This window comes from uncultured Mediterranea sp., from assembly GCF_902493215.1.
Lineage (GTDB): Bacteria > Bacteroidota > Bacteroidia > Bacteroidales > Bacteroidaceae > Bacteroides.
On the sequence record NZ_CABUOL010000004.1, the window covers coordinates 115343 to 173013 of the forward strand.

At 55.7% G+C, this 57671-nt stretch carries 47 protein-coding genes (2 of these 47 running past the window's edge); 18 read left to right on the top strand and 29 right to left on the bottom strand.

The annotated features are described in order from the left end of the window. Positions 1-842: the 3' portion of a glycosyltransferase gene (locus RDO88_RS03925; RefSeq protein ID WP_307758119.1), read on the top strand. 331 nt of this gene lie to the left of the window's left edge; 842 of the gene's 1173 nt are visible here — the last part of the coding sequence; its start codon lies beyond the left edge, outside the window; it ends in the stop codon at positions 840-842. A 256-nt stretch (positions 843-1098) separates the two neighbouring features. Here the strand turns inward: RDO88_RS03925 and RDO88_RS03930 are convergent, their stop codons facing one another. Then, positions 1099-2343 carry an ABC transporter permease gene (locus RDO88_RS03930; protein WP_307758120.1) on the bottom strand — a complete coding sequence of 415 codons (1245 nt, stop codon included), beginning with the start codon at positions 2341-2343 and terminating at the stop codon, positions 1099-1101. A gap of 4 nt (positions 2344-2347) precedes the next feature. Next, positions 2348-3547: a pyridoxal phosphate-dependent aminotransferase gene (locus RDO88_RS03935; protein ID WP_307758121.1), complete on the bottom strand. Its 1200-nt coding sequence runs from the start codon at positions 3545-3547 to the stop codon at positions 2348-2350. 208 nt (positions 3548-3755) lie between these two features. On the opposite strand from RDO88_RS03935, the gene RDO88_RS03940 reads away from it, so the two are divergent. Further along, complete coding sequence (locus RDO88_RS03940; RefSeq protein WP_307758200.1) at positions 3756-4991, top strand: fucose isomerase; 1236 nt, start codon at positions 3756-3758, stop codon at positions 4989-4991. Between the two features lie 91 nt (positions 4992-5082). Here the strand turns inward: RDO88_RS03940 and RDO88_RS03945 are convergent, their stop codons facing one another. The 14 genes from RDO88_RS03945 to RDO88_RS04010 form a co-directional block, all read right to left on the bottom strand. Beyond that, on the bottom strand, positions 5083-6336 hold the full coding sequence (locus RDO88_RS03945; protein ID WP_307758122.1) for an FtsX-like permease family protein: 1254 nt from the start codon (positions 6334-6336) through the stop codon (positions 5083-5085). 4 nt (positions 6337-6340) lie between these two features. Continuing rightward, positions 6341-7690: an ABC transporter permease gene (locus tag RDO88_RS03950; RefSeq protein WP_307758123.1), complete on the bottom strand. Its 1350-nt coding sequence runs from the start codon at positions 7688-7690 to the stop codon at positions 6341-6343. Between the two features lie 114 nt (positions 7691-7804). Beyond that, positions 7805-9109: an FtsX-like permease family protein gene (locus RDO88_RS03955; protein WP_307758124.1), complete on the bottom strand. Its 1305-nt coding sequence runs from the start codon at positions 9107-9109 to the stop codon at positions 7805-7807. Positions 9110-9134: 25 nt separating this feature from the next. Further along, complete coding sequence (locus RDO88_RS03960; RefSeq protein WP_307758125.1) at positions 9135-10421, bottom strand: ABC transporter permease; 1287 nt, start codon at positions 10419-10421, stop codon at positions 9135-9137. A gap of 102 nt (positions 10422-10523) precedes the next feature. Continuing rightward, entirely contained in the window at positions 10524-11780 is a 1257-nt protein-coding gene (locus RDO88_RS03965; RefSeq protein WP_307758126.1) for an FtsX-like permease family protein, read from the bottom strand. 27 nt (positions 11781-11807) lie between these two features. Beyond that, positions 11808-13100: an ABC transporter permease gene (locus tag RDO88_RS03970; RefSeq protein WP_307758127.1), complete on the bottom strand. Its 1293-nt coding sequence runs from the start codon at positions 13098-13100 to the stop codon at positions 11808-11810. A 116-nt stretch (positions 13101-13216) separates the two neighbouring features. Beyond that, positions 13217-13882 (bottom strand): ABC transporter ATP-binding protein, encoded by a 666-nt coding sequence (locus RDO88_RS03975; RefSeq protein WP_276863191.1) that lies wholly within the window; start codon positions 13880-13882, stop codon positions 13217-13219. A 623-nt stretch (positions 13883-14505) separates the two neighbouring features. Further along, entirely contained in the window at positions 14506-15804 is a 1299-nt protein-coding gene (locus RDO88_RS03980; protein WP_307758128.1) for an FtsX-like permease family protein, read from the bottom strand. A gap of 144 nt (positions 15805-15948) precedes the next feature. Next, complete coding sequence (locus RDO88_RS03985; RefSeq protein WP_307758129.1) at positions 15949-16854, bottom strand: ABC transporter permease; 906 nt, start codon at positions 16852-16854, stop codon at positions 15949-15951. A gap of 61 nt (positions 16855-16915) precedes the next feature. Continuing rightward, on the bottom strand, positions 16916-17263 hold the full coding sequence (locus RDO88_RS03990; RefSeq protein ID WP_307758130.1) for a hypothetical protein: 348 nt from the start codon (positions 17261-17263) through the stop codon (positions 16916-16918). Positions 17264-17278: 15 nt separating this feature from the next. Continuing rightward, positions 17279-18589, bottom strand: a complete 1311-nt coding sequence (locus RDO88_RS03995; protein ID WP_307758131.1) for an FtsX-like permease family protein — start codon at positions 18587-18589, stop codon at positions 17279-17281. Between the two features lie 6 nt (positions 18590-18595). After that, positions 18596-19900: an ABC transporter permease gene (locus tag RDO88_RS04000; protein WP_307758132.1), complete on the bottom strand. Its 1305-nt coding sequence runs from the start codon at positions 19898-19900 to the stop codon at positions 18596-18598. Positions 19901-20129: 229 nt separating this feature from the next. Continuing rightward, positions 20130-21380 (bottom strand): HlyD family efflux transporter periplasmic adaptor subunit, encoded by a 1251-nt coding sequence (locus RDO88_RS04005; RefSeq protein WP_307758133.1) that lies wholly within the window; start codon positions 21378-21380, stop codon positions 20130-20132. A gap of 322 nt (positions 21381-21702) precedes the next feature. Then, positions 21703-22623, bottom strand: a complete 921-nt coding sequence (locus RDO88_RS04010) for a glucosaminidase domain-containing protein (RefSeq protein WP_307758134.1) — start codon at positions 22621-22623, stop codon at positions 21703-21705. 98 nt (positions 22624-22721) lie between these two features. On the opposite strand from RDO88_RS04010, the gene cdd reads away from it, so the two are divergent. From cdd to nudC, 6 genes are all read left to right on the top strand, one after another. Then, a complete protein-coding gene (cdd, locus tag RDO88_RS04015; RefSeq protein ID WP_307758135.1) occupies positions 22722-23204 on the top strand; it encodes a cytidine deaminase in 483 nt (160 codons plus the stop codon). A gap of 338 nt (positions 23205-23542) precedes the next feature. Then, positions 23543-25027, top strand: a complete 1485-nt coding sequence (locus tag RDO88_RS04020; protein WP_307758136.1) for a 4Fe-4S binding protein — start codon at positions 23543-23545, stop codon at positions 25025-25027. Between the two features lie 100 nt (positions 25028-25127). After that, complete coding sequence (locus RDO88_RS04025; RefSeq protein WP_307758137.1) at positions 25128-26516, top strand: aldo/keto reductase; 1389 nt, start codon at positions 25128-25130, stop codon at positions 26514-26516. A 16-nt stretch (positions 26517-26532) separates the two neighbouring features. Beyond that, entirely contained in the window at positions 26533-26952 is a 420-nt protein-coding gene (locus RDO88_RS04030; RefSeq protein WP_307758138.1) for a DUF1893 domain-containing protein, read from the top strand. Continuing rightward, positions 26949-28832, top strand: a complete 1884-nt coding sequence (locus RDO88_RS04035) for a TonB-dependent receptor domain-containing protein (RefSeq protein WP_307758139.1) — start codon at positions 26949-26951, stop codon at positions 28830-28832. The genes RDO88_RS04030 and RDO88_RS04035 overlap by 4 nt, the downstream gene beginning before the upstream one ends. A gap of 21 nt (positions 28833-28853) precedes the next feature. Continuing rightward, complete coding sequence (nudC, locus tag RDO88_RS04040; protein WP_307758140.1) at positions 28854-29654, top strand: NAD(+) diphosphatase; 801 nt, start codon at positions 28854-28856, stop codon at positions 29652-29654. Between the two features lie 255 nt (positions 29655-29909). Here nudC and RDO88_RS04045 read toward each other — a convergent pair whose 3' ends face one another. The 3 genes from RDO88_RS04045 to RDO88_RS04055 form a co-directional block, all read right to left on the bottom strand. Beyond that, a complete protein-coding gene (locus tag RDO88_RS04045; RefSeq protein ID WP_307758141.1) occupies positions 29910-31649 on the bottom strand; it encodes a phospho-sugar mutase in 1740 nt (579 codons plus the stop codon). Positions 31650-31728: 79 nt separating this feature from the next. Next, positions 31729-33372 carry a C69 family dipeptidase gene (locus RDO88_RS04050; RefSeq protein WP_307758142.1) on the bottom strand — a complete coding sequence of 548 codons (1644 nt, stop codon included), beginning with the start codon at positions 33370-33372 and terminating at the stop codon, positions 31729-31731. A gap of 58 nt (positions 33373-33430) precedes the next feature. Continuing rightward, positions 33431-35101 (bottom strand): M23 family metallopeptidase, encoded by a 1671-nt coding sequence (locus RDO88_RS04055; RefSeq protein ID WP_307758143.1) that lies wholly within the window; start codon positions 35099-35101, stop codon positions 33431-33433. A 517-nt stretch (positions 35102-35618) separates the two neighbouring features. Here RDO88_RS04055 and ald point away from each other — a divergent pair. Then, on the top strand, positions 35619-36725 hold the full coding sequence (gene ald, locus RDO88_RS04060; protein WP_307758144.1) for an alanine dehydrogenase: 1107 nt from the start codon (positions 35619-35621) through the stop codon (positions 36723-36725). 117 nt (positions 36726-36842) lie between these two features. Here ald and RDO88_RS04065 read toward each other — a convergent pair whose 3' ends face one another. Then, positions 36843-37415, bottom strand: a complete 573-nt coding sequence (locus RDO88_RS04065) for a DUF308 domain-containing protein (protein WP_307758145.1) — start codon at positions 37413-37415, stop codon at positions 36843-36845. Between the two features lie 206 nt (positions 37416-37621). On the opposite strand from RDO88_RS04065, the gene RDO88_RS04070 reads away from it, so the two are divergent. Continuing rightward, a complete protein-coding gene (locus RDO88_RS04070) occupies positions 37622-38668 on the top strand; it encodes a type I asparaginase (RefSeq protein WP_307758146.1) in 1047 nt (348 codons plus the stop codon). Between the two features lie 503 nt (positions 38669-39171). On the opposite strand, the gene RDO88_RS04075 is transcribed toward RDO88_RS04070, so the two are convergent. Beyond that, a complete protein-coding gene (locus RDO88_RS04075; protein WP_307758147.1) occupies positions 39172-39840 on the bottom strand; it encodes a bifunctional 4-hydroxy-2-oxoglutarate aldolase/2-dehydro-3-deoxy-phosphogluconate aldolase in 669 nt (222 codons plus the stop codon). Between the two features lie 35 nt (positions 39841-39875). After that, positions 39876-40901 (bottom strand): PfkB family carbohydrate kinase, encoded by a 1026-nt coding sequence (locus tag RDO88_RS04080; RefSeq protein ID WP_307758148.1) that lies wholly within the window; start codon positions 40899-40901, stop codon positions 39876-39878. 234 nt (positions 40902-41135) lie between these two features. On the opposite strand from RDO88_RS04080, the gene RDO88_RS04085 reads away from it, so the two are divergent. From RDO88_RS04085 to RDO88_RS04100, 4 genes are all read left to right on the top strand, one after another. Beyond that, on the top strand, positions 41136-42191 hold the full coding sequence (locus tag RDO88_RS04085; RefSeq protein ID WP_307758149.1) for a substrate-binding domain-containing protein: 1056 nt from the start codon (positions 41136-41138) through the stop codon (positions 42189-42191). A gap of 24 nt (positions 42192-42215) precedes the next feature. Further along, a complete protein-coding gene (locus tag RDO88_RS04090; RefSeq protein WP_307758150.1) occupies positions 42216-43706 on the top strand; it encodes a UxaA family hydrolase in 1491 nt (496 codons plus the stop codon). A gap of 38 nt (positions 43707-43744) precedes the next feature. Continuing rightward, positions 43745-45037 (top strand): Na+/H+ antiporter NhaC family protein, encoded by a 1293-nt coding sequence (locus tag RDO88_RS04095; RefSeq protein ID WP_307758151.1) that lies wholly within the window; start codon positions 43745-43747, stop codon positions 45035-45037. 126 nt (positions 45038-45163) lie between these two features. After that, complete coding sequence (locus RDO88_RS04100) at positions 45164-45718, top strand: 30S ribosomal protein S16 (protein ID WP_307758152.1); 555 nt, start codon at positions 45164-45166, stop codon at positions 45716-45718. Positions 45719-45795: 77 nt separating this feature from the next. Here RDO88_RS04100 and RDO88_RS04105 read toward each other — a convergent pair whose 3' ends face one another. Then, positions 45796-46035: a hypothetical protein gene (locus RDO88_RS04105; RefSeq protein WP_307758153.1), complete on the bottom strand. Its 240-nt coding sequence runs from the start codon at positions 46033-46035 to the stop codon at positions 45796-45798. 155 nt (positions 46036-46190) lie between these two features. On the opposite strand from RDO88_RS04105, the gene RDO88_RS04110 reads away from it, so the two are divergent. The 3 genes from RDO88_RS04110 (at position 46191) to nrdG (ending at position 50258) form a co-directional block, all read left to right on the top strand. Beyond that, positions 46191-47288 carry a redoxin domain-containing protein gene (locus RDO88_RS04110; RefSeq protein WP_307758154.1) on the top strand — a complete coding sequence of 366 codons (1098 nt, stop codon included), beginning with the start codon at positions 46191-46193 and terminating at the stop codon, positions 47286-47288. Positions 47289-47543: 255 nt separating this feature from the next. Further along, positions 47544-49751 carry an anaerobic ribonucleoside triphosphate reductase gene (locus RDO88_RS04115; protein ID WP_307758155.1) on the top strand — a complete coding sequence of 736 codons (2208 nt, stop codon included), beginning with the start codon at positions 47544-47546 and terminating at the stop codon, positions 49749-49751. Positions 49752-49763: 12 nt separating this feature from the next. Beyond that, positions 49764-50258 carry an anaerobic ribonucleoside-triphosphate reductase activating protein gene (gene nrdG, locus RDO88_RS04120; RefSeq protein ID WP_307758156.1) on the top strand — a complete coding sequence of 165 codons (495 nt, stop codon included), beginning with the start codon at positions 49764-49766 and terminating at the stop codon, positions 50256-50258. Between the two features lie 106 nt (positions 50259-50364). Here nrdG and RDO88_RS04125 read toward each other — a convergent pair whose 3' ends face one another. From RDO88_RS04125 to RDO88_RS04150, 6 genes are all read right to left on the bottom strand, one after another. Continuing rightward, positions 50365-51711, bottom strand: a complete 1347-nt coding sequence (locus tag RDO88_RS04125) for a threonine/serine exporter family protein (protein WP_307758157.1) — start codon at positions 51709-51711, stop codon at positions 50365-50367. Positions 51712-51812: 101 nt separating this feature from the next. Beyond that, entirely contained in the window at positions 51813-52829 is a 1017-nt protein-coding gene (locus RDO88_RS04130) for a BF3164 family lipoprotein (protein ID WP_307758158.1), read from the bottom strand. Continuing rightward, the gene (locus tag RDO88_RS04135) at positions 52819-53838 is read right to left on the bottom strand and encodes a hypothetical protein (RefSeq protein WP_307758159.1); all 1020 of its coding nucleotides are present in this window, start codon (positions 53836-53838) and stop codon (positions 52819-52821) included. Before RDO88_RS04135 ends, RDO88_RS04130 begins: the two co-directional genes overlap by 11 nt. 12 nt (positions 53839-53850) lie before the next feature. Beyond that, positions 53851-54696, bottom strand: coding sequence for an SDR family NAD(P)-dependent oxidoreductase (locus RDO88_RS04140; RefSeq protein ID WP_307758160.1), 846 nt, complete (start codon positions 54694-54696; stop codon positions 53851-53853). Between the two features lie 5 nt (positions 54697-54701). Beyond that, positions 54702-55925, bottom strand: coding sequence for an NADH:flavin oxidoreductase (locus tag RDO88_RS04145; RefSeq protein WP_307758161.1), 1224 nt, complete (start codon positions 55923-55925; stop codon positions 54702-54704). 22 nt (positions 55926-55947) lie between these two features. Next, a complete protein-coding gene (locus RDO88_RS04150; protein WP_307758162.1) occupies positions 55948-56718 on the bottom strand; it encodes a DUF1295 domain-containing protein in 771 nt (256 codons plus the stop codon). A gap of 92 nt (positions 56719-56810) precedes the next feature. Here RDO88_RS04150 and RDO88_RS04155 point away from each other — a divergent pair, with 92 nt between their 5' ends. Next, positions 56811-57671: the beginning of an AAA domain-containing protein gene (locus RDO88_RS04155; protein ID WP_374043895.1), read on the top strand. The gene runs 1062 nt beyond the window's last position; 861 of the gene's 1923 nt are visible here — the first part of the coding sequence; its start codon is at positions 56811-56813; the stop codon falls past the right edge of the window.

Here is a 57671-nt window from a genome sequence, read left to right on the forward strand (position 1 = left end):
TGTACCACAGCTTCGTGCCCGACTCTTCGCGCTACATCAGCCGCAAGAAGCTGGCCGTCACGCTGGGCATCCGCGCCGCCCGCTACGACTGGCTGGTGCTGACCGAAGCCAACTGCTGCCCGCAGAGCAACCAGTGGCTGCGCCTGATGGCCCGCAACTTCACCTCGCGCACCGAAGTGGTGCTGGGCTACAGCGGATACGAGCGCGGCCGCAGTTGGCTGCACCGCCGCGCCGCCTTCGACGGCCTGTTCACCGCCATGCGCTACCTGGGCTTCGCCCTGGCCGGCAGACCCTACATGGGCATCGGCCGCAACCTGGCCTACCGAAAGGACCTCTTCTTCAATCAGAAAGGATTCTCCGCCCACCTGAACCTGCGCCGAGGCGACGACGACCTCTTCATCAACCAGGTGGCCCGACGCGACAACACCCGTGTGGAAACCGATCCGGCTGCCATCGTCCGCATGCAGCCCCTGCTCCGTACGAAGGACTGGCGCGAAGAGAAGATAGGCTATGCTTCCACCGCCCCCCTCTACCACGGCCTGCAGCGCTGGCTTCTCGGGTTCGAAACCTTCAGCCGCCTGCTGTTCCATGCCGCATGGATAGCGACGGTCGTCCTGGCTGCCCTGCATGCCCACTGGCTGGCGGCAGGTCTCGGCTTCCTGCAGTTTGTATTCCGCTTCGTGATGCAGGCACTCATCATCAACATCACGGCCAAAGATCTGGACGAGAAATACCGCTACTACCTGCTCCTCCCCGTCCTTGACATCCTGCAGCCGCTCCAGTCCCTACGCTGGAAACTCTACTGCCTCTTCCGCGACAAGCGGGAGTTCCTGCGGAAATAAATACGTTGCACACATCTTGCAGACAGGTTGCAGATATCCTGCAAATACGTCGCATACTTCCTGTAAATGCGTTGCACACATTCTGCAAGGCACATGCAGCTGCACTGCAAGGCACATGCAGCAACACTGCAAGGTACATGCAGTAGCACTGCAAGGCACCCGCAGTGGCACTGCAAAGCACCTGCAGAACTTTTGCAGCGGTACGACAATGAATATCAACCAGTTATAGAATCGGAGAAAATGCGGCCGGACGGCATTATTCGTAACGCATGGAGTCGGCCGGACGGATGCGCGTGATGAGATAGGACGGCCCCACCAGCATCAGTACCGAGGCCAGCAGCGTGCCGGCATTGAGCAGCAGGAATATCCACAGGTTGAAAGAAACGGGAACCGTGTCCATATAGTACGTGGCAGGATCGAGCTTGAAGAGACCGAAACATCGCTGCACGACGTAGAAGGCCAGCCCGATGACGTTTCCCCACAACATTCCCCTTCCGATGAGGAACACCGAAAACCACAAGAACAGGTGACGGATAGTACGGTTGTCGGCCCCGAGCGACTTCAGCACGCCGATCATCGACGTACGCTCGATGATGATGATGAGCAGCCCCGATATCATGGTGAACCCCGCCACACCGATCATCAGCACCAGAATCACCCAGATGTTGACGTCCAGAATGCCGAGCCAGGCAAAGATGCCGGGATTGAGCTGTTCGATGTTGCGGGCACAGAACTCCTGCCCGTAACGGTCGGTCTTCCCCTCCAGGGCGGAAGCCAGCTCCCAGGTGATGTCTTCCAGGCGGCTGTAGTCGTCCACCGTCAGCTCCAGCCCGCTGAAGCGGTCGGCCTCCCAGCGGTTCAGACGGTTCACCGTGTAGAGGTCGGTCACGAGGTACAGGTCGTCAAACTCCGTCAGATTGGTCTGATAGATACCTGCAATGGTCAGGCGGCGGGCCCGGATATCATCCTGAATGAAGTACGTGTCCATCTTGTCGCCCAGCTTCAGCTTCAGCTTGTCGGCCAGCGAGCGGGATACAACCACCCGGTTGGACGAAGCCGTGTCGCTGAACTGGGGCATCTCGCCCTCCAGCAGGTGACGGCGGAAAAACTCCGTATCATAGTCCGGCCCGATACCCTTGAGCAACATGCCCTGAAAAGCCTCGTCGGTCTTGATCATGCCCGCCTTGAGCGAATAGCGCTGCACATGGCGGATGCCGGCCCCGGCACGGAGCGAGTCGAGTTCGGCCGCCGTCATCGAGACGGGCAGCGACTCGTAGAGGGAACCGGCATTGAGGTTGGTAATCTGTATGTGCGCCCCGAAACCTGCAATCTTGTCGCGCACCTCCTTCTTGAAGCCGACAATGACCGAAACGGCCACAATCATCACCGCCAGTCCGATGGCGATGCCGGTCATGGCTATCAGTACCGCCGGGCGCGATACCTGCCGGGCGGGGTCGTTGTCACGATAGATGCGGTGGGCAAGAAAAAATGGCAAGTTCATAACCTCATTCCGTTCTTCCGGGATATGCTTCCAAAGCTTTCTGAAGTACAAAGAGGGCACGTGTCAGGTCTTCCTTCTTCAGCACGTAGGCGATACGCACCTCGTTACGTCCGGCACCGGGCGTGGTGTAGAAACCCGAGGCGGGCGCCATGAACACCGTCTGCCCCTCATACTCGAAGTCGGACAGACACCAGGCACAGAACTTGTCGGAATCGTCCACCGGCAGCTTGGCCACGGTGTAGAAAGCTCCCATCGGGATGGGCGAATAGACACCGGGGATGCGGTTCAGCCCGTCGATGAGGCACTTGCGCCGCTCCACATACTCGTCGTACGTGTCGCGCAGATAGTCCTCGTCCGCGTCGAGCGAGGCCTCGGCAGCAATCTGCCCGATCAAAGGAGGACTCAGGCGGGCCTGGCAGAACTTCATCACGGCGTCGCGGATTTCCTTGTTCTTCGTAATCAGCGCTCCGATGCGGATGCCGCACTCCGAATAACGCTTGGACACGGAGTCGATGAGCACCACGTTCTGCTCGATACCCTCCAAATGGCAGGCCGAGATATAGGGCGAACCGGTATAGATGAACTCGCGGTACACCTCGTCCGAGAAGAGGAAGAGGTCGTACTTCTTCACCAGGTCGCGTATCTGGTTCATCTCGCGGCGGGTATAGAGATACCCCGTCGGGTTGTTGGGATTGCAGATGAGGATGGCACGCGTGCGCTCGTTGATAAGCTCCTCGAACTTCTCCACCTTGGGCAGCGAGAAACCTTCCTCGATGGTCGTGGCGATGGTGCGTATCTTGGCACCGGCCGAGATGGCAAAGGCCATGTAGTTGGCATAGGCCGGTTCAGGCACAATGATTTCGTCGCCCGGGTTCAGGCAGGCCATGAAAGAGAAGAGCACCGCCTCCGATCCGCCCGAAGTCACGATGATGTCATCCGCCGTCAGGTGGATGTTATACTTCTCGTAGTAGCCCACCAATTTCTCGCGATAGCTGCGGTAGCCCGCACTGGGACTATACTCCAGCACCTTGCGGTCGATGTTGCGGATGGCGTCGATGGCCACCTGCGGCGTGGGCAGGTCGGGCTGTCCGATGTTCAGGTGAAACACATGTATGCCCCTTTGCTTGGCGGCATCGGCCAGCGGAGCCAGCTTGCGGATGGGGGATGCAGGCATCTCTGTCCCCCGGATGGATATTTTCGGCATGGGTCTTGATCCTTTTTTACAGTTTAGAGGTTTGCATTTGCTGATACTTTCATTCCAATCATTTAGAAACTGCAAATGTAGCGATTTATTTGATACCACAGGAACGCTTGGCATAAAAACTTTAAAAACCTTATCTATATTAAAAACGTTATGCTATGTGGAAAGAAACTCTTACCTTTGGATATACAAAAACGTCAATTATCATACCATGGTCATCAATCTCATAACATTTGCCTCGCTGCTCCACAAGCAGGCTTCCGTACGCAGTTCGCACGAAACCATTCTGGCCGAACTGGAAAAATATTTCACCGTCAATCTTGTCGATTACCAGCAGATGGGCCGCCTCACCCCCGACGACTTCAGCGTCCTGTTCATTGCTACCGGTGGGGTGGAACGGCTGGTCATCCAGCACTTCGAACAACTGCCCCGCCCTGCCATCCTGCTGGCCGACGGCATGCAGAACTCGCTGGCTGCCGCCCTCGAAATATCGTCGTGGCTGCGTGCCCGCGGCATGAAGAGCGAAATCCTGCACGGCGAACTGACGGAAATCATCAAGCGGCTGTTCGTGATGTACAACAACTTCAAGGCCCAACGGCAGATTTCGGGTTCGCGTATCGGCGTCATCGGCACTCCCTCCAGCTGGCTCATCGCCAGCAACGTAGACTACCTGCTGGCCAAGCGCCGCTGGGGCGTGGAATATGTAGATGTGCCTCTCGAGCGTGTTGTGGAATACTATAACGCCATTTCGGACGAAGAGGTGGGCGACGCTTCGGCCCAACTGGCCGGTCAGGCTCTGGCCTGCCGCGAAGCCACTCCCGACGACATGCTGAAAGCCATGAGAATCTATCGTGCCCTCAAACGGATAGCCGAAGAAGAGAAACTCGCCGCCCTGACGCTGAGCTGCTTCCGCCTGATTGAGCTGACTGGTACTACGGGCTGTCTGGCCCTTTCGCTACTGAACGACGAAGGCATCATTGCCGGATGTGAGGGCGACCTCCAGTCGGTCTTCACCATGCTGGTGGTAAAGACACTCACCGCCCAGTCGGCTTTCATGGCCAACCCGTCGATGATCAACGCACGTACCAACGAAATTGTACTGGCCCATTGCACCATTGGCCTGAAACAAACCGAGAAATTCATCCTCCGCAGCCACTTTGAAACCGACCTGAGCATCGGCATCCAGGGACTGCTTCCTACAGGCGACGTAACCCTCGTAAAGTGCGGCGGTGAATGTCTGGATGAGTACTACCTGACCACCGGTACACTGACGGAAAACACCAATTACCTGAACATGTGCCGCACCCAGGTACGCGTCCGCCTCAATTCGCCGGCCGACTATTTCCTGCGGAACCCGTTGGGCAACCACCATATCCTGCTGCACGGCAATTACGAAACCGTCTTCAACGAGTTCTTCCAGGTAAATTCCTGCAAACGGACGGAATGAGAGGGCGAGCGGTTAGCGGTTAGTGGTAAGCGGTTAGTGACCATCCGGATGGCATACTAACCGCTAACCGTTCACCGCTAACCACTAAACATCACTCATCGTGCAACGCCTCCGCCGGCTGTATCTTCATGGCCCGACGGGCGGGATACCAGATACCGGCCACAATAATCAGCCCCAGCAACAACAGAGCTGCCAAGAAACATCCTGCAAAACGTCCCCCTGTCACGTCTGTCAGGGTATGGACGGTGAGGTCGGCCAACTGGATGTTGAACGCCACCACCAGAGCCGGCACGGCAGCCATCATCAGCAGCATGAGTCCTTCCGACACGAAGTAGGTCATCACCTCCCGACGACTGCTACCCATAGCCATGCGGAGCGCCACCTCACACCGCCGCTTACGGGTGCGGTACCAGAAGGTGGCAAATACACACAGAAATACATTGAACAGAAAGAAGGCTGCCACGGCATAGACCGTGTTCAGATAGTTCACCGTGCCTTGTTGCAGGTCGTAGGCCGTCTTCATGTCGTCGTACGAACGAATGTGGTCCAGATAGAAGATGCCGCGGTCGAATACCGGCTGCATGTCCTTGCGAAAGCGTTCGGCAAAGCCAGCCACGTGGTCGGGCGACACACGCAAGGCCACATGCTGCCAGAAGAGAGGACGCTCGACGGGCAGGTAAATCAAAGGCTGGTAGCGCGCATAGTCATCCAATTTCTGACGGGGCAGGACGGCAGCCAGCCGGTAGTTTGTCACCGGACGGGCCGACTTCAGATAGTAAGGATTGAAACAAGTCTTGCCCACGGCATCGGCCACCCGAGGCTGGTGGAAAAGGGAGTCGGCCAGGTCGGCACTCATCAGTACCGGTACGGGATATTCGGCAGGTGACCAGTGAACCTCATCCAGTTGCCCGGCCAGCGGTTTCACACGGAACACCTTGAAGTAGGAAGCCGAAACGTAACGAACGAAACAAGCCACCGTATGGGTAGAATCGGTATGCGAGGCATATCCTTCGAACATGGCCTCGTCGGTGTAGGGAATGCTGCCATGGTAACTGCATACCTCCTCCACACCGGGATAATCCTTGATCAGGTTGTACAGGTAAGTGAAGTCCTCCCCTGCCCGACGGTTGTCGGTATCGTTAATGACTTCCAGCGGTTTCGTTCCCACCGTCAGGTCGAAGACACACGAGGTGTCATACCCCTTGGGATGACGGGCCGCACCTTCATAATTGTACACCAGGTCGGCACCATACCACAGCAGTACGGTCACGATGCACAACTCCACCCACAGCCACGCATTGGCGCGGCGCTGGTTCCATATCTGACTGAATATTTGTTTCCACATGGTTTTATTCTCCTCCTGTTAAAGTATAAGCGATACTGCGTCGGACTGCCATCCAGGCAGGCAGCAGCGTAGACAGCGCGTTGAAGACGAAACAAGCCGCCAGTACGGCCAGGAAAATGGACGGGCGCAGCAACAGGTCTCCTCCCAAAACAATGCCTTCGATTCTGACTCCGCCCGTACCGAAGAGCCAGGTACTGCCTGCCACCACCAGTACACACGACAAGGCGTAACCCAGCACACCTCCCATCAACGTAGTGCCCAGGCTTTCGACAAAAAGATGGCCGATGATGTTGGCGTTCGAGGCACCATAGGCCTTGCGGATAGCTATCTCGCCCAGACGGTTCTGCATCTGCGCATGGACCAGCCCCGAAATGCCGACAGCCGGAACAACCAGCAGTACAACCAGCAGCAAGGCATAGACCAGCCGAGCGTCGATACTGCTGCCGCGGAAAAAGGTGTACTCCGTATGCGTATACAGACGAGGGTCTTTCAGCACGTACTCCAGGCCCTGGCTGTTGAGCTGTTCCATCCGGCGGTTTACCTCAGCACGCACCTGGGCGGCCGAGGTGCCGGGCGACAGGTGGAGCACGGAGTAGCGGTATCCAATCAGGCCGCCAGTATCGGTGGCCGGACTGAGGTTTTCTTCGTTGGTCAGGGTAAACGGCTCCCATACATCGGCGTAGGCAGTCTGGAAGATGGAGCTGACGTCATTCACCACGCCCACCACGCGCGCCTCCTGAAAATCCAGCAACAGCTGTTTGCCTACCGCCGCAGAAGCCCCGCCGAACAGTTGGCGTGCCAGGCGTTCGCTGATAACGATGAAACGGCGCACGACACCGTCGTCACGGTTGCGCACCAGACGCCACTCGTCGTCGGACGGCTCAAAGGCGGCACGGCCGGCGTCGTACTCGGACCGGGTGAAAGGCCGGCCCGCCACGAAGTGATAACGGAAGAAATCGAACCAGTTGGCAGCCACAGGACGAAGCAGCACGGAATGTCGGTCGGATGAGGCAGGCAAGGCACACAAGGCCGATTGCAGCCCGCCGTGCCACGTCAGTTCATCCACACCGGGCAAGTCATCAAAAAAAGCGTGGAAGGCAGTGGGTCCCAGTCCGCGGTAACCCCACATGTTCGTACCGTCGGGACGCATGCACTGTGTACCATCGTTGTAAAGCATACGGCTGCGACGGGTCTCCGGCGCCACATTGGCCGTACGAAAGTCGTAGACCATCACCACCACCATGATGAAGGCAATGGTCACCGCCGTACCCGCCACGCACACTGCCGTATAAAAGCGGTGCTGGTCCAGCACGCGGAAGAACGACCGAAAATTGTGTAACAAAGAATGTTTCATTTTATTTAGTGGTTAGTGGTTAGTGGTAAACGGTGAGCGGTAAACGGTGAGCGGTGAGTAATATCATCCGGATGGTATACTAACCACTAACCACTCACCGCTAACCGCTACCTATCACTCATCATGCAACGCCTCCGCCGGCTGCACCTTCATGGCACGGCGGGCAGGATACCACACGCCCACCACAATCATCACGGCCATCAGTAGCCACGATAGCACGAGGGCGAACAGGAAGCGGGAAGCATCGAAAGGAAGCTGTGTCACATCCACCAGCTCGGCCACGCCGATGTTCAGCGCGATGATGGCAGCGGGCACGGCGGCCAGTGTCAACAGCAACAGTCCCTCGGCAATCAGACGCACGAAAATACCCCGGCGCGTACTGCCCATCGCCATGCGGAGAGCCACCTCCTTGCGGCGGTGCTGCGTGCGGAACCAGAAAGTACCGATCACACCCAGGAAGATGTTGAGCAGCAGGAAGCCCAGGATGCAGAGCTGCGTCTTGACTTCGTTCACCTCCTCCAGTTCGCTGATGTATTGCAACTGGGTGAAGGGCTGGATGTCGAGTATGTAAATGTTGCCCACACGGTAAAGACGGTCGGCATCGGCCATCAGCGCGTCCACAAAGCCGTGATCGGCATCGGGCTTCACGCGCAGGCTCAACTGCAGGTAAGCGGGATTCTCATATTGCACCATCACCTCGCGCGGGAAATCCGCAGCCAGGAAGGGCCCACCCCACTGGTCGGACGTCTCGAAGTGATTCCAGCGCATCGGCTCGGCAATGCCTGCCACACGCAGACGGTTGTCGCTGTCCGACTTCCACAAGGGTAACTGGCGGCCCAGCAACGGAGTGGCATCGGGCAAACCGAGCGCGTCATAGCGGGCAGTCACGTTACGCGACAGAATCATCGTACCCGGCCCCAACACAGCGGCCAGCGAGTCGGAGCTTGTGGTCCGCACCGTCTTTCCATCGGCTCCCTGCACGGCTGCACCTTGAATGCGGAACAGACGCATATAATCGGGCTGCACCAGACGGAGCATGGCGTAAACGGAAACCGTATCTACAAAGGTCTCAATGCCGTTGCTGCCGTTATTGTAGGGAATGCTGTTCTGCGAGATGGCCACCGCTTCCACGCCGGGACGGTGGCGCAGGCGTTCGGCTATCTCCAACAAGGCATCCATGTCGTCTTCCGCCGTATGGCCATCCTCGTAGAGGGCAGAGTTCGGAGTCAGCCGGTTCACCGTCAGGTTATAGCAATGTTCCGTATCGAAGCCCATCGGGGCGAAATAGACACGGGCCGTCGTGCAGCACCAGTCCACGATGTACCACAACACCACGAAGACAACCAACAGTTCCAAGGCGAGGAAGAAGTTGCTCCGCCATTCGTTTCGTATTTGAGTAAATATTTTCTTTTCCATCATGATTGTGTTTTCCTTCTATACATCCTTATCCTTCCCTGCCATTAATGGCCTCCACTATGTTCATCCGCGATGCCCTCCAGGCGGGGATACCCGCACTGAGCAGGTTCATCAGCAGGCAGAAGGCAAAAGCGGCCAGGAAAATCCACGGGCTGAGCAATTCGCCCGCCGTCAGACTGGTTTCGCCGGACAGATAGGCGTTGGTAGAGTTGCCGAAGAGGAAGCCGTTCAGCACGAAGGTGGCGGCATAGCTCAGCGCCAGCCCCAACAGGCCTGCCAGGCAGGTCAGCAGCAGATTCTCCAGGAACACCTGGCGCATCAGTTCGTTGGCCGTGGCGCCGAAGGCCTTGCGCACTCCGATTTCCGCCATCCGCTTCCGCATCCGCGACAGGGTCATGCTGCTCAGGTTGATGGCGGGCACGATGAGCAGGATGAGCATCACCATCACATAGCGCAGTACCACGCCCTGAACGTCGGGTTCCTGGCTCCACGTGCGGTAGAGGTGGGTGAACTGTGTGTCGGGCTGACCACGGTAGAACACCTCCACGCCCTCCTGCGCATCGTTGTACTTCTGCCGCAGGCGCTCACATTCCTCACGGATGGCGGGGAAGTCGGCGCGGCTGCGGGCCAGAATGACGGCACGCATCGGTCCCATCAGATTATAGCCCCACGAGTTGGCCTCGGCATCGCCAGCCGTGTAGGGTATCCACACCTGGGCATAGGCGTCCGTGGCCAGCATGGAGACATCGGCCACCACGCCGCACACCTGGAAGTCCACATGGTTCAGTTCTATGTGCTGTCCGCTGACATCCGTACGCCCGAACAGGCGGCGGGCCACCGAAGCAGCAATGACGGCACGGGGCAGGCCGCTGCTCAGGTCGGCCACCGTGAAAGGTTTGCCGTCGAGGAAGCGGAACTGGAACACTTGCCAGAAGGCCTCGTCGGTCTGCACCCTGTCGGCCGTCATCTTGGCCCCGGCAGGCAGCGAAACGCGTACCTTGCCGGGATTCGATACCAGCGTGACAGCCTCGGCCGTGGTCAGCGTCTTGAAGCATTCGCGGCCGGTCTGCACCGACATGCTCGAGTTGGCGGAACTGCCGCTCAAGTCGCCCTTGGCGCGGTAGGACATATTGGGCACATAGAGCGAACGGCTGCGGTTCACCTCCGGCTCGCAGTCGGCTACACGCACCCGCAGGGTGATGACGATGACCATAATCATGCAGATGGAAAACGCCGTGCCCAGCACCGATATCCAGCTGATGACGGGGTTCTCGCGCAGGTGATAAACAGCTTGTTGAATATAAAGTCGTAACATTTTTAACGGTTAGGGGTTAGGGGTTAACGGTTAGGGGTTAGTGGTTAGCGGTCAGCAATCATCCGGATGGCATACTAACCACTCACCGCTAACCACTATCTATCACTCATCATGCAGCGCCTCGGCCGGCTGCACCTTCATGGCTCGGCGGGCAGGAAGCCCGATGCCGACACCGATCATGGCGGCGATAAGGACAAACGTAGTGACAGCACAGAAAGCCAGACGGGGCCACTCCAGCGTAGTGCCGTTGCGCCAGCTGTTCAGCTCGAAGTGGGCCAGCACGATGTCGATAATGACGGTAGGCACGGTGACAATCAGCAGCAGGAAGAGACCTTCGCTCATCAGACGGCCGAACACCGCACCGTCCGTAGCGCCCATCGCCTTGTGCAGGGCAATCTCGCCGCGCCGTTGCTGCGTGCGGAACCAGAACGTACCGAGCAGTCCCAGGAAAATGTTGAGCAGCAGGAAGCCCATGCCCACAACCAAGTTGCGCATCTCGCTGGTCTCGCCTTGCTGGAAGCTGTGGCGGATGTCCTTGAAGCTCCTGACGTCGCTGATGTAGAGATTGCCGATGCGGAACTGCTTCTCGCTGTCGGCCTTCAGGTTCTCCATAAAGTTCTGGTCACGGTCGGCACGGACGCGGACACAGAGCTCATTGTCAGCATGAATCCAATCATCCGACAGCAAATTCATATTGAACACCATGGAATAGCTGGAACGTGCCTGACTGAAGTCGTCGTAGCGCACATTCTGCAAGGCGGCGCCCAAACGGTACATCTGGGCCGTATCCCCGAACAGATAGAATTCCTTCTTGCCTACCAGCGACGTCATCGGGACGCTGTACTTGCGATACAGGTTGTCCGAAGCCAGGAAGTCGCCCCGCTCCAATATTTCGGCCAGCTGCTCGGGCGTCTCGCCACGCGCCCCCTGGTAACGGAACACGCGTACGAAGTCGGGCGTCACAATGCGACGGATGGTCCAGCGGGGTGCATGAAGCGTGTCGTAATCCACTTCCGCAGAGCCGTTACTACCATTATAAGGATAGGAATTTTGCGACAGGCTGACCGCCTCCACCTCGGGGCGGCGGCGCAGGCGCTCCACCAGCTCGCGCACTTCGTCGGTCTGCTTGTGGGTATCGCTATAGGGTGTATAGTCGGGACTCTTGTCGGTGAGCACGCCCATGGTTATCAGGTAGCAATGCTCCGTGTCGAAACCGCGTGGCTCCATATAGGTGGCCAGGCGGCAGTAGAGCAGGTCGATGATGTACCACATCACCACGCTCACCACCAGCAACTCCAGCGCCAGCCACAGGTTGCTGCGCCACTCGTTGCGTATTTGGGTAAATAGTTTCTTGTTCATAATATAATCCTATTTTATACATTCACATCACTGCGCCTTGCCGTTAATCGCCTCCACAATATTCATCCGCGACGCCCGCCAGGCAGGAATGCCGGTGCTGAGCAGGTTGAGCACGAAGCAGAAGAGCAACGCCCAGCCGAAGGTGGAGGCATGTATCAGGATGGAGGCATCGACCACGGGCGGATTGAGCGTAGTGTTCCAGCTCTGCACAAAGAGGGTATCGCCCAGCAGGAAGGCAAAGAGCAGGCTGATTATCAGCCCCAGCACACCGGCCAGCAGGGTGACGATGAAGTTCTCGCCCAGTATCTGCCCCAGCAGTTCCATGCGTGTGCAGCCGAAGGCACGGCGCACCCCGATTTCCGCCACGCGACGGCGCAGGCGGCTCTGCGTCATGCTGCTCAGGTTGATGGCAGGCACGATGAGCAGGATGAGGAAGATGATGAAACGGGTCCGGCGGGCAGCCGTCACATCCGGCTCCACATTGGCGCCGGCTGCCAGGGCATTCTTCTCCTGGTCGTAAGGACGGTTGCGGTTGATAATTTTATAACCGTTCTCGCCTATCACCTTATTGAATTCGTCCAACCGCCGGGCTGCCTCCTCGCGGATGGCAGGGAAGTCGCTGCGGTCGCGCGCCAGGATGGTGCAGCTCATGTCGCCCATCACGCCGTTCTCCCACGTATTGTTCACCTGATCGGTCGAGGTATAGGGAATCCACACCTGCGCGTAGGCCGTCTCGGCCAGCGTCGATACGTCCTTCACCACGCCGCACACCCTGTAGGGCGCATGGGCCAGCAGGAATTCTTTTCCCACGGCCTTCGTCGTGCCGAACAGCAGGCGAGCCACACTTTCGGTGATGACGGCCACCGGCCTGCCGGCATCGAACGTGGCCTGGTCGAAAGGCTTGCCGTCGGTGAAGGCGAAGTCGAACACCGTCCAGAACTGGCTGTCCGTCTCGCGCACATCGACCGCCGTAGTGGGCTGGCCGGGCAGGCTGACCGGCTGGGGCAAGGAATAGACCACATAGACGGTGACGGCCTCGGGCGTCGTCAGCTTGCCGTAGATTTCTTTCAGCGTAGTTGCGCTCCACGGGCCGTTGCTGTTGCTGTCGCCCCACGCTTCGTTGGTGATGCTGCCCCACTTCACGTGCAGGAAGCGGTCGCGGTTGCTTTCGGGCGCAAAAGGCTCGACCTGCACCTGCTGCATCATCACCACCAGCATGATGAGGAAGATGGAAAGGGCCGTACCCGCCACCGTCACCCCGCTGATGAGCGGCTGCTGGCGGAGCTGCGCCCAGGCTTGTTGGAAATATTGCTTGATCATACGTCGTTATTGAATAAAGAATGTGCCCACGGCTGCGGCAAACGCCAGCACCAGCGCTACGATGATTCCTATGATATTTGTATTCATTGTCTGCTGTTTTGTCGGTTTGTCACACGTTATCCTATCTGGCGTCCGTCGAAGAACTGCACGGTGCGGCTGGTCAGCTTGGCCTGTTCGCCGTTGTGCGTCACCATCACGATGGTACGTCCGTCGTTGCGGTTCAGCTGGTGCAGCAGTTCCATCACCTCGGCACCCATCTTCGAGTCCAGGTTACCTGTAGGTTCGTCGGCCAGGATGATTTCGGGATTGCCGATGATGGCACGGGCGATGGCTACGCGCTGGCATTGACCGCCGGAGAGCTGCGTGGGCATGTGGCGCATGCGGTGCGTCATGCCTACCTTCTCGAGCACCTCTTCGGCCAGGCGGCGGCGTTCCTTGGCGGAGACCTTGCGGTAGAGCAACGGCAGTTCCACGTTGTCCAGCACGTTGAGCGAGTTGATCAGATGGAACGACTGGAAGACGAAGCCCAGTGTCTTGTTGCGGAAAGCTGCCAGTTCCTTGTCCTTCATGCCCTCCACACGCGTACCGGCAATCTCGATGGTGCCGCTGGTGGGCGTGTCGAGCAGGCCCATGATGTTGAGCAAGGTAGACTTGCCGCAGCCCGAGGGGCCCATGATGCTGAGGAACTCACCCTTCGAAACGGTGAGGTTCACATTTTCCAACGCTTGTGTTTCAATCTCGTCTGTACGGTAAATCTTGTTGATACCGGTTAATTTGATCATGTCCATAATTGTATGTTGTTTATAGTTATTGTATTCTTTGTTTGCACCACAGAGGGCACAGAGTTCTCTGTTTTACCACAGATTACGCAGATTAACACAGATTTCATCGATCCTTCTGTGATAATCTGTGTAATCTGTGGTGTCTCATTCACCATAGTGTGGTGTCTCATTCACCATAGAGAGAACAATGTTACATTTTTCTCCTCTGTGAAACTCTGTTTTCTCTGTGGTGAACTTAATTCAAAAGTCGTGCCAAAACCAGCCGTTCCTGATAATCTGCAAGTTAGCAAAAACGCAGGTGTCCGAAAATGAACACCCTGTCCGATTTTGGCGGACAGCCGCTCCTCATTTGTCCGCCCTGCCCCACCCCAACGGAAACTATCGGCGGGGAAGAGAGGAAGCAAGCATCTGATAATCAGAAAGAAGAGTTTCTACCCCCTTCTCACAGGCGGGGAAAGTCTTTCCCTCACCGAGGGAAAGGTCTTCCCTTTAAAAGGGAAAGGCTTTCTCCTTTAAAGGGAAAGGGTTTCTCACGGCGTGAGAAAAGGCGTATCACGTCGGGAAAAGAGAAGTCCCGTGCCGGAAGACCGGCTCCCCAATGCAGGGACAGCCGGAGCAGGTACTCACTCGTCTCTCAACGCCTCGGTAGGCGGAATGCTGCTGATGCGGCGGGCCGGGATGTAAATACCCACCAGCACCACAACCAGCAGAATGAGGTAGATGATGAGCGACACGATGGCAAAGTGCTGCCCGAAGTGGTCCACCCAACAGGGCATGGTGCTATTCATCCAGGCACTGCCCCGATGCAGTCCCTCGCTGAGCCCGTATTGCAGGTAGAGGAAGCAGCCCGCCAGCGTGGCCACCGTCGTGAGCACCATGCCCTCGCCCAGCAGCTGGAGGCGGATGCGGCGCGGTGTGGCGCCGTAGGACAGCATCACGCCCACTTCTTCACGGCGCGTGCGCGTCTGCAGCCAGAAGGTACCGATGACACCCAGGCAGAGGTTGACGAGGAAAAACAGGGCGATGCTCAGATTGCGGCGGTAGACCGACGTGGAAGTGAAGAACTCGCCCGAGGCAATGAGGTCGTCGTACGACTGGAGCTCGCGGGCATAGAGATTGCCCGCCCGCATCTGGCGGAGCATCCACGGCTTGAACTCATGCAGGAAGCGGTCCATGCTGACCCCGTCCTTCAGGCGGATGACGATGTGCATATCCTCCAGTGCCGAAAGGATGTCGGGATGCAGCTCGGGCACGAAGGCCACAGGGATGGGGCGCCAGTCGTTGGCATACTTGAAGGCCTCCACCACGCCCACCACCGGGTTGTAGAGCGTATCTCCCTGCCGGGTTTCCCAGCAGCGTTGCCGGTTGTAGGCGCGGGTGTGGAACAGCCTTTCCATCGCGTCCTCGGTCACGACGATATCCGATTCCTGGTAGGCATAGTCCGATAGCTGCTGCGCCGTCGGGCTGCCCTGCCCAGGGCGGAAGCCATACGTCTCGAAGAAATGGGTGTGGGGCCAGAAATAAACGTGCAGGACGTCGAGCTCCGTCGAGTCGCCCTCCGCCGTCAGGGTAGAACTGCTGTTTCCCATCGAGCCCGGATAGACAAAGGAGACGAGCGGCGTAGCCTGCTCCACATCGGGATGCTGGCGGGCCCGCTCCACGAGGTTCAGACAGGCCTGCATCATCGAGGCAGAGTCGGCAGCCTGGTCGTCATAGCCCGACGCCTGCGGTTGGAGTGCGGCCACAGACACCATGCAGAGGCGGTCGGCATCGTAGCCAAGCGGAAGGTGACGGTCGTAGGTCACCACAATGACGGGGTCGAAGATAATCCATGAGAGGACAGCGACCAGTATCAGTTCGGCCAGCAGCCAGCCGTTGCGGCGGCGACGGGTCCATAGGGTTTTAAGAATGAGTCTGAACATAAAGGAAGTATTTTAGGAGTTAAAGGAGTTAGAGAAGTTAGAGAAGTTAAAGCCGATAGTCTTGTAAACCATTCAGCAGAGTATTGACTTTAACTTCTAACGAAGTGATAACTTCTCTAACTTCTTTAACTCCTCATGATTCATTTATCTTTTCTCATACAGCGAATAAACAATCGGTTTGCGGAGCGACATCCACGCCGGCAGGAAGGCCGACAGAAGGTTCAGTGCCAGGCAGAGCAGGAAGGCGATGCCAAAGACGGCAGGTGCAAAAAGCATCTCGCCCGATACATAGGCATCGACACCCTGCGGCACAACTTCAGGCCACTGGTCGAGCAACGTGAAAACCCATTCACGTCCTACATAGACAACGATCCATGCCAATACCAATCCCAGCAGACCACCTGTCAGTGTCAGGAAGAAGTTTTCCCACATCACCTGCGAAAGCAGTATGTTGCGTCCTGCGCCAAACGACTTACGCACTCCCATCTCGGGCAAGCGGCTCTCCATACGACTGGCAATAAGGCCGCTCAGGTTGAGGGCAGGCACCAATAACAACACCAGTACCACGACGACCAAATAACCCGCCGTCTTCCAAGGATTGAAGTCGGCATCCGATGGATGACTTTGGAAAACGCTGAGCCAGTGCGAAGTTGGCTGCTTCCACAACTCCAGCTGCCACTGATCCTTGTACTGCAGGTTCACCCGCCTCGTCAGGTCTCTGATTTCTGCCCGCAAAGCATCAGCCTGTGCCTTGTCCTTCACAAGAAAAGTGACGGAGAAAATGCCACTATACGGGAACTGGTCTGAATACGGTTTCGTATAATTTCCGAAAACCGAATAAGGCAAATAGACCTGAGCATACGACTTCGAGGTGAGATAGCTGGCACCGCGTACCACACCGCACACACGATAGTTGACATAATCCAACGAAAACGAACGTCCGACAACATTTTGGGTCGTACCGAACAGACGACGCGCCAGGTCATCGGAGATCACAGCCGTATGGATGCCACTTGCCAAATCGGAATCGGTGAAAGGATTTCCTTCCAAAAAGCGGAATGAGTAGATGCGGAAAAAGGCTGGATCTGTAAGCTTTAAAGCCACTTTAAAGTCACCGCTCAAATCGGTAGGCTGTATGTAAAAGGATTCCCATGCCATAGTCCACAATGGCAGAAACTGCCTCTACGTTCTTTAACGGATACATCCACTCCTGCACAGCCTGAAACGACAGTCCAGCCTGAACGGTATATCCCTCCGAACGAAAACTGGCATGAGTCAGATACAACGTATTTTCCCGGTTTACCTCGGGATACACAGGTGCCAGCTTCACATAGTAAACCACCGCCACAATCACCGTCATGGCGATAGCCAGCCCCGTACCGGCAATGTAGAGCGTACTGAACAGGCGGTTCTGCCTGAACAACGCAAGGGCTTGTCTGAAATAGGTCTTTAGCATCATGTTTCGGTTTTATATTTATTCTTCCCTCAACGCCTCCACCGGCAGCGTACGGGCCGCACGGCGTACAGGGATATACGTTCCGACCAGCGCTATCAGCATCAGAATAATGTAACTGAGAGCCAGTACTACGGTGAAATGGAAACCGAAACGGTTTTGCCCGTAGGCGGGATTGGGCACGAAATAACTCCTCATCTCTACCATGTACAGGCCGTTGGCATGGGCATGGTAAAGCAGGAAGGGGACGACCAGCACAAAGGCCACCGTCAGCAACAGCCAGGCTTCGATGAGGAACTGCCGCACGATGCACCCCTGCGAAGCGCCCATGCTGCGCATCACCCCAATCTCGCCGCGACGAGCATTGCTGCGTATCCAGAAAGTACCCACCATGCCCAGGAAGATGCAGAGCAGGGCGAAACCCGTCAGGGCGTATTGCAGGCGGAGCTTGTTGGTGACGCCGCTCTTCATGGCATAAGCCTCGCTCAGCTCCGAAAATTCCTTCAGGCTGTCGAAGTAGAAGTTGCCTACGGAGAGCTGCGGCGCCACTTCCTGCCGAAAACGCTGCTTGAAGGCTGATGCGTCCACACCCGGCTTCAGACGGAGCACGAAAGGATACATCCATGCCATATAAGGACTCCCTTGCATATCATCATACATACGGACAATAAGTGGATAGGGTTGCTCATAGTCGCGGTGCTTGAAATCGCGGAACACGCCCGCCACTTCGGAAGGGGTATCACCCTCATAGACTTTTCTCCCTACGACATCGGCCGTACCAAAAAGACGCCGGGCCAACAGTTCGGAAATGAAAACCTTTCCTTGTGTTTGTTCAGGCAGTCGGATGTCACCGCCCGTACAGGCATCTTTCATACCGTAGGTGCGGAGCAGGTTACTGCCATCAAGTGTTATAAAATTGTACCACTGGGCATGCACGTATCCTTCCCTCTTGTGCAGGGAGGCAGTATCGGCAAAGACTTGCGTACCGCTCCACGAGTTACTGTTGGGGAAGCTTTGATTGGCGGAGATAGACCAGCTGTCCACCTCGGGCAGCTCGCGCACGATGCGGGCAATACGGCGGTAGGCCACCAGATTCATCGAGTCGGAAACCATGTCAGGGTCGAAGTTGCCGTTCGTCTCGTCGTACATGCCGATGTTCACCACGTAAAGCCTTTCGGGGTTATACCCTCGGTCGATGGTACGGTTGGCGGTCAATACATAGATAGGGTCGATGACGGTCCAAAGGAAGAAACTGACGACCAGCAGTTCCAGGAATATCCAGGCGTTCTGACGACGCTGGTTCCATAGTTGGTGTAAGATGGTTTGAAGCATGAGATTTTATCTTTTCGTATTCAACGATTCCATAATCGGGTGGCGCATCGCCCCCAGCGCAGGCACGAGAGCCGACACCACATTGAGCACCACACACACGGCCAGCGCGCTGCCGAACACGGCGGGATTGAACAGCATCTCGGGCGTGAGCGAGGTGGAGAGCGAAGTGTTGTAGATGTTCTTGTCGAACAGCGTCAGAATCCAGTCGCTGGCCGTCAACACAATCAGGTAGGAGAACAACAGGCCTGCCAGACCACCCAGCAACGTGAGCAACAGGTTCTCGCAGAGCACCTGCTCCAACAGGCGGCGGCGCGTAGCCCCGTAGGCCTTGCGGATACCCAGCTCGGCAATGCGGCTGTCCATGCGCGAGGAAATCATGCCGCTCAGGTTCAAGGCAGGGATGAAGAGCAGGGCCAGCAGGATGTAGAGGAAGTCCTTGGCCAGTTCCACCGTGTCGGGCGCCTTCTCCACATCCTGGCGGAAAGTGCTGAGCCAGTATGGATCGGGTTGCCCCATCAGGTCGTATTCATAGTCCTTGTCCTGCTGGGTATAACGCCGGAACACATCCTGCACCTCGCTGCGCACGGTTTCGAAGTTCTCCGCATCGTCCACCAGCAGCGACACAAACACATTGCCCAACAAACCGAACCGATCCAGTTCTTTGGAGATATACTGCACATTGAGCAAGGGCAGCCACAAGTCGCCTGCCGTCTCGGGCGTAGCATTGGAAACATCCCGCACTACGCCGCACACGCGGTAGTCGCGCCCGTTGAAACTGAAATGACGCCCCGTCACTCCCTCGACGGCGGCAAACAACCGCTTGGCCAGCGACTCACCGATGACGGCCACTTGCGCCTTGGCCTCCACATCTTCCTGCGTGAATGGCTGGCCGTCAACAAAACGGAAGGAAAAGACTTTCCAGAAAGCGCCGTTGGCAAAACGGGGAGTAGCTTTGAAGGGCTTTACGTCTGTGGCAGACACCTGATAATCTCCCCAAAAATCAATCACACTGCCCGCCACCTGCTCCACATGAGGCAATCCCGGCAGCATCTGGTCCACGACATAATAGGCCACGCCACCGTTGATGGTCCAGCTCTCGGGCTTGTCCTTCGGGTAGCGCTTTATCGGCTTCAACACCAGCGTGCGGTCGCGGTTATACTCGGGATAGACGGGACCGAACTTGACGTAGAAGATGATGAACAGTGTCATCACCAGCGCGATGGACAGCCCCGTGCCCACCACGTAGATGCCTGTAAAGAGGCAGTTCTGCCGCATCAGGGTCCAGGCTTGTTTGAAGTAGTTTTTCAGCATAGCTATGTTTTTGTTTGTTTCACCACAGAGGGTGCAGAGTTTTTATTGAGTTCACCACAGATTACACAGATTGACACAGATTGTGGATTATCTATGATTCCTTGGTTCACTTCAAATTATACAGACTATACAAATACGTTGCACAAATCTGTGACAATCTGTGTAATCCGTGGTGCAACATACACATATTTCCTCTGTGAAACTCTGTGTACTCTGTGGTGAGCGTTTCTTATTTCTTCAGTTTCAGCTTGTTCTTGTTCTTATACTGGCTCATGTCGCTCACCACCACCTGGTCGCCCGGTTTGAGGCCCGAAATCACCTCGACGTACTCGAAGTTGGAGTCGCCCAGCTGTACCTTGCGCTTCACGAGCTGACCTTCACCGTCGCGTACAAAGAGGTCGTACTCGCCACGGCCCACATAGTACGAAGCGTTGGCCACGCGCATCACGTCTTCCTTCACGGCGTTCATCACGTAGACATCGGTCTTCAGGCCCGAACGCAGGCGGCGGTTACTGTCGTCCTCCAGCTGCACGGTAAAAGAGATGACACCGTTCTTCGAAAGCGGGGTGACACTGCTCACCTGCCCTTCCAGCTTCTCGCTGCCAATCTTCACGATGGCGCGCCCGCCGGCTGCCACACGGTCGCCGTAGGTATCGGCTATCTCGCCCTCCACCTTGAAGTGGCTCAGGTCGGAGATGACGGCAATCTGCGTGCCCTCGCCTACCTGCGCACCAATCTGGTTATTGATATAGGTAAGGATGGCCTTGCGGGGCGAACGCACCTGTGCGTCGTCCAGCGTACGCTTGGTTTCGGCCAGGCTCTTGCGGAAGATGCTCAGGTCGAGTTCCTGCACCTTGTATTCGGCAGCCAGCACCTCCTGCTCGTTCTCGTACTGCTGGCGGAGCTGTTCCAGTTCCAGCTGGGCCACGTTGACACTCAGTTCGGCCTGACGCACCTTGTCGGTAGTACCCGAACCGAGGCTGTCCAGATACTGCTCGTTGCGCAGCTCCACCTTCATGCGGTTCAGCTTCATCTCGGACACCTTGATCTGCATGGCCAGGTCTTTCAGCTTGGTTTCGTTGTTCACCTGCAGCTGCTGCAGTTTGTAGGTACGCATCTGTTCCTCGTCGAGCTGTTTCTTGTACTCGGTCTCGGCGCTCTGCAGGTCGAGTTTCAGGATGGGGGTACCCACATCCACACTGTCGCCACCCTTCCTGTATACTTCGAGGATGCGGGTATTGATGGGCGAATTGATGATTTCCTCGAATGCCGGCACCACCTTGCCCGAGGCACTGACGCTGACCTCGATGGTCCCCTGGTCTACCTGCGAGAAGACAAGGTCCTTCTCCTTGACTCCCGTCCGCATCAGCGAGATGAGGACACTGATGACCACAATACCCGAAGCGGCCACGATGCCGTAGCGGATCCACTTCTTGTTGCGCTCCTTGCGGCGCACTTCTTTCGGAATTTCTCTATCCATATATCTGTTCTTAATGTTTATATTTTCCTTGCTTCACCGGTCTGCCGGTGCCTTCGTATCATTGCTCTGAAAACGAACACCCGGACAAACTTCACCTTATCTATATGCGAAATCCGTGCCAAAAATGCAAACCATTCATAATCAATGGAAAGAGTAAAATCAGAAGTGTCCGATATCGGACAGTGTGTACATTTTCGGATAGTTGACAGCAATCACATCCAGCCGTAAAAAAAAGATTCCCCTGCTCACCCGTGAATGGCAAACAGGGGAAAAATATCAACAGGAAAATCCAGCCGAAGCTGAAAAGAAAGAATCTGGCAGATTACCGCAGCCGCAGACGGTCGCCCACTTCGGGAACATATTCGCCGTCCTTGCGGTTCATCTTGTAGAGATACTTCAGACGGATACCATACTTCTGGGAAATGCTGTGCATAGAGTCGCCGTCGCGCACAATGTGGACGGTATAAGGCTTCTGTGCCTTCTTGTTCTTCTTCTTCAGATAGATGATGTCGCCCGCCTCGAGGGTATACTCACGGTGCAGGTCGTTATAGTCGACCAGCTTCTTCCAGCTGATGTCGAACTCACCGCCCAACAGTTCGAAGCTGTCGCCGTCACGGGCCACCACATAAGCCAAGCCATTGGCGATATACACCTGATGGGGATTGAGCAGCCAAGGTTTCTTCTTGATTTCCTTCTCCCACTTGCGGGCTTCACGACGGCCCATTCCCTGATTGTCGTACTTATACAGTTCGTAGTCCTCGATAATCGTTATCAGTCGGTTGGCATACGAGGGATCGGTGGCATATCCGGCCTTCTTCAGTCCGCGGGCCCAGCCCTTGTAATCGGTAATCTTCAGTTTGAAGAGGAAGGCATAGCGTGCGCCGCTGGTCAGGAACTTGGAATGGTCTTCGTAGGAATCGCGTACATTGCGATAGGCACGGAAGCATTCACCCCGGGCATCGTCGTCGTGATACACCCGACGGCCGCGCCAATTGCTATGACACTTGATGCCAAAATGGTTGTTGCTCTTGCGGGCCAGCACACTCTGCCCCGCCCCGCTCTCGAGAAGTCCCTGAGCCAGCGTAATGCTGGCCGGTATCTTATGCAACTTCATCTGCTCTACCGCAATGGGAGCATATTGCTTGATATATTCGTTGTAACGGGAGTTTCTGCGTTGTGCCTGGACAGGCAGAAGCAAAACGAGAAGAGCCGTAAGGGCCAACAGTCGGAACATATATTTCATGTCGTTGTCATTGATTCGGGCACAAAAATCTGCAAAAGAATTGATATTTCCAATCACTTTCCTATCTTTGTAACATTAATTACATAAACCCTCTCCCCATGAAAGAACTGAATATACACATCGACATCCGCATTTATCCATACGAAGAACTCACTGCTGCCGACCGCGAACTGATAGACGCCGCCCGCGAGGCCACACATCGCAGCTATGCCCCCTACTCCCATTTCTCGGTAGGAGCCGCCGCCCGTCTGGCGGACGGGACTATGGTCTGTGGCAGCAACCAGGAAAATGCCGCCTATCCGTCGGGCCTCTGTGCCGAACGTACCACCCTGTTCTATGCCAACTCGCGCTATCCCGACCAGGCTGTGGTGACACTGGCCATCGCTGCCCGAAACGAGCAGGGTGAATTTCTGGACGACCCCATTCCGCCGTGTGGCGCCTGCCGTCAGGTAATGCTCGAGACAGAGGCCAGATACCGGCAACCCATGCGCATCCTGCTCTACGGACGCCGGGGAATCTACGAAGTGAAGAAAGTAGGCGACCTGCTTCCCCTGTCGTTCGATGCCTCGTCCATGCAATGACAGGCTTTCTGAGCCTTCCTCCGGATGCCGTTGCATCCACCCGTCGTAACGAAGCACTTCGTGACCTTCTCATGCAGTGCTTCGTTACCCCCTAAGGAAGCACTGCATGACCACCTGACGAAGCACTTCGTCGGACCCTCACGAAGTGCTTCGTCAGAACCTCATTCCACACTTCCATCACACGACTGCCGGCCGACGTTTTGCCAGAAAAAAACGGATGTGCACAAATAACCGTAATTCTGGTATCTCCGTTTCTCTATTTTTTTCTTATTTTTGCAGCGTATCACTCGAAAAATGATACACGACAATTTTACCTTACTAAAAACAGACACTTTATTATGTTACGTAAAATCAGACTGACTCTGGCCATCGTATTCTTTACGCTGATTACCCTATTGTTCCTCGACTTCACGGGGACACTGCACACGTGGTTCGGCTGGATGGCCAAGATCCAATTCCTCCCTGCCCTGCTGGCACTGAACGTGGGAGTGGTACTGGCCTTGGTGATTCTCACCCTGCTGCTGGGCCGTGTCTATTGTTCGGTCATCTGCCCGTTGGGCGTCTTCCAGGACATTGTAGCCTGGTTCGCGAAAAAGAGCAAGAAGAACCGCTACCGCCATTCGCCCGCCCTGTCGTGGCTGCGTTATGGTGTGCTGGGCGTGTTCGTCATCGCACTGGTGGCAGGCATACATTCGTTTGTCGCCCTGCTGGCACCCTACAGTTCGTACGGACGCATCGCAGGCAACCTATTCGCCCCTGTCTACCAGTGGGGAAACAACCTGCTGGCCTATCTGGCCGAACGGGCTGACAGCTATGCCTTCTACGACACCACCGTCTGGCTGAAGAGTCTGCCCACGTTCGTCATTGCCGCCGTCACGCTGGTGGTACTCATTGTACTGGCCTGGCGAGGCGGACGTACTTATTGCAACACCATCTGCCCCGTAGGTACCGTACTGGGCTTCCTGTCGAAATATGCCTACCTGAAGCCGGTCATCGATACTGACAAGTGCGTCAACTGCAACCTCTGTGCACGCAACTGCAAAGCTTCGTGCATCGACGTCAAGAACCACCGCATAGACTACAGCCGCTGCGTGGCTTGCATGGACTGTCTGGACAAGTGCAAACACCAGGCCCTGCACTATGCCCATCCGACCCAAACAAAGACTGAAGCAACCGGAAAGAAGGACGAAGGAGGCAGTTCGCGCCGCGCCTTCCTGGCCTCAACGGCACTGGCGGCCTCGGCTGCCGTACTGAAGGCCCAGGAGATGAAGGTGGACGGCGGACTGGCTACCATCGAAGACAAGAAGATACCCCGCCGCAAGACACCCATCCTGCCGCCGGGAGCCCAAAGTGCCCGTCACTTCGCCCAACACTGCACGGCCTGCCAGCTCTGCGTGTCGGTATGCCCCAACGAGGTACTGCGTCCCTCTACCGGCCTGATGACGCTGATGCAACCTTTCTCTTCGTACGAACGCGGCTACTGTCGCCCCGAGTGTACCAAGTGTTCGGAAGTCTGCCCTGCGGGAGCCATCAAGCCCATCACCGTGGCCGACAAGTCGTCCATCCAGATAGGGCACGCCGTATGGATCAAGCGCAACTGCGTGGTGAAGACCGACAAGGTGGAATGCGGCAACTGCGCACGCCATTGCCCCACGGGAGCCATCACCATGGTGCCGTCGGACCCCAACAATCCCGATTCGCTCAAGTTCCCGGCCATCGACACGGAACGCTGCATCGGTTGCGGTGCCTGCGAGAACCTTTGCCCGGCCCGTCCCTTCAGCGCCATTTATGTGGAAGGACACGAACGGCACCGGATTATTTAGCGGTGAACGGTAAACGGTGAGTGGTGAGCAGGGCATCGGTTGCCCTCCTTACCTCGCCTTTAACTTCTATAACTTCTTAACTTCTCTAACTTCGTATTTTATGAACGACCAGAATCATTCCAACGATATGTCCCGCCGCGAGTTCCTGAAGATTGTAGGTATCAGTACGGCCACCACAACCGCGGTATTAGCCGGATGTGGACCGAAGGACTCCGCTTCCTCCTCCCTGCAGGCCGAAGGAGAAATCCCCACCGACAAGATGACCCTGCGCGAAAACCCGAAAACTAAAGAGAAAGTATCGCTGCTGGGCTACGGCTGCATGCGCTGGCCCACCCTGCCCGCTCCCGAAAAGGGCGGCAACGTCATTGACCAGGATGCCGTGAACGAACTGATAGACTATGCCATGGCCCACGGTGTAAACTACTACGATACGTCACCTGTTTACGTACAGGGTTGGTCGGAACGGTCAACAGGCATCGCCTTGAAGCGCCATCCGCGCGAGAAGTTCTTCGTGGCTACCAAGCTGTCCAATTTTTCCAACTATACGCGCGAGAACTCCATCGCCATGTACAACCGTTCGTTCTCGGAGCTGCAGGTAGACTACATCGACTATTACCTGCTGCACTCCATCGGCAACGGTGGCATCGAGACCTTCCGCGCCCGTTACATTGAGAATGGCATGATAGACTTCCTGATGAAGGAACGCGAGGCCGGCCGTATCCGTAACCTGGGCTTCTCTTTCCACGGTACCAAGGATGTGTTCGACGAGGTACTGGCCATGCACGACCAGGTGCACTGGGACTTCGTACAGATTCAGCTGAACTATGTAGACTGGAAATACGCCTCGGGACGCAACGTCAACGCCGACTACCTCTACGCCGAACTGGAAAAACGCCACATACCGGCCATCATCATGGAACCGCTGCTGGGCGGACGTTTGTCCAAGCTGCCCGAACACTTGATTGCAAGACTCAAGCAACGCGGCCCCGAAGCGAGCGTAGCCTCATGGGCTTTCCGCTTTGCAGGCACGTTCCCCGACGTACTGACGGTGCTGAGCGGCATGACCTACATGGAACATCTGCAGGACAACCTGCGCACCTATTCGCCGCTGGTACCCCTGACGGACGACGACCTGGAATTCCTGCAGCAGACGGCCGACCTGATGAAGCAGTACCCCACCATCCCCTGCAACGACTGCAAGTACTGCATGCCCTGCCCCTACGGCATCGACATTCCTGCCGTACTGATACATTATAATAAATGTGTGAACGAGGGCAATCTGCCCACTTCGCAGGAGCACGCCAACTACCGCGAAGCACGCCGGGCCTTCCTCATCGGGTACGACCGCAGTGTACCCCGCCTGCGCCAGGCCAGCCACTGCATCGGCTGCGGCCAATGCGTGTCCCACTGCCCACAAAGCATTGACATTCCCGAAGAACTGCACCGCATCGACCGCTATGTGGAGCAGTTGAAACAAGAAACGCTGTAATCCGAAAAGACAAAGAATGAAAGAACTCATAGACATGCTTCACGCAGGAGGATACTCCTGCGTGATAGCCAATGGTGACCGCATCCGTACGTTCACACAGCGGGGTGTGGCCGACCTTTATGACCTGCTGGTACAGGAGCCCGAATTCCTGTACGGCGCATCCGTAGCCGACAAGGTCATCGGCAAGGCGGCTGCCTCACTCATGGTGCTGGGCGGCGTGCGCGAAGTCTACACACGCACCATCAGCCGGCCGGCTCTCCAGCTGCTGCAAGAGGCAGGGGTCATGGTGACCTGCGACGAGGTAGTGGACCACATCATCAACCGCGACCGTACGGGCTGGTGCCCGCTGGAACAGGCCAGCCGCGACCTCCACTCGGCCAAAGAAATTTTCCCAGTTATCGAAAAATTTATTGCCAACTTAAGAAAAAAAGCATGAAAGAACGGAACCTGACAGGAAGCCTGCTGGCCCTCCTGCTACTGACATCGCCTGCCGTCCAGGGACAGCAGGACACCACACGCATTGACCGTAACCTGACCATCGACGAAGTGGTAGTAACCGGCACCCGCAACAAGACCGACATCCGCCACCTGCCCATGACCATCTCCGTCGTGGGCCGGAAGCAGTTGGAAAGCAACTACCAGCCCTCCGTACTGCCCACACTGACCGAGCAGGTGCCCGGTTTCTTCACCACCAGCCGCGGCATCATGGGCTACGGCGTGTCCACCGGCGCTGCCGGAGGCATGAGCCTACGAGGCATCGGCGGAAGCCCCACGGCCGGACTGCTGGTGCTCATCGACGGGCATCCGCAGTACATGGGACTGATGGGGCATCCCATAGCCGATGCCTACCAGACAATGATGGCCGAACGCGTGGAGGTGCTGCGCGGACCGGCCTCGGTACTCTACGGCTCGAACGCCATGGGCGGCGTCATCAACATCGTCACGCGGCAGATGGAGGAAGAAGGCTCGAAGACCGACGTACAGGCCGCATACGGTTCCTACAACACCCTGCAAACCGAGGTAACCAACCGCCTGAAGCGCGGACGCTTCAGCAGCATCACCACCGGTTCGTACAACCGCAGCGACGGACACCGGCCGGATATGGACTTCGAGCAGTATGGCGGCTATGCCAAACTGGGCTATGACTTCAGTGACCGGTGGAAGCTGTGGGGCGATGTCAACGTAACCCACTTCAATGCCTCCAACCCCGGCACCACCGCGGCGCCCTACATCGACAACGACTCGCGCATCACCCGCGGCATGGCTTCGGCCGCCCTCGAAAACCACTACCGCCGCACCTCGGGCGCACTGAGTTTCTTCTACAACTGGGGACGCCACCGCATCAACGACGGATACCATCCGGGCGAAGAGCCGCAGACATCGCACTTCAACTCCAAGGACCGCATGATGGGCCTGTCGTGGTATCAGAGCGCCACGCTGTTCAAAGGCAACCGCATCACCGCCGGCATAGACTACCAGCACTTCGGCGGCGAGTCGTGGTACAAGGTACTGGCCACGGGCGAAAAGCAACCGCAGGTGGACAAGCAGCTGGACGAAGTGGCCGGATACGTGGATTTCCGGCAGAACATCGGCCGATGGTTGTCGGTTGACGCCGGACTGCGTGTAGACCATCACTCACACACGGGCACGGAGTGGATACCCCAGGGCGGACTGGCCTTCCACCTGCCCCGGCAGGCCGAGTTGAAGGCCATGGTAGGCAAAGGCTTCCGTAACCCTACCATCCGCGAGCTGTTCATGTTCTCCAAGAATCCCGACCTGCAGCCCGAGAGCCTCGTCAGCTACGAGCTGGCCTACACGCAACGTCTCTGCGACGGCGCACTGGCTTACGGCCTCAACCTCTACTACATCGACGGGAAAAACATCATACAGGTAGACCCCGCCCAGCGCAAGAACGTGAACACGGGACACATTGAGAACTGGGGTACGGAGGCCACCGTGTCCTACCGGTTCAACGCCCGCTGGCAGGCCAACGCCAACTACAGCTGGCTGCACATGGAACATCCCGTGCTGGCTGCCCCCGAACACAAACTGTACGTTGGTGCCAACTACCATCAGGGACGGTGGACAGCCTCGAGCGGCGTGCAGTACGTCCGCGGCCTCTACACCTCCGTGACGCAGGGACAGGAAAAGCAGGAAACTTTTGTGCTTTGGAACTTGAATATCGGCTACCGTCTGTGTAACTTTGCAAGCCTCTTCGTGAAAGTCGAGAACCTGCTGGCACAGCGCTACGAGATCAACGCGGGCTACCCCATGCCGAAGGCCACCTTCATGGGAGGTGTACACGTAAACTTTTGACCCTACCTAACTGCTGAAACGATGAACGAACAGGAATGCGACCGCACCGCCCGCCGGTGCATCTTCTACAACGACCAGCTGCTGATACAGAAACACCCCGACGGCACCTGCACCCTGCCCACAGGCGAACAGCTGCCCGTGGCCCCCGCTGCAGAGCAAACGGTACACCGCGTCACCCTGCCTACCGGGGAACAGGTCTATGCATTTGCCATCGACTATCCCGTAGCCGAAACCTCCGAATGGATGATGACAGGCCTGCGTGCCTCGTTCGACCATCTGCCCCTTTCGGACTACAAGGCAGCCGGCAAGGCCTACCAGATACTCTACTGGGACCGGCACAGCCGCTACTGCTCCGTCTGCGGCACACCCACCGAGCAGCAGACCGACATCATGAAGAAGTGCCCCCGCTGCGGCAACGAGCTCTATCCGCCCATCTCCACCGCCATCATCGTGCTGGTGCGCCGCGGCGACGAGATACTGATGGTGCACGCCCGAAACTTCCGCGGTACCTTCTACGGACTTGTGGCGGGCTTCCTCGAGGCGGGCGAGACGCTGGAGCAATGCGTCCGCCGTGAGGTAATGGAAGAAACGGGGCTCACCATCCGAAACATCACCTACTTCGACAGTCAGCCCTGGCCCTATCCCAGCGGCCTGATGGTAGGTTTCTTCGCCGATTACGAAAGTGGCACCATCAAGCTGCAGGAGGACGAGCTTACGGCCGGCGCCTTCTACCACCGCAACAACCTGCCCGAATTGCCGCGCAAGCTGAGCATCGCCCGCCGTCTCATCGACGCCTGGCTCGAAGGGCGCGACAAGTCCTGAAAGATTTCTTCGTACGCCGACGGGGCAGGTAGTAATTGCCACACAGGCAGGTAGCGATTACTACCCGAGCAGGCGGCAATTGCTACACAGGCAGGCGGCAATTACTGCACAGGCAGGCGGCAATTACTGCACAAGCAGGCGGCAATTACTGCACAAGCAGGGATATAAAAAACGTTCCCCCTTTCCGCTCTTCCCTACAAAAGGGAAGCATACGGAAAGGGGGAACGGTCAATTAGCCGTAACGCAGGCCGCAGGTCAGATACCCAGCGACGCACGCACTGCCTTCACCTTTTCTTCAGCATCGGCATTGGCACCGGCGTAGCACTTGGGACATCCCATCTGGCCCTTCACCTCGATGTAGAACTTGATCTTCGGTTCCGTACCCGAGGGGCGGACAGAAATCTTCGTACCGTCTTCTGTGAAATACTGGAGTACGTTCGAAGGTTCGGGCATGTCGAGCTTGCTCACCTTGCCGTCGGCACCGGTCATCTCCAGCGTCTTGTAGTCCTTCACCACGCATACCTTCGAGCCACCGATTTCCTTCGGCGGGTTGGCGCGGAAGTTGTCCATCATGGCCTTGATTTCTTCGGCACCGCTCTTGCCCGGCTTCACCACGTTGACGGTAGTTTCTTTCGAGAAACCGTATTCTACGTAGATATCCATCAGCACGTCGTAGAGTGTCTTACCCTGATCCTTGGCCCAGGCACAGATTTCAGCCAGCAGCGAGCAGGCCGAAACTGCATCCTTGTCGCGCACGAAGTCTTCGGCCAGGAAGCCGTAGCTCTCTTCACCACCGCCGATGTACTGCTGCTTGCCTTCGCGCAGACGGATTTCGCGGGCAATCCACTTGAAGCCCGTGTAGCAGTCGAGCATCTCGACCTTGTTCTTGTCGGCCACAGCCTTGATAAGCTCAGTCGTCACGATGGTCTTCACGATAAAGTCGCCCGGCTGCATCTTGCCCGTAGCCAGACGGTTCTTGATGATATAGTAAAGGAAGAGCAGACAGGTCTGGTTGCCGTTGATGAGTACCCACTCGCCCTTGTCGTCCTTGCAGGCCATACCTACACGGTCGGCATCGGGGTCGCTGGCCATTACAATGTCGGCATTGATTTCCTTGGCCAGCTTGATGGCCAGTGTCAGTGCCTCGGCATTCTCGGGATTGGGCGAAACCACCGTCGGGAAGTTACCGTCCTTCACCATCTGTGACTCCACGCAATGTACGTTCTCGAACCCCCATACCTTCAGAGAGGCAGGAATCAACGTACGTCCGGCACCGTGAAGCGGCGTGTAAACGATGTTCAGGTCCTTCTGACGCTTGATGACTGCGGGGTCGATGGAGATGGAGTGTACCTTCTCCAGATATGCCTTGTCCACATCCTCACCGATAATCTGGATGAGTTCCTTGTTGCCGTTGAACTTGATGTCGGCCACCTTCACCTTGTTCACCTCGTCGATGATGGCGGTGTCGTGCGGAGCCAGTACCTGTGCGCCGTCGTCCCAGTAGGCCTTGTAGCCGTTGTATTCACGCGGATTGTGGCTGGCAGTGATGTTGATGCCGCTTTGGCAGCCCAGGTGACGGATGGCGAAAGACACTTCGGGCGTAGGACGCAGGTCGTCGAACAGATAGACCTTGATGCCGTTGGCCGAGAAGATGTCAGCCGAGATTTCGGCAAACTTGCGGCTATTGTTGCGGCAGTCGTGACCCACAACTACGGAAACGGGCTGGCCGGCAAAGCACTTGTTCAGATAGTTGGCCAGACCTTGCGTAGCGGCACCCACGGTATAGATGTTCATGCGGTTGCTGCCGGCACCCATGATGCCGCGCAGACCTCCCGTTCCAAATTCCAAATCCTTGTAGAAGCTTTCTATCAGCTCCGTCTTATCATCGTTCTCAAGCATTTTCTTCACTTCAGCCTGAGTCTCGGCATCGAAAGCCGGTCCCAGCCATTCCTGAGCTTTCTCGGTAACCACTTTAATCAAATCTTGATTTTCCATAAACTCTATTATTTTATAGGTTAAAACATTATCTTTTTTATAGTCCGACAAAGATAATCAGATAAAATGAACAAACAAATTATTCGGGAATTTTATATCGGTCGCCGGTCTGCTTCACGTATTCCTCGAGGAACTCCTTCGGATAGCCCGGACGGATGACACCTGCCGGCTGGCCGATGGCATTGCGTTCGAACTTGCCGTCCTTCACGCGCTTCACCACACCGTCATTGTATTTCACGATAAGGAATTCGCCGAGGCGCTTCCAGGCGTCGTGAGTGCTTTGGGCCGTCATCACGGTGTAGTTCGTCAGGAATTCCTTGGCCTTGGCCGGATCGGTTTCCAGCAGTTTCACGGCAACGGCTTCGATACCCTCCTGTGCCTGGTTGAAGGTAGTCTCTATTTCGGTCTGCACGGCCCGCACGTCGTCCATCATCAGGTCGTAGCGCGGATATACCATGTTGGCCACCCAGTTGTATATCCAGAAGGAAGACTTCCAGGAGAAGGTGATGTAGTCGGCACCGTCCACACGGGTGTAGCACTCGGGCACACGGGTGGCACAGCAATAGACGGGCGTGAACACCGTCATATTGGCATCGTCCAGGCCGAACCACAGCACACCGCCCACGGCGTCGGGCAGGTTCTCGCGCATCTGCGCCACGAAGACGAAGCCGCTCTGCTGGGTGGAGATGGGACGCTCGTTGAAGTATTTCTGTCCGTTCACCTCAAACTCCAGCGGCGAGAGGCGGTAGGGAGTGTGGTAAGGGCCGGCACCGAAGTCTTTCGTGATGTCGAGCGCCGTGCCTTCGTAGTGGTCGCGCATGGCGTTCTTCACGTCCTGTACGGAGATTTTGCGGTTGGGCTTCACGTAGAGGGGCATCGGCTCGTCGGTTGTACCCTGAATATAGGACAAGAACTCCTCGCCGCGGTCGGTAAACATATTGAAGTAGCTCCACACGCGGGCCTCGCAATAGCGGCGTGCACCAAAGTCGAGCGGCGCATAGGCTTTGGAGAAGCTGAAGTCCTTGTTCACCCCGTTGAAGTAGCCCTTCTCGCGGGCAAAGGAGATAACGTCGGGCGAATACATGCAGTTTTCCTTGTCGTTCATGTCGAACTGATGGATGCGGCTCTGGTTGGCATGGGCCGAGATGCAGTCGTCCGGCACACGGACAGCCACCCACACGGCTCCACGTACGCCAGGGCCTTTGCCTATCATTTCCATAATCCACACCTCATTGGGGTCGGCAATGGTGAAAGACTCGCCACTGCTGTAGTAGCCATACTCCTGCACCAGCTCGGTCATCACCTTGATGGCCTCGCGTGCCGTACGCGAACGTTGCAGGCCCAGATAAATCAGACTTCCATAGTCGATGATACCTGTTGTATCCACCAGCTCAGGACGACCGCCGAAGGTCGTTTCGCCGATGGTCAGCTGGAATTCGTTCATGTTGCCCACCACGTTGTACGTCTGGCGTGCCTGCTCTATCTGTCCCAGGTACTTGCCCGTATCCCACTCATAAATGTTAATCATCGTTCCCTTCTTGTGCATGCCAGCAGGGTAGTGATACAACTCGCCGAACAGCGAATAGGAGTCGGCCGAATAGGAAATGATGGTCGAACCGTCGGCCGACACGTTCTTGCCCACAATGAGGTTGGTACAGGCCAGTGCATCGGCCACGGCTGCCGCCATGCAGACGACGGCAAGGGTCAATTTTCTAATCTTCATAATCGATACTTATTAATTAATTTATCATTTACCATTAATCATTAACCATTTATCTTTTTTACCACACAAAACGGTACTGGCGGGTGGTGACGTTGCCGCAACCGTCGGTGACACTCATCACCAGCACGTGGCTGCCCCCCTTCTTCACCCGACGCGGGTCGAGCCGGCACACCAGTTCTCCCTTCACCGAGTTCGGCTTGCCGAAGAGGGCATACTTCCCGTCGATGGTGCCGCGATAGGAGGCAATGCCTGTCTGCGCGTCCTTCGCCTTGAAAACGATGCGACCCGAGCGTCCCCAGCCGGCCTGCCCCACAGGTGTCAACACGGGCGGAACGGTATCGATGGCGACGGTGTAGGTAGCCAGGTCGCGCACCTTCACCTCCATATAACCGTCCACGTAGCGGCCGCCCATGTTGTACTTGCGGCCCTTGGCACTGATGCTGGCCACGTAGTACTTCGTGCTGTCGGCCAGCGGACGGCGGCGCAATCCGATGCGAAGGTTGCATGCCTTGTACAGAGATATGTTACGGTCGTTCAGCTGATAGGTGAAAGCAATGTCACCGCTGTCGGCACGGACGGCATAGTTCAGGTAAGCATCCTCGTAGAGCACACCGCGGGGCAACACCAGTTCGAGGCCGGGTTCCTGCAGGTAGTTCACCTTGTCCCAACGGAAATGATACTTCTCACGATGCTCCACCGCAGGGATGTCGCTCCGACGGCCCTGCACGGTGAAGCGCACCTTCGACTCGTTGCCCAGCGCGTCGCGCAGCGTATAGACAAAGCGGTAGGGCCGCTCCTCGTCGATGGTCACCAGTCCGCGGTTGCCGTTGGAGGCATGCAGCAGGCGGAGGCGGTTGCCGGGGTCGATGAACGACTTCATGTACTGCCCGTAGGTCCAGGAGTTGATGTAACGGTTCTCGTCGTAGGCAAAGCGGTTCACCACACTGCGGAAGACTTCCTGCCCGTCCACTTCGAGAATCACCGTATGCACGCCGTAGCGGTTGTGCACCCCGTCCATGTAGTCGTAGGCACGGATGCCCGCCCCTATCTCACCCCAGGCCGTGATGCCCGCCGTCTGGTTCAGGGCAAAAGCCTGCCTTGTCGTCTTGCCGTTCACCACGCCCCGTCCGCGTTGCGGGAAGAGCATGATGCCCTGTGCCCTCGGCGCCGTGTGGTCCTTCACTTGCTCGGCAAAGAAAGGCAGCGGATCGACATACTCGTCCGTGGCCGTCTCGATGACGTCCAGATGCAGATGCGGACCGAACGAATAGCCCGTATTGCCACTATAAGCGATGACCTGCCCACGGCGGACGGGGTATTCCCCCGCCTCGGGCACAATCTCCACCTCCCAACTCTCCTGCTCGTATTGCAGGTCTTCCACCCGCCGGGCCATGTCGCCCGCAAAAGCTTCCAGGTGGCGGTTGATGGTGGTATAACCGTTGTTATAGACCACGTCGAGCACGTAGCCCGAACCGTGCGTCACACGGATGCGCGAGATGTAGCCGTCGGCCAGCGCACGCACCGGCTTTCCCGTCACCCCTCCCGTCTTGAAGTCGAGCCCTCCGTGGAAGTGGTTGGCCCGCAGCTCGCCGAAGTTTCCGCTGAACGTAATGGGATGCGTGAAAGGATTGACAAAAGAAGCCGAATCGGCCGGCACTTCCACCTTCAGCGAAGCGGCTCCGCACAACCATCCGACCCATATTAATAAGGATATATAATGTTTTACCATCAGCAGCAATTTTAGGTTTACAAAGATAGTGCAAACCGAGAGAAGTACAAAAGGCGAAAACAACGTTTTCTGACTTTTTACTTCCGAGGTGCAGCCTATTTTATGAAAAGATAGTGCAAACCGAGGGAAGTACAAAAGGCGAAAACAACGTTTTCTGACTTTTTACTTCCGATGCCTAGGGAACGGCAGCCTCCCTCCCCACTTTCGCCTGCCTTCCCCCGTAGAAAGCATTCCTTCAGTCAGCCGGAAATCTATATCTTAGCCGCTCAGATGCACATCTTGCGTGCTCAGATGTATATCTCAGCAGCCAAGATGTATATCTGAGCACGCAAGATATAACATTCAGGCGGAGAAAGGATAAACTTCCGACGGAGAAACCCCGTCCGAAAGCCGGAGGAAGAGCGACCATATACGTAAGAAAGGAAGCCGGAAATGCTGCAAAACATACGCCTAGAGGAAACACTTTGTCAGCTTTTTCACTATATTGCGACATGTTTAACCCCTAACACTTTACATTATGGTTATTGGCGTACCGAAAGAAATCAAGAACAACGAGAACCGTGTCGGCATGACGCCGGCCGGAGTAGCCGAACTCGTCAAGCGGGGACACACCGTGTACGTACAGCAAACGGCCGGCAACAACAGCGGATTTGCCGACGAAGACTACGTGAACGTGGGCGCAAAACTGTTGCCCACCCTCGAAGAAGTCTATGCCGCCGCCGAGATGATTGTCAAGGTCAAGGAACCCATTACCCCCGAGTACAAACTCATCCGCCGCAACCAGGTGGTGTTCACCTACTTCCACTTCGCCGCCGACCGTGCCCTGACCGAAGCCATGATAGAAAGCGGAGCCATCTGCATCGCCTACGAAACCGTCGAGTTGCCCGACCGCTCGCTGCCCCTGCTCATCCCCATGAGCGAAGTGGCCGGCCGCATGTCCGTACAGGAAGGCGCCCGCTTCCTCGAGAAGCCTCAGGGAGGCAAGGGCAAGCTGCTGGGAGGCGTGCCGGGCGTTCGCCCAGCCCGTGTGCTGATACTGGGCGGAGGCATCGTGGGATGCAACGCCGCACAGATGGCCGCCGGCATGGGCGCCGAAGTGATGATAACGGACATCAACCTGGCCCGCCTGCGCTACCTAAGCGAGGTATTGCCCAAGAATGTGAAGACCCTCTACTCTTCGGCCCACAACATCCGCATGGAGCTGCCCACCGTCGACCTCGTCATCGGCTCCGTCCTCATCCCCGGCGACAAGACGCCACACCTCATCACCCGCGACATGCTTCCGCTGATGAAGCCCGGCACGGTACTGGTGGACGTAGCCATCGACCAAGGCGGCTGCTTCGAGACGTCGCACCCCACCACGCACAGCGAGCCGACGTATGTGGTGGACGGCATCGTGCACTACGCCGTGGCCAACATTCCCGGCGCCGTGCCCTTCACCTCGACCATGGCCCTGACCAACGCTACCCTTCCCTACACCGTAGCCTTGGCCGACAAGGGTTGGCAGAAGGCCTGCAAGGACGACCCCGCCCTGGCGCTCGGCGTAAACGTGGCCGGCGGGAAAGTGGTCTACAAGGCTGTGGCCGATGTCTTCGGCCTGCCCTACGAAGAACTTGCACTGTAAGACCAATAGGCAAAAAATCAGGCACGGACTTCACGGATATGCGTGGAAACACTCGAACCAGCGTTTCCACCTTCCTCCGTAAAATCCGTGCCTGAAGTTTCTATATCGTCTTTCCGCTCAATTCAGGATTTCGGCATCTTCCGCCTGGTCCTTCAGGGCTTCCACATCCTGCGGTTGCGGACGATGGCGGGTGAACTTCATCCAGTTCACCAGTTCGGACAAGGCGTAGACAAGACACGTGGCACCGATAATGATAAAGGCCGTCGAACGTACCCCCGTGGGGTTGAACAGCGTGACGATGCCAGCTATCAGAATCAGCAACGGCACCACATAAAATCCGCCGGGCACCTTCATCCAGCTTCGTGCTGCCATGAGCGAAGCCATCTGCTGGACACCTCCCATCATCAGGATAAAGCCCAGCACAAAAGTCAGCAGGTCGGCAAAGAAACCGGGCATGATGACCAGCCAAAGGCCGAACAACAGACTGCCCACCCCTTCAACAGGGAAACGTCGGCGCAGTTCGGGTTTCTGCACCAGATAACCGATCAGGCTGACGAGCGAAGGCACCAGAAAAACCACTCCGATGGTAATCACCAGATACTCACCGGCCTGTGCGGGAAACATGACCAGCAGCAGTCCGATAATCAAAGCGCAAATGATGCGCATCAATGAATAATTCAATCCTTTCATATCTTTCATTAATAATATGTGTACAACATCCGGCAAGGACGATTGGTTCGCCCTCCCTGCAAAGATATGCCTTTTGTGCCACACCTGCAACGAAAACTTGTTCAAATCCAATCCATAAATGCTTCACCTGTAATCGGAGGAATTGTTTATTATTGAATAAATCCGTAACTTTGCACTATCATTCACCCCAAACAACGGAATGCGAAATGAAAACAGCAGATTGCCCTTCAGTATTATTGATTTATACCGGTGGTACCATCGGTATGATTGAGAACCCCGAAACGGGAGCCTTGGAAAGCTTCAACTTTGACGAACTGCTCAAGCACGTGCCCGAACTGAAACGCTTCAACTGCCACATCTCCACCTACCAGTTCAACCCGCCCATCGACTCGTCGGACATGGAACCGGAACTCTGGGCCAAGATTGTAAAAATCATCAGCAGCCACTACAACGATTACGACGGCTTCGTCATCCTGCACGGCACCGACACCATGGCCTATACAGCCTGCGCCCTGAGCTTCATGCTCGAGAATCTGTCGAAACCCGTCATCCTGACCGGCTCGCAACTGCCCATCGGCATGCTGCGCACCGACGGCAAGGAAAACCTCATCACTGCCATCGAGATAGCCTCTGCCCGTCGCCCCGACGGTACACCCATGGTGCCCGAAGTCTGCATCTTCTTCGAGAACGAGCTGATGCGCGGCAACCGTACGACCAAAATCAATGCAGAGAATTTCAACGCCTTCCGCTCGTTCAACTACCCGCCATTGGCCAAAGTCGGCATCCACATCCGTTACGAGGAACACCTCATCCGCCGCCCCGACCCGTCGCGGCCGATGAAGCCCCACTATCTGTTCGACACCAATGTGGTGGTGCTTACCCTCTTTCCAGGCATCCGCGAGAGCATCGTCAGCTCCGTGCTCCACGTGCCCGGCATCAAGGCTGTCGTACTCAAGACCTTCGGTTCGGGCAACGCTCCACAGAAAGAATGGCTCATCCGCCAGCTCAAGGAAGCGAACGACCGCGGCATTGTCATCGTGAACATCACCCAGTGCCAACGGGGTGTAGTCGAGATGCAACGCTACGGCACCGGCCTGCAACTGCTCCAGACGGGTGTCATCAGCGGTTACGACAGTACACCCGAATGTGCCGTCACCAAACTGATGTTCCTGCTGGGACACGGTCTGAACCAACAGGAAGTGCGCCGCCTCATGGATTCCAATCTGGCAGGCGAGATAACCAAAACATGCTGATGATATAGGAATATACTTGGAATATACATAAAAAAAACGAGCTCGTTCTCACGAACCGCCCGTCCACAGAAGAAAAGCCCCAATGGCTTTTCTTTTTTAGTCAATCGTTATCCAAAAATCAATCTTTCTCTTTACACTAAATCTAATACACTAATGAAAAACACTTAAAAAATAGCCTATGAAAAAACTTTTATTGTTTTATGTCTTCTGCGGTTTCACAACCACAATGCAAAGGTAGCGCTTTTTCAGCTACCTGCAAATTTTCGTCTTCAGAAAAGCTGTTATATAACATAATTTTCAAGAATGTCAGACATATTCACACAATCCGGCCTCCAAACTCCATTCCAACCACTGCCGAGGATAAAAAACAAGCCACCGAAATACATCTCCCGAGTATTCCGATGGCTGTCCCCTTTAAACACCTTTAAACAAAATGAAATTTATCGTTCCTGCCGATACATGGGTTCAGGCCCGTGACCGGCACATTGTCTCAACAAAACCGGTTATTTTCTGGCTTCTGCAATGTAGCCCAACGCTTCCTTGCATTTCTCGGTAACATAAGCCCAATCTTCGGCAGCTACCTTGTCTTTGGGGAAGAGCTTGGAACCCATACCTACACAGAACACACCAGCCTTGATCCAAGAAGTCAGATTTTCCTGAGTAGGCTCAACACCACCTGTCACCATCAACTTGGACCACGGCATGGGAGCCAACAGGCCCTTCACCAATTTCGGTCCCAGCACATCGCCCGGGAAAATCTTACACAAGTCGCAACCGGCTTCCTGTGCAAAGCCAACTTCGGACACACTGCCGCAACCCGGCGTATAAGGCACCAGACGGCGGTTGCATACCTTGGCAATTTCGGGATTGTACAGCGGACCAACCACGAAGTTGGCACCCAGCTGAATATAAAGGGCAGCCGTTGCCGGATCGACAACCGAACCTACACCCATCGCCATTTCAGGGCATTCCTTGGCTGCATACTTCACAACTTCAGCAAATACCTCGTGAGCGAAATCGCCACGGTTGGTAAACTCGAAAGCACGGACACCACCTTCGTAACAAGCCTTCACTACTTTCTTTGCCACTTCTGCGTCTTTATGGTAGAACACAGGCACCATGCCGGTAGAACCTATCTTGTCCAATACGGCTATCTTATCAAATTTTGCCATTGCTATACTGTCACATTATTTATTGTCACTACTTATTATCTCTGCACACGTCCACTGGCATCGCCACCGGCCAAAGCTTCCACTTCTTCGGCGGAAACAAGGTTGAAGTCACCGTTGATGGTGTGCTTCAAGGCCGAAGCCGCTACGGCAAATTCCAATGCCTCGCCCTGAGTGGCCTTCGTAAGCAGGCCATGGATGATACCGCCCGAGAAGGAGTCGCCACCACCTACACGGTCCACAATGGGGTTGATGTCATAACGCTTGGATTCGTAGAATTCCTCGCCGTTATAAATCATAGCCTTCCAACCGTTGTGGCTTGCAGAGAAAGATTCACGCAAGGTAGAGATGACATACTTGAAACCGAATTCCTTGGCCATGGCCTTGAAGATGCCCTTGTAGCCTTCGGCATCGGTCTTGCCACCCTCAACATCGGCATCGGGCTTGAAGCCCAGACAAAGTTCGGCGTCTTCCTCGTTACCGATGCAGACGTCTACGTATTTCATCAGAGGTTTCATGATGGACTGTGCCTTCTCCTTTGTCCAAAGTTTCTTGCGGAAATTCAGGTCAACAGAAACCGTCACACCATGACGCTTGGCAGCCTCACAAGCCAGACGGGTCAGTTCGGCAGCCTTGTCCGAGATGGCCGGCGTAATGCCCGACCAGTGGAACCAGTCGGCACCTTCCATGATGGCGTCAAAGTCGAAATCGGAAGGATCGGCTTCTGCGATGGCAGAATGGGCACGGTCGTAAATCACCTTGCTGGGACGCATGGAAGCACCTGTCTCCAGATAATAGATACCCACACGGTCGCCGCCGCGGGCAATGTAGTCGGTCTTCACTCCGTACTTGCGCAAAGCATTGACAGCCGACTGGCCGATCTCATGCTTCGGAAGTTTGGTTACGAAATAAGCGTCGTGTCCATAGTTGGCACAGCTCACAGCCACATTGGCCTCGCCGCCGCCATATACGACATCGAAAGAATCAGACTGTACAAAACGAGTATTGCCCGGAGTTGACAATCTCAACATGATTTCACCAAGCGTTACGACTTTCTTTCCCATATTTTCAGTTCTATTAATGTATTAAACAACTATATTCTTTCAATTTATAAGTTTCATGCCTACAGAAAAGCTAAGTACCTGATTTCATGCAGTTAAGCAGCAAAAAGCTTCACATACCCCACCTTTCGTGTGCGGGCACAAAGATACAACAATTTTTGGAATACAAAAAATTATCATATATTTGTGCTGTAAATATTAAGATTATTATTGTGTACGCACACAAAAAGGATACAGATGAGCAGAATCAGAATTAAAGACATTGCACAAATGGCCAATGTATCGGTAGGCACAGTGGACCGTGTATTGCACGGACGGAGCGGCGTATCCGAGGCCAGCCGCAAACGTGTGGAAGACATACTGAAACAACTGGACTACCAGCCCAACATGTATGCCAGCGCACTGGCCACCAACAAACAGTACACGTATGCCTGCCTGCTGCCGCAGCACGAAGCGGGCGAATACTGGAGCGAAGTGGAAACAGGCATCCAGCAGGCCACCGTTGCCTACTCGGACTTCAACATACAGGTTCTCCTATCCTATTACGATCCCTACGATTACCACTCGTTCGACCTGGCTTCGCAACAGATTGTCGAGATGAAGCCGGACGGAGTGCTCTTTGCACCCACTGCCCCGCAGTATACCCTGCCTTTCACCGAGGCACTGAACGAGCTGAATATACCTTATATATATATCGACTCGAATATTAAGGGACAGCCGGCCCTTTCGTTCTTCGGCCAGAACTCTCACCAAAGCGGTTTCTTCGCTGCCCGCATGCTGATGCTGCTGGCCGGAAAGGATGCACAGGAAATTGTCATCTTCCGAAAAATAAACGAAGGGGTCGTAGGCTCCAACCAGCAGGAACGGAGGGAAGTCGGTTTCCGCGAATACATGAAGCAGCATCATCCGAACTGCCGCATACGCGAACTCAACCTTCACGCCAAACGCGACGGTGAAGACGCACAGATGCTGGACGACTTCTTCAAAGAACACCCTACCCTGCGCAACGGCATCACCTTCAACTCGAAAGCCTATATCATCGGGGAATATCTGCTTGCAAGGGGCATAACTGGCTTCAACCTCATGGGATACGACCTGCTGCAACGCAACGTAGAATGCCTGAAGAAAGGAAGCATCTTCTTCCTCATCGCCCAGCAACCCACCCTGCAGGGATTCAACGGCATCAAAACGCTGTGCGACCACCTGATTCTGAAGAAGGAGGTAAACCCGATTCATTTCATGCCCATCGACCTGCTGACCAAAGAGAACATCGAATTCTACTGCAACCAATAAGTCCTTACAACGCGAACGTCCATAATGGAAACGAAATTCTTAAAAATCAATGCGGCAGACAATGTGGCTGTAGCCATCCTCCCCTTGTCGGCAGGCGAGCAGATAACCGTCGACGGAGAGTGCATCACGCTGAACGAAGACATCCCTGCCGGCCACAAGTTTGCGTTGAAAGACCTGGCCTGCGGAGAGAACGTCATCAAATACGGCTACCCCATCGGGCATGCCTGCCAAGCATGCAAGCAGGGCGACTGGATGAACGAGCACAACATCCGAACCAACCTGTCCGGGCTGTTGGAATATACCTATACCCCCGTCAAGGCCGATTTGGACATCGCCGACCGCCAGCTGCCCTTCAAAGGTTACCGACGCAGGAATGGCGACGCCGGCATACGCAACGAAATCTGGATTATACCGACCGTAGGCTGTGTGAACGGAATTGCCGGCCAGCTGGCCGAAGCCTTGCGTGCTGAGACCGGCTGTAAAGGCGTGGATGCCATCGTGGCCTATCCTCACAACTATGGCTGCTCGCAACTGGGCGACGACCACGAGAATACCCGAAAGATATTGCGCGACATGGTGCTCCACCCCAATGCCGGAGGAGTGCTTGTCGTGGGGCTGGGATGTGAAAACAACCAGCCGGATGCCTTCCGCGAATTCCTGGGCGAATACGACCCGGAGCGCGTCAGGTTCATGGTATCCCAACAAGTGGACGATGAATTCCAGGAAGGCATGAAGCTGCTGCGCGAACTCTACGCCAAGGCTTCGCAGGACGTACGCCAGGACATCCCGCTGAGTGAGCTCCGTGTCGGGCTGAAGTGCGGAGGTTCGGACGGCTTTTCGGGCATCACGGCCAACCCGTTGCTGGGTCTGTTCTCCGACTTCCTTGTGGCACAGGGCGGCACCACCGTACTGACCGAGGTGCCCGAGATGTTCGGAGCCGAAACTATCCTGATGAACCGCTGCCGCACCCGCCAGCTGTTCGACCAGACGGTCCAACTCATCAACGACTTCAAGGAATACTTTCTGAGCCACGGCGAACCGGTAGGCGAAAACCCCTCACCCGGCAACAAGGCCGGCGGTATCTCCACCCTCGAAGACAAGGCACTGGGCTGTACACAGAAGTGCGGAAAAAGTTACGTGGAAGGAGTGCTGCCCTACGGCGAACGCCTCCGCACCAAAGGCCTCAACCTGCTGTCGGCGCCCGGCAACGATCTTGTGGCCGCTACGGCACTGGCTTCCAGCGGCTGCCACATGGTACTCTTCACAACAGGACGCGGTACTCCCTTCGGCACCTACGTACCTACCATGAAGATTTCCACCAACTCGCGTCTGGCCAGGCAGAAACCGGGTTGGATTGACTTCAACGCCGGAGTCATCCTCGAGGACGAACCGATGCAGCAGACGTGCGAACGCTTCATCGACTACGTCATCCGTGTAGCCAATGGCGAACCGGTGAACAACGAAAAGAAAGGCTACAAGGAAATAGCCATCTTCAAGAATGGAGTGACGCTTTGACCAAACGGTCTTTTCTTACCCTTAATCCAGTGTTTTTTATGCAAGAAAACAGCCAAATACGTCGGGGAAGCTGGTGGGCACTGAGCCCGCTTGTCGTCTTCCTCTGCCTCTACCTCGTGACATCATTGCTGATGAACGACTTCTACAAGATGCCCATTACCGTGGCCTTCCTGTTCTCGTCGTGCTATGCCGTGGCCATCACCCGCGGCCTGAAGCTGGAAGAGCGCATCTACCACTTCTCGGCCGGAGCCAGCAACAAGAACATCCTGATGATGATCTGGATATTCGTACTGGCCGGCGCCTTTGCCCAAAGTGCCAAGCAGATGGGCGCCATTGACGCGACGGTCAACCTGACCCTCCACATCCTGCCGGACAACCTGCTGCTGGCTGGCATCTTTCTGGCTGCCTGCTTCATCTCGCTCTCCATCGGTACCAGTGTGGGCACCATTGTAGCCCTGACGCCTGTAGCCGTGGGGTTGGCAGAAAAGACCGGTGTCGACCTGGCCTACATGACAGCCATCGTCGTAGGCGGCTCTTTCTTCGGCGACAACCTGTCGTTCATTTCCGACACCACCATCGCTTCGACCCGCACGCAGGACTGCGTCATGACAGACAAGTTCCGCGTGAACTGCCTCATCGTAGTGCCTGCCGCCATCGTGGTACTGGGCCTCTACGTTTACCAGGGGCTGAGCATCACTGCTCCTCCGCAGACCGAAGCCATCGAATGGCTCAAGGTACTGCCCTACCTCATCGTGCTGGGTACCGCCGTGGCCGGCGTCAATGTCATGCTCGTCCTGATGCTGGGTATCGTGTCGACAGGCCTCATCGGGTTCCTCACCGGCATGTCGTTCTTCGACTGGTTCGGCGCCATGGGCTCGGGCATCACGGGCATGGGCGAGCTCATCATCATCACCCTGCTGGCCGGAGGCATGCTCGAGCTGATACGCTACAACGGCGGCATCGACTTCATCATCGCCCGCCTCACCCGCCACGTCAGCGGAAAACGGGGAGCCGAACTGAGCATCGCCGCCCTGGTAAGCATCGCCAACCTCTGTACGGCCAACAACACCATCGCCATCATCACCACCGGCCCCATTGCCCGCGACATTGCCCAGCGCTTCCACCTGGACCGCCGCAAGACGGCCAGCATACTCGATACCTTCTCGTGCCTGACTCAGGGCCTCATCCCCTACGGCGCACAGATGCTCATTGCTGCCGGACTGGCCTCCATCTCGCCGCTGGACATCATCGGCAACCTGTACTATCCCTTCTGCATGGGAACTTTTGCCCTGCTGGCCATTCTGTTCAGATATCCGAAGAAGTATTCCTGAATGCCAGAAAGGTATCGCACACATTTTGTGGACATTTGCTTGGCCAACCCAAAGAAAATGATTACCTTTGCGGCCGCTATTACGAGTTAGTAGCATAATTCAAATCAATTAACTAATTAAACATTTATGGCAACAAAAATCAGATTGCAAAGAAATGGACGTAAGAGCTACGCTTTCTACTCCATCGTAATTGCTGACGTAAGAGCACCACGTGATGGTAGATTTATTGAAAAAATCGGTACTTACAACCCGAACACTAACCCTGCCACAGTAGATTTGAAGTTCGACCGCGCATTGGACTGGGTACTGAAAGGTGCACAACCCACTGACACAGTACGCAACATCCTTTCCCGCGAAGGTGTCTACATGAAGAAGCACCTCCTGGGCGGTGTAGCCAAAGGCGCATTCGGCGAAGCAGAAGCTGAAGCCAAATTCGAAGCTTGGAAGAACAACAAGCAGAACGGTCTGGCCGCTCTGAAGGCAAAGCAGGAAGAAGCCAAGAAGGCTGAAGCCAAAGCCCGCCTCGAAGCCGAAAAGAAGGTGAACGAAGAAAAAGCCAAAGCACTGGCTGAAAAGAAAGCCGCTGAAGAGGCTGCCAAAGCTGCTGAAGAAGCTGCAAAGGCTGCTGAAGAAGCCGCTGAAGCTCCGGCTGCAGAAGCTGAAGCGCCCGCTGCAGAATAAAGCACGCGGAAAACTAAAGAACGCTTATTTCAAACAAACAACCCCATCCCTTCAAGCTTGCCGGCTTGGAGGGATTTTTATTTTCCGCCCATTCCCCAACGCCCATCAATGTCAAAATAAATAATCACCTTATCATTTTTGAAAAGCAACGGCTCCTCAAGGATGGGAAAAGTGTTTCCGGGGAATGTTTCAAACATAGAGGGGGTATGTTTGAAACATAGACCCCGAATGTTTGAAACATACCCCCTCTGGGGTTCAAACCCATTTTCTACACGCATCAGCGCCACTCTTCCGGCAGGAGCCTCATCTGTAATCATATTTCGCAATTCATAATTTCCTTCACCCTGCTTGAACCATTTGAGAGGAAGGCAGGCGGCACCTCGGAAGTAAAAGCCGAAAACTGCGTTTTCGCTTTGTACTTCACTCGGTTTGCACTATCTTTGCCCCGCTAATTATAAAAACCATAAAAACAATGAAAAGACTTAGTTATCTGCTCGCTGCAGCCGCTGTACTGGCAGCTTGCGGCGGAAATCCGGGTTACACCGTAACCGGTACCGTAGAAGGAGCCGCCGACGGCGACACCGTATATCTGAAGAAAGTGGAAGGCCGCAAGCTCGTCAGCCTCGACTCGGCTGTCATCAGCAACGGAACATTTACCTTCAAGGGGGTACAGGATACCGCAGCCAACCGCTACATCACCTACGCAGCCCAAGACAAGGAACCGCTGATGATGGACTTCTTCCTGGAAAACGGTAAAATCAACGTGAGCCTGACGCGCAACAACGACTCGGCTACCGGTACTCCCAACAACGACGCTTATCAGGCTGTACGCAGCCAGCTCAACGGGCTGAATGCACAAATGACCGCCATCTACGAAAGCCTGTCGACAGACACAACCCTGACGCAGGAACAGCGGGAAGCCAAAGGACAGGAAATCGAAGCATTGCAGGATAAGTCCATCGCTGTCATGAAGGATGCCGTAAAGCAGAACATTACCAACGCCGTTGGTATCCATCTGCTGAAGCAGAATTTCTACTACATGGATGTAGAAGATCTGGACCCGCTGATGCCCCAGATACCGGCCGCATACGACAACGATGAAACCATCGCCAAAATCAAGGCCAACGTCGAGAAGATGAAAGCTACGGCTGTCGGCCAGAAATTCACCGACTTCGAGATGCAGACTCCCGACGGAAAGAGCGTCAAGCTGTCCGACTACGTTGGTAAGGGCAAGGTCGTATTGGTAGACTTCTGGGCAAGCTGGTGTGGTCCCTGCCGCCGCGAGATGCCCAACCTGGTAGAAGCCTACAAGCAGTATAAAGACAAGAACTTCGAAATCGTCGGCGTATCGCTCGACCAGAACGGTGACGCCTGGAAGGGTGCCATCGAGCAACTCAACATCACCTGGCCGCAGATGTCCGACCTGAAATACTGGAACTGCGAAGGCGCCCAGCTGTATGCTGTAAGCAGCATTCCCCACACAGTTCTGATTGACGGCGAAGGCACCATCATCGCCCGCGGCCTGCACGGCGACGGCCTGCTGGAAAAACTGGCAGAAGTGCTGAAGTAACAACATCATCCCCTATAGTAAAGAGGTCTCCGATGCACATCCGGAGACCTCTTTTTATTTCCATCAGTTTTCACTTCACAACAATCGCCAGAAAACGAAAGTTTTCCAAAACGCAAACAACATCATCTGATTATCACCAACTTAACAAATTTTACAAACCAAAAAGTTTTCCAAAACAGAAAACTTTCGGATAAGTTTGATAACTTTGCATCACCAAAAAAGAAGATAAAAACAACCCCAAACATTCATTATTGTATGATACAGACTGTTATCAAGCGCGACGGCCGCATCGTCGGCTTCAACGAAGAAAAAATTGCGACCGCCATCCGCAAGGCCATGCTGCATACCGACAAGGGCGAAGACCTGCAACTCATCCATCAGATAACGGACCACATCGCCTTCCGCGGTGCGGCACAGATGACCGTAGAAGCCATTCAGGACATGGTGGAACTGGAACTGATGAAAAGCAGCCGCAAGGATGTTGCCCAGAAGTACATAGCCTACCGCAACCAGCGCAGCATCGCCCGCAAGGCCAAGACGCGCGACATGTTTCTGGAAATCATCAATATCAAGTCCAACGACATCACCCGCGAAAACGCCAACATGAATGCCGACACACCGGCAGGCATGATGATGAAGTTTGCCAGCGAAACCACCAAGCCGTTTGTAGACGACTACCTGCTGAGCGAAGAGGTCCTGAACGCCGTGAAGGGAAACTACCTGCACATCCACGACAAGGACTACTACCCCACCAAGAGCCTCACCTGCGTACAGCATCCGCTGGACCGCATCCTGACCCACGGCTTCTCGGCAGGGCATGGCGAATCGCGCCCGGCCAAACGCATCGAGACGGCCAGCATTCTGGGCTGCATCTCGCTGGAGACCGCCCAGAACGAGATGCACGGCGGCCAGGCTATTCCGGCCTTCGACTTCTACCTGGCCCCCTACGTGCGCTACAGCTTCATCGAAGAGGTCAAAACCCTCGAACAGCTGAACGCCGCCGACTATTCGCACCTCTATCATAAGGAACTGGACGACTATCTGCAACGTCCGCTCGAAGGGCTGCAGGGCGAAGAACGCCTGGTACAGCATGCCGTCAACCAGACCGTGGCACGCGTGCATCAGGCGATGGAAGCCTTTATCCACAACATGAATACCATCCACTCGCGCGGTGGCAACCAGGTGGTGTTCAGCTCCATCAACTACGGTACCGACACGTCGGCCGAAGGACGCTGCATCATCCGCGAACTGCTGAACAGCACCTATCAGGGGGTAGGCAACGGCGAAACGGCCATCTTCCCCATCCAGATCTGGAAAAAGAAACGCGGCGTCAGCTACCTGCCCGAAGACCGCAACTACGACCTCTACCGGCTGGCCTGCAAGGTGACGGCCCGGCGCTTCTTCCCCAACTTCCTGAACCTGGACGCCACCTTCAACCAGAGCGAGGACTGGAAGGCCGACGACCCCAAACGCTACCTGCACGAAGTGGCTACCATGGGATGCCGCACGCGTGTGTTCGAGAACCGTTTCGGTCCCAAGACATCGGTAGGCCGTGGCAACCTGTCGTTCTCGACCATCAACATCGTCCGCCTGGCCATCGAGTGCATGGACATCGTCAACCAGGAAGAGCGCATCGCCCGTTTCTTCGCCAAGCTGGATGCCATGCTCGACATCACCGCACGCCAGCTGCACGAACGTATGGAGTTCCAGAAGACAGCTTTTGCCAAGCAGTTCCCCCTGCTGATGTCGTCCTTGTGGCTGGGATGCGAAAAGCTGAAGCCCAACGACACCATTGCCCCCGTCATCAATCAGGGCACGCTGGGCATCGGCTTCATCGGTCTGGCCGAATGCCTCGTGGCGCTGACGGGACACCATCACGGCGAATCGGCCGAGGCGCAGGAACTGGGATTGAAGATTGTGACCTACATGCGCGACCGTGCCAACGAGTTTTCCGACCGCTACCAGCACAATTACAGCATCCTGGCCACGCCGGCCGAAGGCCTGTCCGGCAAGTTCACCCGCGCCGACCGGAAGAAATTCGGTTCGCTGCCCGGCATCACCGACCGCGAATACTACACCAACTCCAACCACGTACCCGTCTACTACAAATGCAGCGCACGCCACAAGGCCGAAGTGGAGGCTCCCTATCACGACCTGACCCGCGGCGGCCACATCTTCTATGTAGAAATGGACGGTGACGCCACGCACAATCCGGAAGCCATCATGCGTGTAGTCGACATGATGGACCGCTACAATATCGGCTACGGTTCCGTGAACCACAACCGCAACCGCTGCATGGACTGCGGATACGAGAACGCCGCCGACCATCTGGACACCTGCCCCAAGTGCGGCAGCACGAACATCGACCGCCTGCAACGCATCACCGGCTACCTGGTAGGTACCACCGACCGTTGGAACAAAGCCAAGCTGGCCGAACTGAACGACCGTGTCATCCACCAATAAAGCACGACGCACATGTTGTCCATTCTTGACATTCTTGAAGAAACAACCGCAGACGGCCCCGGTTTCCGCACTTCCATCTATGCGGCGGGATGCCCCAATGCCTGCCCCGGATGCCATAACCCCGAGTCGTGGGACATCCGGCGCGGGCATCCGATGAGCACGGAAGAGATTCTGCAAAAGGTGCTCGACGATCCTTTTGCCGACGTCACTTTCAGCGGAGGAGATCCGATGTTCCAACCCAAAGGTTTTGCCGAACTGGCGCGTGCCATCAAGGAAAACAGCGACAAGAGCATCTGGTGCTACACAGGCTACACCTTTGAAAAACTGCTGTCCAATCCGCACCAGCATCAGCTGCTGCAATACATCGACGTGCTGGTCGACGGCCGGTTCCGTGAAGATCTTCGCGACGAATCACTCTATTTCCGCGGCAGCAGCAACCAGCGTCTGATAGACGTGCAGGCCTCGCTGAAAAGCGGTAAAGCCATAGCCTACCAGTACAATCCCTGACAACGGGCGTCCTACACGCTGAGACATAAAAAAGACACCCGGAATGTTTCCTGTTTCCAGGCCAACATTCCGGGTGTCCTATATCCAGAAATCAGCTACGCTATCCTTACCATTCGATAAACTTGCCACGCTCGCGGCGCTTCTGCAATTCTTCGGCCAGGAAACGCTGACGGTCCTTGGCTATATAGCGTCGGGCAAAAATATTGGGCACGGCTACACCCAAAGAGATGCACAAAATGATGAGCGAGGCATTGATGCCGTTGGACACAACGGTTGTCACCTCTCCTACCACTCCGTTCATGTTGATCAGCGCCACCAGCGAACGATACATCAGTACACCGGGAATCATCGGTATCACCGAAGGAATGGTCAGCACATGATTGGGCACATGAAACCAATGCACCGCCTTGACAGCCACCAAGCTCACCACAAGAGCCCCCATAAAAGAGCCCACCACCGGACCGAAGCCCAGTTCAAAATTCACAAAGTTTCTTGTGCAGACAGCCAGCATGCCACCGATGGCCACCACCCACAACAGACGGCGCTGTATGTTGAATATCATCGAGAAGCCCATGGCCGAGATAGCAGCCGCCACGGCATAGGTCAGATACGTATCATGCGGCACAATGCTCAACTCGCTGAACTTCTTGTCGATCACCACATCCTCCATCACCAGGACTCGCATGGCCAGCACAATGCCGAACGCCATGGCTACCACCATCAGCGCCGTATTGACGGCTCTTACGATACCCACCTGGATATAGTTGTCTATCATATCGTCCACAAAATTGATGAGCGGAACACCCGGCACTATAAACAGTGCGCAGGCCAACAATGGATGATACGGAGTCGCAGACAAGCCGGTAAAGGTCGTCACGTAGGCCAGACAGGTAGAAATAAAGGCCGCAATGGCAATACTCATGTACAGATTGATGCCGAATTCGATGCAGCGCGCCCTCACCCTGAAACCGGCGAAAGCGCAGATGGAGGCAAAGAGGAAAGCAATCCAGTCGCCTCCGAACAATTTGCAGAATCCACCGCAGGCAAATCCCGCACCTATCGCCACCACGTATGGCAGATAATTGCGTTTCTTGCAACGGATGCGTTCCAGCTCTTCCTCATACTGGTCGAGCGAATAGTCGTTTTCGATGGCCCTCCACGACAATTTGCTGATTTCAGAAATCGCAGTCATGTTGATGCCATGCTTCTCGCATTTCTGAAATTTGGAGAACGAATGAGAGCCGTCGCTCACGTTCACCATCAGCATGGTATAACTCACGTCGATATGCAACTTCTCTTCGGGGAGTCCCAAATAGGCTGCCACACGATTCATGTTACGGACGATACGGTTCGTATCGGCTGCACTCTCTACTAATAATTTTCCTGTACGGAGTAACAAGTCGAGTTTCCTTCTCAGCAAGGCGACTTCTTGATCAGTTAACGCTTTAGCCATCTTCCAGTAATAGTTGTTATTTTGGACTGCAAAGATAGTGCAAACTGAGCGAAGTACAAAAGGGGGAACGAAGTTTTCACCGCTTGTGCTCCAGAAGCATCTCAGATGTGCAATAAATCGAATCTGAAAAATTGTCTTCCTTTTCCTTTCCCTTTGTCACCACATCCCAGAATGACTTTCCGCTCTTCGTCTACCACAATGCCGTCTATATACATGTCCAGCCGGTAACGGGCTTTCAGATTACCTTCCCAATCCAGGACCAGGATGTCACCGTGCGGTTCCGGCCGGTCCAGCTTCTGTTCGGGGTTGACGGTGTAAATGTAACGGTCTGTAACGAAAGCACCCATACAATGCTCAAATCTGCGGTCGTAATCAAGCTCCACCAAATGGTTGTTGTTCGGTTCATAGTCCAAATGCAGAGCATGGCGCAAATCTCCGTCCACACCATAGATATGAATGCGCCGTACACCTCCGTATGTCACAACAAAAGCGCTTCTGTCCGGCTTTACGAAAATGGAATGGTAGTAGGCTACCTGGAAATCCTTCAATCGTTTGAAGCGTGCCGAAGAAGGTTCAGGAAAGGTTCCTCCCGATGTCCATTTGCCTGTTTCCGGATTAACAATATGGTATTCGTGGGTCCCGCCAATGTCGAACCCGCCGGTAAAGATGTAAGTATCTTTTCCCAACGGCTTGATACCACCTGTACTGTAGGGTACCGTAGCTACACACAACGAGCGGGTCAGGACCAGTGAATCCGAATGGTTCAGCCGGTAGACATCCACTTTGCCCCGGGATTCCAAATAGAGTTCATCCCCCATTACGCTATGTGAAGCGAATGGAGGTAACTGACAGGAACGGACGAAATGTAAATCAGGGTAGGTATAAAAATAGGCAGTCCGGTAACTGCCCAACACGATCAACCTGTTTCCCAATCTGTAAGGCAAGGCTGGAACCGTAGGCATTTCCATCGGGATTTCCTGCAAAGTAATGACTGTATCGACAGGGAAATCACGTTTATACTCCACCGATACAGTTGAGGCCTGTTGTTGACGGCAAGACACGGCCGACAACAATACCGCCACAACAAGGTACAAAAACAAACTATTTCTACAATTCATATTTCACCAGCATATAGTCAGGATTCAAACCTATGGCATAAAGCGTATTGCTACGGCGGTCCGAGGCGATGCGTACCACCGGCATACCCAGGTCCACAACCTTCACCAAATGGGAATCGTAGTCGTAGAGATAGACCAGATGAGGGATAAGGCGTTCATCCCGTCCCTGCACAGGACCATCCAAAGGTTCATTCTCCCAATCGCGATGCAGGGAAACAACGTAGTCCCTTGTCAGTGAAAGGCCGAAGATACCGCCAATGCGCTGGTCCGGCACAATCTTCCCGCGGGATACCTCATAGCCTATTTCGGCCTCTTCCTCCCACAGCAGTTTGAAGGTATCACCCTGCTTCTGGTACAAAGATAAGTAAGGTATCGTGAACGAAGCGCAAGCCAGCATGCCGCTGACAGAGTCGTAGGCCAAGGTCGTACCGAGATGCTCGCGTACATCTTTCACCGGATAGACACCGAACGTGCTTTCACGCCCCCGGATATTGGCTTTGAAATAGGCTTCATCGCCATCCTCCGTCCGCTTCACGAAAACGCCGTGTTGGAGTTCGGTCATCTTCGGACGCACTTCCCGCTGGGCGAAGTCCAAAGGCCGGAACGGTTCTTTGCCCGCCACCAGGCTGTCTACGGAAAGGAATCCCCGGTTCTGTCCGTTGGCATCCGTGGCAAACAGACGGCCTCCGATGCAATGGGCGCTGATTCCGCCGGTAATAAATTCATTAGGCCCTTCGCCCACCTTGCCCATCTTGCCCGCCAACTTACCGGTGGCCGCTTCGTGGACATTGACAAAATAATCACGCGCAAACGGATCTTCCCACACCACATAGTCTCCCACTACTACCATCGTACCCGGCATACGGGTCATAATCTCATTGTGTAGCACTTGGGCTGTTGCCTTCTCGCGGACAACTTCCCGTTCCTGTCCGGAATGGCAACCGTAGAACAAAGCCACCAATACGAAACAAATAAAATTCTTTCTCAACATATACGTCTGTTTTTTCATATTCTATTCCTATCAAAGCCATTGTTTGACCCGCTGCTCTGTAAGGCTCCACAATTCATCGGCCTGCCTGTGATGAAGATACTTATCCGACAACGGTTTGGGACGGCAACTCACGTTCAGTGTTCCCGTCCGCCTGCCAGCCTCTTCGTCCAGCAACAGGCTGACGGCTGTGGCTGCCCCCTGCCTCGGCGTACGGATGAAGGGGCGGAACAGGATGTCGGTCAGCGGATCGAACCACATGTGCATCGTGATGATGTTGGTAGAAACGATGCCCGGGTCGGCCGCGTTGACCACAATGCCACGCTCCTTTACCCGACGGGCAAGCTCTATCGTGAACAGCGTCAAGGCCAGCTTGGTATTGCTATAAATGGGAATACGCCAGAAGGCTCCTTTCTTACCTTGAAGAAAGAAATCGGGAAAATCGAGCCTCCCGATGGCGTAAGTGCACGACACCATATTCACCACCCGACTTCCCTCTCCCATCAGTGGAAGCAATTTGCGCGTCAGCAGATAAGGACCTACATAGTTGACGCTGACCGTACGTTCCAGACCGTCTTCGGTGATATGCCGGCCTGTCTCCATCGTCCCGGCATTGTTCATCAGCAACGCCAGGGGTTCGCCCTCCTGCAACAGACGGTCGGCAAAAGCTGCCACCGAAGCCAGTGAAGCCAGATTGATGGCACGCACCTCGAGGTCGGCATTCCCCGTTTCCTCGGCCAGCATCCGGCGCTTGACTTCCGCCTTCTCCGGATCGTAGCAGGCCATGATGACACGATAGCCCGCCCGGGCCACCGCACGGGTGATTTCCGTCCCCATGCCTCCGTCGGCCCCGGTAATGACTGCCAGTTTCTTTTCCATACGCATCATCCTTTCCTTTCAATCCGTTCAATTTCTTTTTTCAGGCAAGGCGGCAATTCTTCCTCCAGCCGCTGGTGGCAGGCCATGTCGATGGAATACATGCGGGCAATGCAATAATTGCTGTGCTTGCACGAGCAGCGGGCATTTTCTTCGGCACGCATGCGGTTGACAAAGCCCGGCTCGTTGAGCAGGGCGCGCCCCATCTGCACAGCTTCGAAACCATGGTCGAGCACCTCGTCAATCTTCTGCCGTGCCACCAGACCGCCCACATAGACCAGCGGCATGTCCAAAGCTTCGCGAAACTTCAAGGCGTCTTCCAGGAAATAAGCCTCCTTGAAAGGCACGGTGGGAATCATCCACTTGCCTACCATGCGCACTCCGTACTTCAGCCACCAGCAGGTCATGTAGTGGGTCATGGTGCGGATAGGCATCTCTCCACGCATCACGTACATGGGGGCCTTGCTGACGAAACCGCCGCTCAGCACCAGCGCATGGGCACCCGACTGCTGCAGACGGCGGGCCACCTGCAACGACTCGTCCAGCTCCATGCCGCCGCGGAAACCGTCGCGCATGTTCATCTTCACCAAAACGGCCATGTCGTTGCCGGCAGCCTTCATCACCTCGTCCATCACCCTATCCATGAAGCGCATGCGGTTCTCCAGCGAACCGCCGAACTCGTCCCGGCGGTGGTTGGTCGAAGGTGAAAGGAACTGGCTGATGAGGTAACCGTGCCCGGCATGTATCTCGACGGCATCGAAACCCGATTCACGGGCTAGGTTCACCGCACGGCCATAGGCACGAGCCATCTCCGGCAGCTCGTCGGCACGCAGGCCACGCACGAAAGTCGGCGAATAAAGGTTGAAACCGCTACTGGCTCCTACGGGCGTACAGCCACAGATGCTCTTGTGCGACATGTTGCCGCAATGTCCCAACTGAATGCTGGCAGCCGCACCTTCGGCATGCACGGCATCGGTCAGCCGGCGGAGGCCGGGTACAATCTCGGGCCGCATCCACAGCTGGCGGTCAAAAGAGAGGCCGCTGCGGGTAACGGCCGCATAGGCCACCGTCGTCATGCCCACACCGCCTGCGGCTACGGAGCGGTGATAGTCGAGCAGCTGCTCCGAAGGCTCATTGCCCGGACACATGCTCTCGAAGGCCGCCGAACGGATGGTACGGTTGCGCAGCGTCAACGGCCCTATGGTTACTGGAGTAAACAGTTTTGAATTCATTTATCACATATTTATTGGAAACTTAATATATAAAAGGTAGGATTCTCTTTCTACGACCCACCGCCTCATCGCCGAACTCCTGCCGGTAGCGTTTGTGGATGGCATCGGCACGGGGCACCAGATTGGCCGCCGTCCACCAGACAAAGACCCATGCGGCAGGCGAAGCGGTCAGCACGGCAAATCCCGTCCACTCCAGCAGCTCGCCGAAGTAATTGGCCGAGGTGACATAACGGTACATGCCACGTGCCGGCAGGTAGTGCTTCGTGTCGCCCGGCTTGCGCAGATGGCGGATGACGTGGTCGGAATGCAGGTTAATGCCCATCCCTACGAAGAACAGCAGAATACCCAAGACCGACTGCGGACGAAGCAGGAAACTCCATCCCTCGTCATACAGTCCCTGGGGTGGATACACGAACAGGCCGGTAGCAATCAGCCAGGCGTTCAGCACATTGAACACGATGCCCATCCCCATGATGCTCACCGGCATGCGGCTTTTCCCTTTCATCAGCAGGGGGAAGACGAACGAACGCTGGAAGTAGTGCAGCAGGAACAACAAAGCCATTGCCGACTGGGGGGCCACCATCCCCGCCCCGCTAAGCAGCCAGCAGACCAGCATCCCGACAAAGGCCGGTGCTTCCATCAGTACCCACGCCAGCTTGTTGTCGAGCGACAATCCCCACGACGAAGTGCGGAACATGCCATAACCGGCCTTGACAAAATAGAGCGCCACGAAGACCAGCACAGCCACTCCGCTCATCGCCCACAGAAAACTATGAAATTGGTACAGAGACATAAACCTATCGTTTTGATATGCGCAAATATAGGCAAAAACTCTGAAAGGTTGTAGCGTTTTCTGCAACAAAAACATTCACAAGTTCCGCCAGAATGCCTACCTTTGCCCTCATGAAACAGGAAAAAGAGACAAACAACCCCAGCCTGCACCTCCAGCAACAACAGTTGCTGCTGCGCATGGAGTACGAATACGAGAAGGAAGAGTTCCGCCGGCAGACGGAAACCATGGGCGTGGCACGCAAGGTGAAGCGCGGCATGTGCTGGTTCCCCGTCACCAGCGGGCGCAGTTACTACAACTCGCTGAACCAGCTGGTGCTGGAGGTGACCCGCACCGAAGATACCGACATCGAACACAACTTCGAGTACGGACGGCCCGTCTGCTTTTTCCGACAGACGGCAGACGGCAGCCTCAGCTACTACAACTTCCAGGGTAGCGTCAGCTATGCCGACGAGACCCGTATGGTGGTAGTGATGCCCGGCGCCGGTGCCATCCTCGACGTACAGGCAGCCGACCGGCTGGGCGTGCAGCTCTACTTCGACGAAACCAGCTACCGCACGATGTTCGAAGCGCTGGCCGACGTGCTCCGCGCCAAGGGCAACCGGTTGGCCGAACTGCGCGACACGTTGCTGGGCACCCTGAAACCCGGCTTCCGCGAACTCTACCCCGTCTGCTTCCCCTGGCTGAACTCCACGCAGGAGTCGGCCGTCAACAAGGTGCTCTGTACCCGCGACGTAGCCATCGTCCACGGCCCTCCCGGCACGGGCAAAACCACCACACTGGTCGAAGCCATCTACGAAACGCTGCACCGCGAGCCGCAGGTGCTGGTGTGCGCACAGAGCAACACGGCCGTCGACTGGATTTCGGAGAAACTCGTGGACCGCGGCGTCAGCGTGCTGCGCATCGGAAACCCTACGCGTGTCAACGACAAGATGCTGTCCTTCACCTACGAACGC

What these genes read in the sequence shown, in the direction of transcription:
- RDO88_RS04085 (WP_307758149.1), top strand. Translation starts at nt 41,136, where the DNA reads ATGAGCAGAATCAGAATTAAAGACATTGCACAAATGGCCAATGTATCG.
- RDO88_RS04145 (WP_307758161.1), bottom strand. Translation starts at nt 55,925, where the DNA reads ATGAATTCAAAACTGTTTACTCCAGTAACCATAGGGCCGTTGACGCTG.
- RDO88_RS04050 (WP_307758142.1), bottom strand. Translation starts at nt 33,372, where the DNA reads ATGAAGATTAGAAAATTGACCCTTGCCGTCGTCTGCATGGCGGCAGCC.
- RDO88_RS03950 (WP_307758123.1), bottom strand. Translation starts at nt 7,690, where the DNA reads ATGAAACATTCTTTGTTACACAATTTTCGGTCGTTCTTCCGCGTGCTG.
- RDO88_RS04070 (WP_307758146.1), top strand. Translation starts at nt 37,622, where the DNA reads ATGAAAACAGCAGATTGCCCTTCAGTATTATTGATTTATACCGGTGGT.
- RDO88_RS03995 (WP_307758131.1), bottom strand. Translation starts at nt 18,589, where the DNA reads ATGCTTCAAACCATCTTACACCAACTATGGAACCAGCGTCGTCAGAAC.
- RDO88_RS04025 (WP_307758137.1), top strand. Translation starts at nt 25,128, where the DNA reads ATGAACGACCAGAATCATTCCAACGATATGTCCCGCCGCGAGTTCCTG.
- RDO88_RS03980 (WP_307758128.1), bottom strand. Translation starts at nt 15,804, where the DNA reads ATGTTCAGACTCATTCTTAAAACCCTATGGACCCGTCGCCGCCGCAAC.
- RDO88_RS03945 (WP_307758122.1), bottom strand. Translation starts at nt 6,336, where the DNA reads ATGTGGAAACAAATATTCAGTCAGATATGGAACCAGCGCCGCGCCAAT.
- RDO88_RS04080 (WP_307758148.1), bottom strand. Translation starts at nt 40,901, where the DNA reads ATGGGAAAGAAAGTCGTAACGCTTGGTGAAATCATGTTGAGATTGTCA.
- RDO88_RS03990 (WP_307758130.1), bottom strand. Translation starts at nt 17,263, where the DNA reads ATGATGCTAAAGACCTATTTCAGACAAGCCCTTGCGTTGTTCAGGCAG.
- RDO88_RS03935 (WP_307758121.1), bottom strand. Translation starts at nt 3,547, where the DNA reads ATGCCGAAAATATCCATCCGGGGGACAGAGATGCCTGCATCCCCCATC.
- RDO88_RS04105 (WP_307758153.1), bottom strand. Translation starts at nt 46,035, where the DNA reads ATGATTACAGATGAGGCTCCTGCCGGAAGAGTGGCGCTGATGCGTGTA.
- RDO88_RS03970 (WP_307758127.1), bottom strand. Translation starts at nt 13,100, where the DNA reads ATGATCAAGCAATATTTCCAACAAGCCTGGGCGCAGCTCCGCCAGCAG.
- nrdG (WP_307758156.1), top strand. Translation starts at nt 49,764, where the DNA reads ATGTTGTCCATTCTTGACATTCTTGAAGAAACAACCGCAGACGGCCCC.
- RDO88_RS04020 (WP_307758136.1), top strand. Translation starts at nt 23,543, where the DNA reads ATGTTACGTAAAATCAGACTGACTCTGGCCATCGTATTCTTTACGCTG.
- RDO88_RS04125 (WP_307758157.1), bottom strand. Translation starts at nt 51,711, where the DNA reads ATGGCTAAAGCGTTAACTGATCAAGAAGTCGCCTTGCTGAGAAGGAAA.
- RDO88_RS03955 (WP_307758124.1), bottom strand. Translation starts at nt 9,109, where the DNA reads ATGATGGAAAAGAAAATATTTACTCAAATACGAAACGAATGGCGGAGC.
- RDO88_RS04065 (WP_307758145.1), bottom strand. Translation starts at nt 37,415, where the DNA reads ATGAAAGGATTGAATTATTCATTGATGCGCATCATTTGCGCTTTGATT.
- RDO88_RS04150 (WP_307758162.1), bottom strand. Translation starts at nt 56,718, where the DNA reads ATGTCTCTGTACCAATTTCATAGTTTTCTGTGGGCGATGAGCGGAGTG.
- RDO88_RS03960 (WP_307758125.1), bottom strand. Translation starts at nt 10,421, where the DNA reads ATGTTACGACTTTATATTCAACAAGCTGTTTATCACCTGCGCGAGAAC.
- RDO88_RS03930 (WP_307758120.1), bottom strand. Translation starts at nt 2,343, where the DNA reads ATGAACTTGCCATTTTTTCTTGCCCACCGCATCTATCGTGACAACGAC.
- RDO88_RS04100 (WP_307758152.1), top strand. Translation starts at nt 45,164, where the DNA reads ATGGCAACAAAAATCAGATTGCAAAGAAATGGACGTAAGAGCTACGCT.
- cdd (WP_307758135.1), top strand. Translation starts at nt 22,722, where the DNA reads ATGAAAGAACTGAATATACACATCGACATCCGCATTTATCCATACGAA.
- RDO88_RS04035 (WP_307758139.1), top strand. Translation starts at nt 26,949, where the DNA reads ATGAAAGAACGGAACCTGACAGGAAGCCTGCTGGCCCTCCTGCTACTG.
- RDO88_RS04000 (WP_307758132.1), bottom strand. Translation starts at nt 19,900, where the DNA reads ATGCTGAAAAACTACTTCAAACAAGCCTGGACCCTGATGCGGCAGAAC.
- RDO88_RS04005 (WP_307758133.1), bottom strand. Translation starts at nt 21,380, where the DNA reads ATGGATAGAGAAATTCCGAAAGAAGTGCGCCGCAAGGAGCGCAACAAG.
- RDO88_RS04130 (WP_307758158.1), bottom strand. Translation starts at nt 52,829, where the DNA reads ATGAATTGTAGAAATAGTTTGTTTTTGTACCTTGTTGTGGCGGTATTG.
- RDO88_RS04135 (WP_307758159.1), bottom strand. Translation starts at nt 53,838, where the DNA reads ATGAAAAAACAGACGTATATGTTGAGAAAGAATTTTATTTGTTTCGTA.
- ald (WP_307758144.1), top strand. Translation starts at nt 35,619, where the DNA reads ATGGTTATTGGCGTACCGAAAGAAATCAAGAACAACGAGAACCGTGTC.
- RDO88_RS04095 (WP_307758151.1), top strand. Translation starts at nt 43,745, where the DNA reads ATGCAAGAAAACAGCCAAATACGTCGGGGAAGCTGGTGGGCACTGAGC.
- RDO88_RS04075 (WP_307758147.1), bottom strand. Translation starts at nt 39,840, where the DNA reads ATGGCAAAATTTGATAAGATAGCCGTATTGGACAAGATAGGTTCTACC.
- RDO88_RS04140 (WP_307758160.1), bottom strand. Translation starts at nt 54,696, where the DNA reads ATGGAAAAGAAACTGGCAGTCATTACCGGGGCCGACGGAGGCATGGGG.
- RDO88_RS04090 (WP_307758150.1), top strand. Translation starts at nt 42,216, where the DNA reads ATGGAAACGAAATTCTTAAAAATCAATGCGGCAGACAATGTGGCTGTA.
- RDO88_RS03975 (WP_276863191.1), bottom strand. Translation starts at nt 13,882, where the DNA reads ATGATCAAATTAACCGGTATCAACAAGATTTACCGTACAGACGAGATT.
- RDO88_RS04110 (WP_307758154.1), top strand. Translation starts at nt 46,191, where the DNA reads ATGAAAAGACTTAGTTATCTGCTCGCTGCAGCCGCTGTACTGGCAGCT.
- RDO88_RS04030 (WP_307758138.1), top strand. Translation starts at nt 26,533, where the DNA reads ATGAAAGAACTCATAGACATGCTTCACGCAGGAGGATACTCCTGCGTG.
- RDO88_RS03965 (WP_307758126.1), bottom strand. Translation starts at nt 11,780, where the DNA reads ATGAACAAGAAACTATTTACCCAAATACGCAACGAGTGGCGCAGCAAC.
- RDO88_RS04115 (WP_307758155.1), top strand. Translation starts at nt 47,544, where the DNA reads ATGATACAGACTGTTATCAAGCGCGACGGCCGCATCGTCGGCTTCAAC.
- nudC (WP_307758140.1), top strand. Translation starts at nt 28,854, where the DNA reads ATGAACGAACAGGAATGCGACCGCACCGCCCGCCGGTGCATCTTCTAC.
- RDO88_RS04055 (WP_307758143.1), bottom strand. Translation starts at nt 35,101, where the DNA reads ATGGTAAAACATTATATATCCTTATTAATATGGGTCGGATGGTTGTGC.
- RDO88_RS03940 (WP_307758200.1), top strand. Translation starts at nt 3,756, where the DNA reads ATGGTCATCAATCTCATAACATTTGCCTCGCTGCTCCACAAGCAGGCT.
- RDO88_RS04010 (WP_307758134.1), bottom strand. Translation starts at nt 22,623, where the DNA reads ATGAAATATATGTTCCGACTGTTGGCCCTTACGGCTCTTCTCGTTTTG.
- RDO88_RS04045 (WP_307758141.1), bottom strand. Translation starts at nt 31,649, where the DNA reads ATGGAAAATCAAGATTTGATTAAAGTGGTTACCGAGAAAGCTCAGGAA.